Origin of the sequence: Eudoraea adriatica DSM 19308, from assembly GCF_000382125.1 — a bacterium.
GTDB lineage: Bacteria > Bacteroidota > Bacteroidia > Flavobacteriales > Flavobacteriaceae > Eudoraea > Eudoraea adriatica.
Window position 1 is genome coordinate 171,616 of record NZ_KB907548.1, and the last position, 57,671, is coordinate 229,286.

Genomic DNA, 57,671 nt, shown 5'->3' on the forward strand with positions numbered 1-57,671 from the left:
GCTTCCGTCATGTTTAGATGATAGTGCATTCATTAAGCCCTGCGCACCCTCCGGAGTGGCTGCATTTTTTTTCATTGCACCCAAAAGCAAAGGCATGGCCATGCTCAATACATCTGCCGTTTTGTTTTCAGCTTGTCCGGTTTGGCCGGCAACACCGCTTATTACCTGTTTCCCAATCGGACTGTTTAATAGATCTAATAATCCTTCCATTTGATTAGTGTTTTTTATTTTAGGGGAATGTACAAATTCTAATTCTTACAAAGGGAATATGTTTAAAACTTAAGTACACAACTCTATTTTTTTAATTATAAAGCAATTGAACCACTCTAAAGTATAAACTGATTATTAGATTAGGGGGCATAACATAAAATTATTTGTACCATTTTTATTTATATTTGGGCATGAATTATGCAGAACTTCCACCTCAACCTCACCCCTTGGTTTCGTATTTACGGGTGGGTAAACTTTTATATTGGTCTTTGGTATTGTTTATTTTGGAATCTTGGTTTTACTGGGTTCAATTTGAAGCTTCCTTAGAAAAGTCTTCACTCTTGTTGTTGGCATTTTGGTTTAGTTGTTTTCTTTTTTCTTTTGTGCATATATTTCTGGTGATAATGGACGGCTGGTCCAGGTTTCAAAATTATAAGAGGGCAAAAGATCTTTTTTTTGTTCATGGTTTCAATACCAGGATACCCGAGATGTATGTAGGTTCCAAATGCCAAAGAAATGCAGCTATAGTCGCTGCAGAAGAATTGGGTTACAAAGATCAAATAATGGACTATTTTGATGGTAAAGGAATAAAATGGTATCATTATATACCCTATTTTATGATTCATGATCCAATGTTTCTATTTCGAAATTATTTTTGGGAAAGAACTTTTCTTGAAAAGGTTTATGAATCTAAATTTGACTACAGGAGCCTATATCTGGAACGAGCCTTATGATACTTGAAGCCAGGAACATCTGCAAATCCTATGGTTCCCTTGAAGTTCTAAAAAATGTTACTATAGAATGTCATAAAGGCAGAATTTATGGATTAATCGGGGCTAATGGTGCCGGTAAGACTACATTATTTCGCATCTTATTGGGGCTTATTAAACAAAACAGTGGAAGTATAGCTATAGATTCTGAAGGAATAAAGCCTATCGGAGGTATTGTTGAGAAACCGGCATTATACGGATATCTATCCGCTTATGGAAATTTAAAGGTTTTTGCCCAGATTCAAAGATTGAAGCTAACAAAAGAACTTTTCAACGAATCTATGCACCAGGTAGGCCTTTCGCCAGAGAGAAAGGATGCTGTAAAAAATTATTCCTTAGGGATGAAACAGCGACTTGGCTTGGCCATTGCATTATTAAATAACCCGGACTGTATTGTATTGGATGAACCTTTCTCAGGATTAGACCCCATGGGGATTTCCGCACTACATGCACTTATTAAAAAGCTTAGTCGTGAAAATCAAATAACAATTATTATTTCATCGCACATTGTTAGTGAATTGGCAGACCTGTGTGATATGCTTTATGTTCTTTATGACGGAGAAATTATTAAATCAGGATCTGCTGCCCGGTTGCTCAAGGAAAATGTTACCACATTTAAAATTTCGGGGAAGAATTTGGAAATGTCTGAAGTGTTAAAAAATGCTGATGCCGTTTTTATGAACAAATCGGTTCTTGTATCTCCAAAGGATTCAACTATTTCTGAGGTTCTGCAAAGACTTATTGAAGAGGGGGTGGAAGTTACCTCATGTATTCCACAAACAGATTTAAAAGCCTTATTTGGCAGAGAAGGAGTATGATATCATTAATCCGTTCGGAAATTTATAAAATTGGTAAGCAAAGCAAAACGCTTTATGCCCTTGCCGCCATACTTATAATAGAAGGGTTCGTTTTTTTGAGTGCTTATTATCAGGGCGCAGGTATAATAGACCTCTTGCTTGATAATCTTAAGGAATCTTTTGAATTCCAGGGTAACCTTTTGAATGGAAACCTAATTATTTACCTGATTTTGAATTCGTTGTGGTTTCATGTCCCATTAATACTTATGATTATTATTTCGGGATTTTTAACTTCAGAGTATAAAGACAAGACCATAGAAACAGTTATGCTTCAGCCGGTAAGCAAGTTGAATTTTATTTTGAGCAAATATATTGTTTCAATAATATTTACGCTTTTAATTGTTCTGATTCTGGCAGTGACTACCTTTTTAATTTCGTATTGGATTTTTGGATATGGAGATTTGGTTGTGTATTTAGATGGCTTGAATTTTTTTGAATCAGAAGATGCGTCTTACCGATTGATAAACGCATTTTTATCCGGTACCATAACTATGGTGTTCTTTTCAGTGGTAAGTTTAACACTTGCCGTTATTTTAAAGGACGCTACAAAAACCTGGATTGTAGCTGCTATTTTCTTGATATGCAGCAATTTGTTGCTAAAAATTGACTTTAATAATGAGATTATCAATGAATTATTTTTTTCCAAGTTAACCGATAGCTGGCAGTATTTTTTCTATTACGAAGTGCCGTATTCAAGCATTTACTTCAAAAATATTTTATTGCTGGCTTATTCCATCCTGGTAATGGCTATCGGGGTTCTAATTTTTAAACGAAGAGATATTCAAGGGTGAAAAGACTATATTTTTTATTGCTATTTTTTGTAAGTCTGAACGCCGTTAATGGGCAGGAGATCGATAATGATCTGCTTCTAATTAAAAGGCGTATGGATTCCATTAAGTCTTATGAAGCACAGATTAAACTGGATGTAGACATCAGTTTTATTAATATGCCATCCAAATATGGGAAAGTAAGATATAGGCAGGGCGAACCTACAAAAGTTACTTCCCGGGATTTTATAATGCTTCCAAAACGGGGATTGGATCTCACCTTAAATGAACTCTTTGAACATCCATTTATAACTGTAAACAGGGGTCAAGAAAATTATAAAGGAGTATCCTGCAAGGTTATTAATCTAATTCCAACCTCATCCAAATCTCAATTCTCTATTGCGACAATTTTTATGGATACAAGTGCAAAACGAATTGTGAAATCTGAAATAAGTACGAAAATGGAAGGAGTCTTTACTACCTCTTTGAACTATAAAAATGATATCGATGCTCTTCCAACGGCTATAGAGGTTGAATTTGCCGTTAATAATGTCAAAATACCTTTGCGATTTCTGGGGAAAGAGACCCAGGTTGATCGGAAAGCCATTAAACAGGAGGGGTCCAAATCAGGTAAAATCTTTCTGACGCTGTCAGACGTTCAAATAGGTAGATAATGTTATGCAAGATGTCTCAAAAAAAGCAGCCTGAAAAGATATAGAATCAAGCTTCTGTTATATTATTTCAACTAAAAAAAATTGCATATAGCTCCGGCTTATTTTAAAAGCGCAATAATTTGATTCGCCAATTCAAGGCCAATTCGATCTTGTGCTTCCGCTGTGGCCGCACCAATATGCGGTGTGAGTGAAATTTTTGAATGCATCAGAATTTTAATTTCCGGAGTAGGTTCAGATTCGAAAGTGTCAAGGCCTGCAAAAGCAACTTTTCCACTCTCCAAAGCTTCAATAAGGGCAACTTCGTCAACAACCCCACCTCTGGCGGCATTTACAATACCCACACCGCTTTGCATGATGTCAAATTCCTTTTTACCTATTACATATTCCTTTTGAGCCGGAACATGGACCGTAATAAAATTTGAATTTCTCAATACTTCTTCCTTGGTTTTATTTTCAAAATTAAAACTAACCGATTGTCCGTCAAAGAAAGGCAATTTAATAGTTGCGGAATCGATAAACGGATCGTGAAATATAACATTCATACCAATGCCAATTGCAATTTTAGCAGTAGCCTGTCCTATTCGTCCAAATCCAATTACCCCCAGAGTTTTACCGCGTAACTCCATGCCTTTGGCATAGGATTTTTTTAATTTTTTAAAATTACTGTCTCCTTCAAGAGGCATATGCCTGTTTGAATCATAAAGAAACCTGACCCCCCCAAATAAATGCGCAAAAACCAATTCAGCAACAGATTCTGATGAAGCTGCCGGCGTATTGATAACGTGTAAACCTTTTTCTTTGGCATAGGCTACATCTATGTTATCCATCCCAACACCACCTCTGCCAATAAGCTTTAGGGAAGGGCAATTGTCTATGATATCCTTCCGAACCTGAGTAGCACTTCTAACCAGGATACCAACAATATTATTTGAATTGATATAATTAACCAGCTGTTCCTGGGCAACCGTAGTTGTAATTACTTCAAATCCAGCTGCTTCTAATGCTGAAATTCCATTTTGTGATATCCCGTCGTTGGCAAGTATTTTCATCTTCTGATATTCTTAGTGAATTTTTACAATTGTTTGGTGGTATAATCCGCCAATTAACCTCTCCTTTCAAGATCACTCATTACATCAACCAAGACGCCCACACTGTCCAGGGGAAGTGCGTTGTACATGGATGCTCTGTAGCCGCCTACTGATCTATGACCATTTAAACCATTTATCCCTGCTTCTTTCCACATTTCATCAAATGTATCTTTAAGGGACTCGTCAGTTAAGGTAAAGGTTGCATTCATACTGGAGCGATCTTCCTTTTTGGCAAACCCATTAAACAATGGATTAAGATCAATCTCAGAGTAGATAAGGCTTGCCTTTTTTTCGTTGATTTCTTCAATTGCTGCTATTCCACCCAGATCTTTCAACCATTGCAGTGTTAGCATAGACACATAGACTGCAAAAACTGCAGGTGTGTTGAACATACTATCTTTGCTCAGATGAACCTGATAATCCAACATAGAAGGGATCTTCCTCGATACATCTCCAAGAATCTCATCTTTCACGACAACCAATGTAGTACCGGCCGGACCCATATTCTTTTGCGCTCCGGCGTAGATAAGATCAAACCTGGAAAAATCCATTTGTCTGGAAAAAATATCGGAACTCATATCGCAAATTAGTGGAACTTTGGTATCAGGAAACTCCTTTATCTGCGTTCCGAAAATAGTATTATTAGATGTTAGATGCAGGTAATCCAGATCATTAGGTACCACATAGCCCCTTGGTATATAGTTGAAATTCTTGTCTTTTGAAGAAGCAACTTCCAATACATCACCTAACAACTTTGCTTCCTTTATTGCTTTGCTACTCCAGGTTCCGGTATTTATATACCCGGCTTTGTTTTCCAAAAAGTTATACGCCACCATTAAAAACTGCAAACTGGCACCCCCCTGCAGGTATAAAGCACTATATCCTTTTCCTTCCAACCCCAATAGTTCAAGGGCTAAAGACCTTGCCTTTTCCATTATAGCAACAAATTCTTTGCTGCGATGTGATATTTCAATTAGTGAAAGACCAATACCGTCTAATTCAATTACTGCTTCAGAAGCCTTTTGCATTACATCTTTGGGCAATATACAAGGACCTGCACTAAAATTATGTTTTTTCATCTTTAACCTATTTTTTAAGGCTCTAAAGGTCCTAAATAATACCGAAAAACTTATCAGGATTACAGATTATTTCCATTATGTTTTTAACAGGAATTCAACAGTGTCAACCCCATCTGCATAATCCCACAGTTCTGGCTTTTGTGTTTTACCAAATGGGATTGCATTTTTAAATATTTCACCTCCAACAATACACTGAATCTGTTCTCTGTCCCCGGCTAGCTTTATTTTCAAACCCTCAATTTCTGCATATCTCTCGTAAAAGGCTGTGCCAATTGGCGAGGCATATCCCGTATCCTCTTTTAGCAAGAAAAAACCATTATCCAGAAAATCGAATGCACTCATCAGATAAACAGCTTTGTTATAATCATAATTGTTAGCGTATTTATTCTGGTCAATTAGATATTTATAGGTGTCTATACCCTTAAAAAAATCATCGAAGCTGTAGTCTTGTGGCACAAATAATTTAGAAACATTGCGACACCCTAATCCGTAATAACGAAATATATCCTCTCCAAGGGCATAAAGCTGCTCTTCCGTTTCCTTTCCTGTAAGAACGGCAACGGAATTTCTGTTTTTTCTAATGATATTGGGTTTATGACCAAAGTAATGGGCAAAATAACGAGCTGTATTATTACTGCCGGTTGCAATAACAACATCATATTTGGTTAACCTGTCTTCACTAAACGCTATTTCAGAAGTAAGCCCGGGTTCAATATGTATTAAAAAATTGGCAATAAAGGGTAATAGAATGTTGTCGTTTGAGGAACATTTTACAAGCACCCGGTTTCCACTAATTAGAGCCGCTAAGAAATCATGGAAACCAACAAGGGGTATGTTTCCTGCCATTATTATTGCCACAGTTTTATGAGTATTATTCTCAAGAGGATAAGGCAATAGCCATTCACGGAGTTTTTCATCATTAAGCTGTTCCGCCCATGCATTTATTGCATACATAACCTGCGGCTTCGTAAACCAACCATTTTTATGCCCGGCTAATAAGATTGCTTTCTCTAATTTTTGGTGCCATTGAATCCAGTCATCTGAGGTACCTAAATTATCCTTTGAATCTTTTGCAAATCTCCTGAGAAATTCTCCAAGTTTAACAAAAGCTTTAAATCGTTGATCCAGTGTGGCCATTATATTTGTGCAATAGTGTTATAGGATATACCTTTGCGCAAAAATATGCATGCCTGGAGATTGTACCAACAATCAGGGCAAGTATATTGCATATTAAGAGAAAAAGAAAATTATGGCTATTATTATTACTGATGAGTGCATTAACTGTGGCGCTTGTGAACCCGAATGTCCAAATACTGCGATATATGAAGGCGCTGATGAATGGCGTTATAAAGATGGAACTTCTCTAAAAGGTGAGGTTTTATTGCCTGATGGAAAGTTAGTAAATGCAGAAGAAGTGCAGGAACCCATAAGCGATGAAATATACTATATTGTGCCAGATAAGTGTACAGAATGCATGGGGTTTCATGAAGAACCTCAATGTGCCGCTGTCTGTCCGGTAGATTGTTGTGTTCCGGATGAGGATAGGGTAGAAACGGAGGATGAACTTTTGGCTAAACAAAGATTCATGCATCCGGAGTAGCTAGTTGCTATTAGTTATTTTCGATCATTTTCGCCGCTAACTCTTTCAGGAACTTTGCACATACCATTCCTGTTATGTCATTGATATCTCTTGTTGGATTGTATTCAACAATATCCGCTCCCAGCACGGGAACATTTATAGACTGAAATATTTTTAATACCTCACGGGTACTCAAACCACCAGGTTCGTGATGAGAAACTCCCGGAGCATATGCCGGATCTAAGGCATCAATATCCAAAGAAATATAGACCGGATTTTTCAGTTCTAATGAGGTTGCTTTGTGAATGTGTCTCATTTCTATGGTTTCAACGCCATATTTTTCTGACTGTTCTCGTTGATGCTTTGAAAGTGTCCTAATGCCAATTTGTACTAGTTTGTTTATTAATTTTTCTTCCATGATTCTGGCAAACGGACAGGCATGGGAAAATTTGTCACCTTCAAATATGTCATATAGGTCCGCATGAGCATCAATATGAATAAGGTCTACCGGGCCATGAAATTTGTAAAAAGCCTTTATAAGGGGGTAAGTAATCGAATGATCTCCTCCTAAAGTCAGCAAGTGTTCACTATTCTTCAGATTTTTAGAAGTTAAATATTCAATATCAAAATAGGTGTTTATTTCAAAGTCTCCTTTGTCATCAAAGATTTCAGGAACTATTTCCATGCCATTTTCGGCAAAGTAATTAGCAGATGGACTGTTAAACAAACTTCTAATCCTGGGGGGTGCCAGTGCAGGACCTCTTAAATAAGACGACTTATCATCATATAGAATTCCCTGCAGGGTAATTTTCTTCATAATGGCAGATTAATGATTCTAAATATACAGGTAAAAACTATATTTGCACCCAAATTACGCAAAGCTCATTTTGGCTGGACAGTATGTTATTAAGATAGAATAAATGAAAGCAGGTATTGTAGGTCTCCCTAATGTTGGAAAATCAACTCTTTTTAATTGTTTATCCAATGCAAAGGCACAAAGTGCCAATTTTCCATTTTGTACGATTGAACCCAATATTGGTGTCGTTAACGTACCGGATCCAAGGTTAGAAAAATTGGAAGAACTGGTTAAACCTGAAAGGGTTGTACCTGCAACCGTTGAAATTGTAGATATAGCCGGACTCGTAAAAGGCGCAAGCAAGGGAGAAGGTTTGGGGAATCAATTTTTAGGGAACATCAGGGAAACCGATGCTATTTTGCATGTTTTACGATGTTTTGATAATGATAATGTGGTGCATGTAGATGGCTCTGTAGACCCCATTAGGGATAAGGAGACTATAGATATGGAATTGCAGCTAAAAGACCTTGAGACGGTTGAAAAGAAGTTAGACAAAGTAAATAGAGCAGCCAGAACAGGAAATAAAGAGGCTCAAAAGGAGGCTGCAATATTGCAAATTGTAAAAGAGGGTTTAGAGAGCGGAACATCTGTGCGAGCAATAGTTATGGAAGAAGATGACAGAAACGATTATGTAAAACCCTTGCAGTTTATAACGGATAAACCAGTTCTTTATATCTGCAATGTGGACGAAGCATCAGCCGTTTCCGGAAATTCCTATGTAGAACAGGTGAAAACAGCAGTTGCCAATGAAAAGGCCGGGGTAATCGTCCTGGCCGTAGGTACTGAAGCAGATATTACAGAATTAGATACGTACGAAGAACGACAAATGTTTTTAGAAGATTTAGGTTTGACAGAGGCCGGCTCTGCCAAAATGATTAGAGCTGCGTATTCACTGTTGCACCTTCAAACCTATTTTACAGCAGGAGAGAAGGAAGTCAGGGCATGGACCATCAAGGTAGGCTCTACGGCACCGCAGGCGGCCGGAGTTATTCATACAGATTTTGAAAAAGGATTTATTCGTGCTGAGGTTATTTCCTATGACGACTATATCGCCTACGGGAGTGAGGCAAAAGTGAAAGAAGCAGGAAAAATGCGAGTGGAAGGAAAAGAATATATAGTTAAAGACGGGGATATCATGCATTTTAGGTTTAATGTTTAAATGCAGAATTCACAGATTTTGTTATTTGAACCGGCCTGATAAAGGCGCTATCAACAATACGGCGTATTTTATTGTTAATTACTTTCTACAGCGTACATTTTGATTTCTGCTCTGAAATTTTATATTAGCAAGGTATTCCCCAAATAGTATGGCAGAGTTACAATATACCGAAGAAAACATAAGATCTCTGGACTGGAAGGAACATATCCGTCTTCGTCCCGGTATGTATATTGGTAAACTCGGGGATGGTTCTTCTGCAGATGACGGCATCTATATCTTGTTAAAAGAAACGATTGACAACTGTATTGATGAGTTTGTCATGGGTGCAGGAAAAATAATTGAAATTTCCATACAACGGGAGAAAGTAACCGTCAGGGATTATGGTCGTGGTATACCTTTAGGCAAGGTTGTTGACGTTGTCTCTAAAATGAATACCGGTGGTAAGTATGACACCCGCGCTTTCAAAAAATCTGTCGGACTTAATGGAGTAGGCACCAAAGCTGTTAATGCATTATCTGCTTATTTTAAGGTAGAGTCTAACAGGGATGGGAAATCTAAATCTGCTGAATTTGAAACCGGCGAATTAATAAATGAAGAACTTTTGGAGGAAACTTCCAGAAGAAGAGGGACTAAAATTTCTTTTGTTCCGGATGAAACCATATTTAAAAAATATAAATATAGGAATGAGTATGTAGAACGCATGCTCCGCAATTACGTTTATCTGAACCCGGGATTAACCATTGTTTTTAATGGGGAAAAATTCTTTTCCGAAAACGGCCTCAAGGATTTACTTGAAGATAATAATTCTAAAGAGGATTTATTATATCCTATAATTCATTTAAAAGGGCATGATATTGAAGTTGCTATTACACATAGTAAAACCCAATATAGCGAAGAATACCATTCTTTTGTTAATGGACAGCATACTACCCAGGGAGGTACGCATCAGGCAGCTTTCAGAGAAGCCATCGTCAAAACCATAAGAGAATATTACGGCAAGAATTACGACGCGTCGGATATTAGAAAATCAATTATTTCTGCTATTTCAATAAAGGTTATGGAGCCTGTTTTTGAAAGTCAGACAAAAACAAAGTTAGGCTCAACCGATATGGGTGGAGGACTCCCAACGGTAAGAACATACATCAATGATTTTATCGGGAAACAACTTGATAATTATCTTCACAAGAATTCGGAAACCGCAGAGCAAATCCATAAGAAAATCGTTCAGGCGGAAAAAGAACGTAAGGAACTTTCCGGGATAAGAAAGCTAGCTCGGGAAAGAGCAAAAAAAGCGAGTTTACACAATAAGAAGTTGCGCGATTGCAGGTTGCATCTGGGAGATATGAAAAGCGAAAGACGCTTAGAATCGACCTTGTTTATAACGGAGGGAGATTCGGCTTCCGGCTCCATAACCAAATCGAGAGACGTAAATACCCAGGCTGTTTTCAGTCTTCGCGGCAAGCCCTTGAATTCCTATGGGATGTCCAAAAAAATAGTATATGAAAATGAAGAATTCAATCTTCTGCAGGCTGCACTTAATATTGAGGAATCCATGGAGGATTTGCGATATAATAATATTGTAATCGCCACTGATGCAGATGTAGATGGCATGCATATACGATTATTGCTTATTACATTTTTTCTTCAGTTTTTCCCTGAGTTAATAAAGGAGAATCATTTGTATATTTTACAAACACCCCTGTTTAGAGTAAGAAACAAGAAGGAAACATTTTATTGCTATAGTCAGGAAGAGAAGATTGAGGCGATTGTAAAGTTGAAGGGAAAACCGGAAATCACACGCTTTAAAGGACTGGGTGAAATTTCCCCTGATGAATTCAAACACTTTATAGGAGATGATATACGCTTAGAACCCGTTATGCTGGATAAAGCCTTGTCTATTGAAGAACTTTTAAAGTTTTATATGGGAAAGAACACTCCGGATCGTCAGGAATTTATTATTGAAAATCTTAAAGTAGAAGTGGATTTAATTGAAGATAACTAGTTATAAATTAGAATAATACTATTCTTTCTTTATGGAGGAGAATGAGGAAGTAAATGAAGTGAATGAAGAAGACCAAGGTAATGACCAGGGAGCACTTACCCGTGTTACGGGCATGTATAAGGATTGGTTTTTAGATTACGCTTCTTATGTAATATTAGAAAGGGCAGTACCGGCTATAGAAGACGGTTTTAAACCTGTGCAGCGCAGAATTATGCATGCGCTGAAAGAATTGGATGATGGCAGGTATAATAAGGTGGCCAATGTAGTTGGGCATACAATGCAATACCATCCTCATGGAGATGCGAGCATAGCTGATGCCATGGTACAGATAGGCCAGAAAGATCTTCTTATTGATACTCAGGGCAACTGGGGAAACATTTTAACTGGTGATGGTGCCGCAGCGTCCCGATATATTGAAGCCAGACTATCCAAATTCGCATTAGATGTTGTTTTTAGCCCAAAAATTACGGATTGGCAGTCGTCCTACGATGGCAGGAAGAAAGAACCTATAAACCTTCCCGTTAAATTTCCCCTATTGCTGGCTCAGGGCGCGGAGGGCATTGCAGTAGGCTTATCGACAAAGATTCTCCCTCATAATTTCAATGAGATTATTGATGGATCCATTAAGCATTTGAGAGGTCAGGGTTTTAAACTGTTTCCCGATTTCCCCACTTCGGGAATTATTGATGTAACCAACTACAACGATGGATTAAGAGGAGGTAAAATAAGGGTAAGGGCGAAAATTTCTCAGCTTGACAAGAATACACTGGTTATTAATGAAATTCCTTATGGCACAAACACCTCTTCATTAATAGATTCTATCCTGAAAGCAAATGATAAAGGCAAGATTAAAATAAAGAAGATTGAAGATAATACCGCGGCCCAGGTTGAGATACTTATTCATCTGCCCGGCGGTATTTCACCAGATAAGACCATAGATGCACTTTACGCATTTACTTCATGTGAGTCTTCAATTTCCCCTTTAGGATGCATAATAGAGGATAACAAACCGTTATTTATAGGAGTTACAGAAATGCTCCGGCGCTCTACGGATAATACTGTGGCCATGCTTAAATCTGAATTAGAGATACAGTTAGCCGAACTTCAGGAGCAATGGCATTTTGCCTCGCTTGAACGTATATTTATAGAAAACAGGATCTATAGAGATATAGAGGAAGAGGAAACCTGGGAAGGAGTTATAAGCGCAATAGATAAGGGACTTAAGCCACATATTAAACATCTCAGAAGAGGTGTCACCGAAGAAGATATAGCAAGGCTTACGGAAATCAGGATAAAAAGAATATCCAAGTTTGATTTAGACAAAGCACAGCAATTTATTGATAGTCTTGAGGATAAAATTGCTCAAACTAAGGACAACCTGACTAATTTGATCGATTTTGCCATTTCATATTTTAAGGAATTGAAGAGTAAATACGGAAAAGACAGAGGGCGTAAATCTGAAATTAGAATTTTTGATGATATAGAAGCAACAAAAGTGGTTATCAGGAATACCAAGCTATATGTTAATCGGGAAGAAGGATTTATCGGAACTTCATTAAGACGAGACGAGTATGTAACGGACTGCAGTGATATAGATGATATTATAGTATTCACGAAAAGTGGTCATATGATGGTTACTAAAGTTGATTCCAAGACCTTTATTGGCAAAAATATAATTCATGTAGCGGTCTTTAAGAAAAAGGACAAGCGAACTACCTATAATATGATCTATAAGGATGGAAGAGGTGGTTCCAGCTATGTAAAACGCTTTAATGTCACTTCAATGACGCGCGATAAACTCTATGATTTAACGGCAGGCAAAAATAATTCTGAGATTACTTACTTTTCTGCTAACCCCAATGGCGAGGCAGAAATAGTCACAGTTTTTCTAAGACAGGCCGGAAACATAAAGAAATTAAAGTGGGATTTGGATTTTGCCGATGTTATGATAAAGGGACGGGCTTCAAAAGGAAATATTGTCACCAAATATTCTGTAAAAAAAATAGAACTCAAGGAAAAAGGACTATCAACGCTTAAACCGCGTAAATTGTGGTTTGATGAGACAGTGCAGCGGCTTAATGTCGATAACAGGGGCGAACTCCTTGGCGAATTTACCAACGAAGACCGTCTTCTGATAGTTAATCAAAAAGGGCTGCTAAAAGTAGTGATTCCGGAGCTGACCATGCGTTTTGATGATGACATAATAGTTTTGGAAAAGTGGATTCCAAATAAACCAATATCGGTAATTTACTGGGAAGGAGACAAGGAGTTATTTTATCTAAAGCGATTTCTTGTTGAAAATCCTGATAAAGAAGAAAATATAATAACGGACCATCCAAAATCCTATCTCGAAAAAGTATTTACGGATTATAGGCCTATGGCGGAAATAGTATTTTCCAAGAAACGTGGCATGGACCGTAAAGATAACCAGGAGATTAATATTGAAGAGTTTATTAGTATAAAGGGCAGTTCTGCCATGGGAAATCAGCTTACCAGGGAAAAAGTGCTCGAGATAAACGCATTAGCCCCTCTGCCATATGAAGTACCTGAAGTGCCCGAAACTTTAGATATTGAGGTTGTTGATGAAGAAAATATAGTGCCGGAGACAAAAGATTTAAATAAGAACTCCAAAAAAGAAAACAATCAAATAAAACCCAAAGGCAAATCCAGTGAGGGAGATGAGGAAGGGCAAATAACCCTTTTTTAGATGAATTAGAATTGATAGGTTTATTTAACAAGAACCACACCAGTTTTAACTTGTAAATTGGGCCATTTTTGTCTATACTTACCAAGTTTCTATTTAAGAAAGAGAAAACTTCAATAAAATTATGACTTTTACAAACCCCCTGATTTATGGCGTACCCTGCTTCATTGCGCTGATTATCCTAGAACTTATTTACAGCAAAACGCACGGAGACGAACAACTTTACAATTGGAAAGATTTATTTGCAAGTGGTGCCATGGGTATAGGTGCTGCACTTATAGGACCTATATTTAAAGTAATTTTTGCGATAGCACTATTTGAGGTTACCTATGAATTTCTAAATCCGGTAGCGGATGGGGTTCGGACAAATATTCTGGGGTATGAATCTTTTGGATATGCGTGGTATGTCTGGTTGCTGTGTTTGCTTGCAGACGATTTTACTTACTATTGCTTTCATAGGGCAAATCATGAAATAAGGCTGTTTTGGGCTGCTCATATTGTACATCATTCTTCCGATAATTTTAATTTAGGCACTGCTGTGCGTAACGGGTGGTTCACAATTTTTTACAAACCCTTTTTCTATATGTGGATGCCCGCGATTGGATTCCCACCAGAAATGGTGCTGATTTGCATTGGGATAGAAATTATGTGGCAGTTTCAATTGCATTCGGTCTATATCCCGAAAATGGGTTTTCTGGAAAAGATCTTTAATACACATACCATGCACCAGGTACATCATTCTCAGGATATAGAATACCTGGATAAAAACCATGGAGGAATCCTTAATATTTTTGACAAGCTCTTCGGTACATGGAAAGAATTAAATGAAGAAAAGACTATTAAATATGGTGTAATCCATCCTCCTAACTCTTATAATCCAATGGTGATTCTGACTCATGAGTACAAGGATATATGGAAAGACGTGAAGAAGTCTAAAAAATTATCCCATGCCTTTATGTATATATTCGGACCTCCGGGTTGGAGCCATGACGGTAGCACGTTAACTGTTAAGCAGCAGCAAAAGTTAATGGAACAAGAAGGATTATCAGCCCTATCAAACGAGGCAATTATCTCAAAAAAGGCATTTTAGTATTTAGAGATTTCCGGGATTAGGTATGTTTATCCGGGACGCTCGTAATTTCACTTTTTTTGCGCATCTTCATATTTAAAAACTCAACTAAGAGGGAGAAAGCTATTGCGAAATATAAATATCCTTTAGGAATAGCCCCAATCTCCTGGTTAAAGATTCTGGCATGGCTCAAATGCGCCGCTTCAATTATTAGCATAAACCCTATTAGAATTAAAAAAGAAAGAGCCAGTATTTGCATGGAAGGATGATTATTAATAAAAATCCGGATAGAATTAGCAAAGACCATCATTATTATAATTGAAATAACAACAGCAATAACCATTAAAACAAGAGCATCCATAGGCTTTTCACCAATGCCGTTAGTCATACCTACAGCAGTTAATATTGAATCTATGGAAAAAATAAAATCGATTATAATTATTTGCACAATTGCTTTGGAGAGACTGGTGAGATTCTTAGATCTTAGCTCCTCTTCGTCATGTTCAGGCATTTCTACTTTTTCGTGAATTTCTGAAGTGCTTTTATACAACAGAAAAATGCCACCAAGAAACAGAATCAGGGCCTGACCGCTAATCCCTATGGAGATCCAGGAAGAATTGATATAATAAAAAGGGATCTTCAAACCAATAAGGAAAGAAACTGCAAATAGTAATATAATACGCTGCAGCATGGCTAATAGTAAGCCTAAATTAGTTGCTTTGCGCTGATCCTTCGCAGGCAGCTTGTTTGCGGCTATAGATATAAAAACAATATTATCTATACCTAAAACGATCTCTAAAAAGGTTAGGGTAAGCAGAGCCACCCAGGCATCCGGACTTGTTAAAATTTCAAACATAATTAGTTGATTTTTATAGCTGTTCCAACAGATTTATTTGTTTCACCTACAATCCCGTATTCAAAAGTATAAGAGCTATCCGTTGTAGATCTTATTTTCATATGAATTGATTTCTCTTCTGCCTTATTCGCAGGATTTAATTTCTTCACTACATATTCGCAGTCATTTATCCACCTTACGCTTGCGGTATCACTTTTTCCTTCATAATAATCGATTTCAATATTTTCATATCGAACAAATGTTGTAGTCTTTTCCTCATCATTTATTATAGAAGTAAAGGTAAAAGTTCCATGTTTAAAAGTCTTGCAGTCTCTTTTGGGCTTGTAACACGAGCTTGTAATAATAAAAATGCAAACAATAAGGCAGGCCCTTTTCATAGTTGCAAAATAACAAAATAGAACGGATATCTAAGGTTCGTTTTGCGCGAATTTATAAAGTAAACCTGCTATTTCCCCACATTTTTATCAAATGATTCAAAACTACCGTCTTCATAGAAAATAATTATTTTTTTAATTGATTTGGAGTTGGAAGCAGAATCTTCAGATACTTTGGTTTCGAAAGGGTAGGAAGGAGCAACTTCCTTCTGATTAGAAGGAAAGGTACCTTTGCCGTTGAGCAGCCAATAAAGGTTAACTTCGGGAAATGACTTGACGACCTTAAGAACGAATTCGAGGCTGGGTTTGTTCCTGCCGGTAAGTAAGTGGGAAATGGTAGATCTTTGCACCGCGATCTTATCCGCAAAAGCAGATGCCGAAAGTCCGTAATAATTTATTACTTTTTCTAAGCGCTTTACAAATTCTTCTGTGTTTACCATTGTACACTAATTTAATAAAATAATCCTGTTATACCTGTTATAAAAGCAAAAAAAACACCTGTAAAACTTATATTAATAGTATACTTTAATATATATAAATAGCTGAAAAACAATTAAATGTATGTTATTTAGAAAAATTACCATTAAATTGTTTACAGCAGTACGCAATCCACAAGATTTGTTTTTAAGTTTTGTTTACAAATGTAATTAATTTAGTCACAATTGTAATTGATTTAGCCTTTACATTTGTAATTAAAATAAAATCTATTTTGAATTTTTCTTCTTTAAATTATCCGGATATAAAAGAGCTTTCTGTACATGGAAGATATATTAGCAGTTCCCAATTGTATTCTTTTTTAAATAGTAATTCGGTTCGGAAGAAAATTACATTATTGGGGAATTCCGTAGCTAGCAGACCTATTCATAAGATTACTTTGGGTAGTGGTAAAATTAACATCCTAATGTGGTCTCAAATGCACGGAAATGAAACGACCACTACAAAAGCTATCCTGGACCTGGTTAATTATTTAAATGAGGAAAGTGATCTTGCCAATCAATTATTGTCATCAGTTACATTAACTATAGTACCGATATTAAACCCTGACGGTGCAGCCATTTATACCAGGGAAAATGCGAATAAAATAGATCTGAACAGAGACGCTCTGGAGTTAAGTCAACCAGAAAGCAAAATTCTGCGTGTTCTTTATAACGAAATAAAGCCAGACTATTGTTTTAATCTGCATGATCAGCGAACGATTTTTAATGTTGGCGGTCTGGAAAAACCCGCCACTCTATCGTTTTTGGCTCCGGCACATGATATGGATCGAACGGTTTCATCCGGGAGGGGAAAAAGCATGAAAATTATTGTTGCCATGCACAAAGCTTTATCCGCGATACTACCAGATCAGATTGGAAGATATGACGATGCTTTTAATCCTAATTGTGTTGGTGATACTTTTCAAATGCTGGGAACACCAACCATATTATTTGAAGCAGGCCATTATGCTGAGGATTACGAAAGGGAGAAAACAAGAGAATTTATATTTTATGCTCTGGTCAAGGCAATTTTGGTAATAGCCCGGAATGAAATTCGGGCTTACAATGTGGATGATTATTTTAATATACCTGAAAATAGTAAGCGTTATTTTGATTTATTGATTTCTAACGCACAACTTATTGATTCTAAATATGACCAAAATATAGGGATACTTTATAAAGAGGTTTTGGATGAAGGAGCTATAATTTTTAACCCATATATTGAAAAAACCGGGAATTTGGAGGATTGTTTTGGTCACAAATGTCTTGATTGTGAAGATCAAAATGACTTCGATTTTATAAAATCTAATAGAAAGCTCGATGAACTTCTCTTTTAAATAATATCACGAAAAAGCCGTAATATTTTGCATATAACTCAAAAAAACCTATTATTTATTACATTTAAATTCTTAAATTTAGCGCAAAGAAAAAATTATTCTAACAATGGGCAAAATAAAATTAGACGAAATAGACCATCAAATTCTGGATATGTTAATCGATAACACCAGAACGCCTTTTACAGATATAGCGAAAAAATTATTGATATCTGCCGGAACGGTTCATGTTAGAGTTAAAAAAATGGAAGAGTCCGGGATTATTCGGGGATCCTCACTGACTCTGGATTATGTAAAGCTAGGTTATGCTTTCATAGCCTATGTTGGTATTTTTTTAGAAAAAACACATCAAACCAAATTTGTATTGGAAAGATTGAATCAAATACCAAATGTAACAGTTGCGCATATTACAACCGGCAAATTCAATATCTTTTGTAAAATAAGAGCTAAAGACACTACGCATGCTAAAAATATTATCTTTAAGATAGATGATATTGATGGTATAAGTCGCACGGAGACCATGATTTCGCTCGAAGAGAGTATTAATGATAAAAAACGCTTGATGCACACGATTTTTAATGAGCTGTAAAATGGCCGTAAAATTTTAATTTGATTTGCTATTCTTATTTTAGATCTGTTATCTCAATTTACATCAATGCCATTCTGATCGACTAATGTCTAAAAACAAAATATGTATTGAAAACCACAAGTTTTCGATATAGCGTTTATGAAAAGTTCTGAACTCAAAAAAGAAGATTTTAATCCCTATTACGCAGGTTATATTGCTACCTTGGGGGATGTGGAATTAGTAGAGACCCTGAAAAAACAATTAAAGAATTTTCCATCATTTATTTCAAGTATTCCGGAAGAAAAATTCCATTTTGCCTATGGTGAAGGGAAATGGTCAGTAGCCCAGGTGCTGGTGCATATATTGGATACGGAACGGGTTTTTCAATATAGGGCTCTTCGTTTCGCCAGAAACGACAAAACACCTTTGCCGGGTTTTGATCAGGATATGTTTGCTGCGGAATCTAAAGCAGAAGATTGGAGTAGGGAAGAAGTATTGGAAAACTATAAAATAATACGCAAATCTACTATTGCTCTTTTTGAAAAGTTTTCTGACCAGGATTTGAAAAAAGTTGGAATTGCCAGTGATTCACCTATGAGTGTTGCGGCCTTAGGTTTCATTTGTTGCGGGCATCAAAAGCACCATAGAAACATACTAAGGGAGCGCTACCTTAAGATTTAATAGAAATCTTTTTAGTCTTCATTTTCTTCTTCAAGATTAAGCTCTAAAGAAGGCCCTTCAATGGATTCGCCTTGTAGCCCTTCAATGTCTTCCGAAATATTTTCATCGAAATTGGCTATAAAATGTGATAGGCTTTTACTTATTTTTATCAGGTACAATGTGTCTTCGGTTTGCAATTCTACAGCTTCAATGAATTCACCGTTAAGATTTCTAAAAGAAATTATATCTTCATCCCCATATCCGTCGGGATAGGTTTCAATAAGGAGATTAGTCACTTGGGGGTCTAATTTTTTGTAATCAATAAGTATGCGTTTCATATGCTGGTATTTTATTACAACTTTTGCGGTTGATTTAATTCTATACCTAAACTATACTTTTTTTTTCTTCAGAATTTCAAAGAGTTGTAAAACGACAAATTTAGTATGTGTAACTGCTATTCCTTGTAGTATGAAAATGCCTGACTTAAAATATCGTCGGGAACTCTATTGTCAATCTGAGCTTCACCGATCCTTTTTAACAGAACAAAGTAGATACTGCCATGCGAATTCTTCTTGTCATATTTCAAGAGATCTATGATAGCATGGATGTCCTTATCCTCGAAATCAACTTGTTTAAAATGCTTGCATATTGTCTTTTTAATATCTTCCAATTGATTAATTCCCAATCCGGTTTGTTGATGGGACAAGTATCCTTCCAATATCATACCAATGGCAATAGCTTCTCCGTGAAGTAAGGATTCACGTTCCGTATTCTCTAAAAAATAGGTTTCAATTGCATGCCCTAAGGTATGACCGAAATTTAATATTTTTCTCAGACTTTTCTCCCTTGGATCTTGTCGCACTATTTCATTTTTAATAAGGATTGACTCGTAAATATGCTCTTCTAGCTGGTCAACAGAATCAACTTGTTTAAGAACCCTCCAAAACGGTTCACTTGTAATAAGTCCATGTTTAAGCATTTCTGCAAAGCCGCTGTTCAATTGTCTATTATCCAGGGTATTTAAAAATTTTGGAATAATAAGCACCATATTTGGCTGGTTTATTACGCCTATCTGATTTTTTAACATGCCCATATCAACTCCGGTTTTTCCTCCAACTGAGGCGTCTACCATAGCCAACAGGCTTGTTGGAATGTTGATAAAATCTATACCTCTTCTATAAGTTGAAGCAACAAAACCGCCCAAATCTGTAATAACACCACCTCCAAGATTTATCAATAAACTTTGTCTGTCTGCACCTTTCTTTGAAAGCTCTTCCCAAACCTTAAGACATGTCGCTATACTTTTATTAATTTCTCCTGATGAAATCTCAATAATTTCAATATTGTAGTTCCTGCCAAGACTTGCCAGAAAAATGGGAAGACAATGCTCTTTTGTATTCTCATCCACGAGTATAAAAATGCTGGAATAGTTGGATGTTTTTAAATGAGACTCCAAAGCCTCATACCCCAAATAATTAAAATGGATTTGTGTAGAAAAAGAAATAATTGATTCCATTGGTTCTAATTTGTACTGCTTTATATTATAATCTTTACCGTATTGGTAGTTAAAATCAAAACACAAAATAAAGGCTATTTTTTAGTAAATGGATACAAATTCTGTTATTATCTTTGAATTGATAACTAATTGATAATAATGAAGAGAATTTTTGAAGACACAGCAACAGCTTTTTCTCTTAAATCGGATTCTGAATTAGAACGTGCATATTTTCTTTTTAAGATGATAGCCAATGAACCTCTGGTTAAAATTGGTACTGCCATGACCAATTTTGCCTTAAAAGCCAGATTGCCCGTTGATGGCCTTATCAGGGCCACCGTTTTTGATCATTTTTGCGGGGGTGTTAGTGAGGAAGATTGTATGAATGTAGTTGAAAAAATGTGGAACAAAGGTGTTAGCTCTGTCCTGGATTATTCCGTTGAGGGCAAAGACACCGAAGACCCTTTAGATGATGCCCTTCAGAAAACATTGAAGATACTGGATTTTGTAAAGGAATTAGATGCCATTCCTTTTGCAGTTTTTAAACCCAGCGGGTATGGCAGAGTGGCACTATTCCAAAAAGTCAGCGACGGAAAACCCCTGACAAAAAAAGAAAAACAAGAATGGGATAGAGTAGAGAAGCGGTTTGAGACTACTTGTAAAAAGGCATATGACCTTGATGTTTCACTCTTAATAGATGCAGAAGAAAGTTGGATGCAGGACGCAGCTGATGCATTAGTTGAGCAAATGATGGTTAAATACAATAAAGAAAAAGCAGTTGTTTTTAACACGCTGCAACTTTATCGATGGGATCGACTGGATTACCTCAAAAAACTTCATTCAAAAGCCCTGGCTGAGGGATTTAAAATAGGTATTAAGACAGTGCGGGGGGCTTATATGGAAAAGGAAAATGAACGAGCTTTGGAATATAACTATCCGACCCCTATATGTGGTTCAAAATCTGAAAGTGATTCAAATTATGATAAAACAGTAGCCTATATAGTTGAACATCTCGATTTGATTTCCCTTTTTTCTGGCACCCACAATGAGTTGAGTTCGTACAAACTAATTGAATTGATGGAACAAAATGGGATCTCGCATGATGATAACCGAATTTGGTTTGGACAGCTATATGGTATGAGCGACCATATTTCGTACAATCTCGCAAATAAGGGTTATAATGTCGCGAAGTATTTGCCCTTTGGACCTGTGCGTGATGTAATGCCCTATTTAATAAGGAGAGCAGAGGAAAACACTTCTGTCGCGGGTCAGACAAACAGGGAACTGGAACTTATTAAAAAAGAGCGGAACAGAAGAAAAATTTAGGAAGGGTATTTGCTCATTGTATCTAAAGAAAATATAGAAACGAAATACAAAAAAGCTTTTATGCAAATCTGCACTTCAGGGCCTTTAGCATTGTATTTCCTGAAAAGTTATTGTTTTACATTAATTAAAACTGCTTCACAGCTAGACAGGTCTGAATTAAGTATAATATTTTCTGAATTAGAACCATCTTTTATTTCGATAGAAACTGTGTTCGGAGGGAAATTACCTAAATTATGGGCGTAGAGAAACAAATCGTTAGATTTATTTAGATTCAATTTTACATCGAAACTTTTTTTCTTGTAGGTTAATACATGTTTGGCAACAATTTGCTCGCCGTTCAGATATATAGATACAATATCACCATCTTCTCTGCCATGGTCAAAGAGACTTATGGTAATTATCTCGTTTTCCACTAACAGTTCCTTTTGATATGAAATTTTTCTTCCTTCAAAAACAGTTCTATTTGGGGTTTTAACTTTTTCAGGAACTACAATTACTTTCGTCTCTTCCTTCACCAGATTTATTGTTTCCATAGCCTTTGGCTCCTGTACTGCAGGCTTTACCTTTATTTTGGCCGGCTCGGGAACTGTCACAATGGGTGCTGCTGCAACTTCTGGAAGCGATTCTAAAACAACATCAGGTGGTTTTATAACTTCCGGAGAGACCTCGGCTATTTGCTCTTCAGGGATTTTATCCTCTTTCTTTATTGTAAAATATGGAGTGGCATACTTTGCGATATGATATTTATTGAGGGGGAACAGTTCAATGCCCATAATTTTATATTTATTTCCCGGTGGTAGCCCTTTTCTGAGCTTTACATCATTTACAAAGTGATTGTTTTTAAAAACACCAAGCACTTGCACTACGACATCGTCCCTGGTTAAAAAGAACTTTATATTTTTACTATCATCCAAATTAGATGTGTTCCATTTTATTTCTGCAGTGCCAGGCGTAACCCAAACTGTTCCATTAGTTGGATAGGTAATTTCTATGGATGAGCGCCATTGTATCCTTTCGTTAATTCTTTGTTTATTTAAATTATAGACCGAATTCTTAAAATTATTATAAGGTTTATAGGCAGTTAGGCCAATATTTGACTCTTGCAACAGGTGATAAAATTCTTCCAGTTCTGCAAGTACATTTATTAAAGGAATTTTACTGGGATAGGTCTTTTTTATAAAATCTATTTTGGAATTAATTTTTTTCGAATTCTTTTTATCTGACACTACATTAAAATTCTCAGAACTGGCAGTGGTTAAATTTTTAGCGAAACTAAGCTTGCTATATCCAAACCTGTTTTCTAAAAACCTAATAGCCTCTTCATTACTTATAGAATTAGTTTCTTTAAATTTCTTTGCTATTTCATATGCCAAAAGATATTCTTTCAGACTTTGCTGTAAGCTTGCTTTTGCTACCTCAGTGCTAACCAGGGCAGGAGAGTTCACGGCCTGATTCAATATTTTAAGAAACAGGTCTTTATCTAATAATTCCTGTGAATTGGCGAAACCACCTTGATAATAATCAAATACCAGGCTTGGTGATTCCAGTAAAAGATAATTCTCATTGGCTGTATTGGTTAAATTACCGTTGCCATAAGTCTCGAGAATATGATTCTTTGCCTTCTCACTCCAGGAATCTGCCCCCTCATTTATAATTTTCTTACTCAATTCAACAGGGTCGTCTATCCGTAAACCATGTAATGGGGACCGATTATGTGCATGGTTTGGCACACTAATTAAAAACCACAAAAAAAGAATTAATATATTTTTCATTAAAAATATTTATCTCTGGAGTGTAATATCAATTTTGAACTCTCTAAACAATATCTAATTTTACAATAATGGGATTAAAAAAAGATACTATTCAGGGGTATTACCCGGATAGGCTTACAAACAGGCACTAATCCTATCATAATAACTCTAAAATGCCTTAATTTATTATACTTCAAAACTTATAAGCACAATATTTTTTTATATAGTTTATGCGAAGACAGTTTAAAATAAATCCAATAGGGATGCACGGAAGAATAAGACTACAATAAATAATTTTATAAATAGAGCCCAAAGACCTATTGGCCTGAAGAAACTAAGTGCTTTAATATTTTAGTTTGGCATCAAAGTTCTCTGCTTATATAAAACAGGTTAATTTCAATAATCTGAATAATCCGTGGGATACAAGAAGTAGATATCCGCATGAGAAACGGTATTTTCATATTTTGGAATTTTAAGTAACTCTTTCCATTCAGGTGAATCAAAAAAAGACTTCCAAAGAGAATCTCTGGTTTCCTGATTTTTAAAGGTGGTCATGTACATAAGATTAGGCATTTTAGGCCCTGATAGTACTTCTGCGTAAAATACAGCGTTAAAACCTAATCGTTCAAATAAGGTAATTTCACCACCTTCATTAAACATAGCTACTTTCCTTTTGTAATATTCCTCTGTAGGGGACTCATAACTGCGCAATTCATAGATGCGATCAGACTTTGGAACTTCAAATTCTGGCGCAAACAATTTTGGCATATTTTCGAATGCCCTCATCAGAATGGATTCAATGCGGCTGTATGGTGGATTTTCATAGGACGCATTAATATAATTGCTTCCTGAAATTATATAGGTGCTGTCTTTTTCAAGCACCTTGGTAAGCCCATGAAATTGTTCTAAGGATTCAAATGGAATTAAAACCAAAAGACGCCTGGTTGTATCTGTTTCCGAATACCTTGGTTTAAATACACCTATATCTTTTATTTTTTGTCTGTGAAGTGCGGGAATGAATGAGTTTCTAAGATACTCATCAGTTTTGGATTCTTGTTCATTAGTTTCAAAATAATAGGTTTTAAGTTGATAGAATTCTCTGCTCTGATTTATCTCAGCCGGTTCATTTTTTGTTTGATTTTTTGTTTGGCAATTCCAACAAACCAGCAGTCCGGCTAACATAAAATATTTGAATAATTTCATTTTTAAGAATTGAATGGGTTATACTGTCAAGTTAAGAAAAACATGTGCGGATAAAAGAAATTAGTTAATTTATCGCCTTTACTTAAATATAAGACTTTTGATATAATAATAATTTAAAACTTTAATTAAAGTGTATTATATCTTTATTATTTAAGTGGTTGCAAATTTTCTATTATCGCCAGGCTGTCGCAGTTCTTTACAGTTAAAACCATCAATTTTTCCTCAATCGTTCCTTCTATCACATATGTCTTACAAACCGGATTTTTAGTATCACTCTTTTTAAAATTGACATCCCCTTCATGCATAAAGTAATTAATTGTAATGGAGTCCAGTGTTTTATCATATATCATCTGCTCTATCTGTTTGGAATAGGTAAGGGGTTTGGATCGCAATTCCTTTAAAACCCTGCAATTAGGGAAGTAACAAAAGCTGGCACCTGTTTCATCGGACTTTTTTTTCAGAAAAAAGAAAAGGAATACAAGTCCAATGGAAAATCCTATCAGGTAAAATCCCAGTCTTTTCAGAAATGCCATTGGCTAAAAAATAAGAAAGTTGATATCACTGTGTTTCAGATCAAACCATTCACCAACGGATTTATTAGTAAGTATGCCATGATACATATATAAACCGTTTCTAAGGCCCCTGTCAAATCTCAAAGAATTTTCCAAACCTCCATCTTCGCCTATTTTCAGCAAATAAGGTGTAAAAATATTACTAATAGATACAGAAGAAGTCCGGGGGTATCTTGCAGGAATGTTGGGCACACCGTAATGAAAGACTCCATATTTTTCACGAGTGGGCTTATCATGGGTTGTAAGTTCACTGGTTTCAAAACAACCTCCCATATCTATACTCACATCTATGATCACAGATCCTTTTTTCATTTGTTCTACCATTGTACTTGAAACCACAATAGGAGATCTGTCGCTTCCACGGACGGCACCTATGGCAACATCACAACGTTTTAGACTTTTTAAGAGGTTCTTGGGTTGCAGGGTCGAAGTATAAATAGTCTGTTTAAGATTAGTTTGAATGTTCCTTAATTTAGTAAGTGAGTTGTCAAAGACTTTAACATTGGCTCCAAGGCCTAAAGCCGATCGTGCGGCGAACTCCCCAACGGTACCTGCGCCTACAATAACTACTTCTATTGGGGGTACTCCGCTTATATTGCCGAACATAAGCCCGTTTCCCTGATTGGTTGCAGCCATTATTTCTGAGGCAATAAGTACAGAGGCAATACCTGCTATTTCACTTAAGGAACGTACGGCGGGATACTTTCCATCCTCATCTCTGATATATTCAAATGCTATAGCGGTGATTCGTTTTTTAGCCAGTTCCTCAAAGTATTCCTTAGACCTAGTTTTAATTTGTAAAGCGGAAATAATAGTTGCCTGTGGATTCATCAATTGAATTTCCGACAGAGTAGGGGGTTCCACTTTCAAAAGTAGCGGACATGAAAACACTTTCTTTGTATCACGAGTTATGCTTGCACCTGCTTCGGTGTATTCTACATCAGTATAACTGGCACTTTCACCGGCCCCGGCCTCCATTAAAACCCTGTGACCATTTGAGGTTAAAGCATTTACAGCATCTGGTGTAAGGCAAATTCGTTTTTCCTGATATTGGTTCTCATTTGGAATTCCAATAAAAAGTTCTCCTTTTTGTTTTAAAATTTCAAGTGTTTCTTCCTGCGGAAGGAGCTGTTGTTTACTAAATGGAGAGGAAGGCTGGTTCATAAAAAGTAATTAGAAACCATTAATTAACGGTCGAACTCAAAATTACAATTTTTTTTCATGAAGTGGGTTGGTAATGTAACCGGCAAAAAAAAATCTGAAGGAATGGCAGGATTTATACAATATAATATTCAGCCTAGAGAAAAATATTGAAGAAACTTTTTAAGGAATGTTGAATCTGTTCGTAAAATCTCTGCAGAGACTGATTTGGTGTTTTTTGAGAGAGGTCCTCTTCTATTTTGTCCTTATTTTCAGGTAACACGCCTAGTTTTGCATTTGCCTGCCGTTCTTTGTCTTTATAGTATTGTAATTCTGCATCCATGGCATCCAGGTCTATTCCGTGCACGTATTTGTCATAAAGTTTTACTCTGATAAAGTATACAAAGGGGATTACAACCATACAAACAGGTAATAACCAAAGAATATTCTCTGTATCAACATAAATGTCATCATCATATAAAACTTCAAAAATTTGAAAAGCATACATACAAATAGGGATCAATAGAATATGATACCACCAGTGCTTGTTCGTAAAGAACCAAATCAATAATAAATAAAAAGGCACTATTTTACTTAATAAGAACCACCCATATGTGTATAGGTCGGCAAATCCATTTCGGTCAATGGTCATCCCAAGGAAATCTATAGTGGCCTCCGGGTCCCGAGATAAATAATCATGTGCCTTAAAAATAAAAGGAGAAGCTATTATTAAAAAAATAGCAATTGACTCAATAAATAGTCTCTTTTTGGCTTTTTTACTCTTGTCTGGAATAGGATTCATTAAAGCAATATTTGTGGAAATATATTGCTCTAACGCAAAAAAGGGCAATTTATTGATTGCCCTTTTTTGAAATAATATTATTTTTAAGAAATAACTGTATTACTTTATTTTGATTTTAGTTTTATCAACGCCATCTTTATGAAGCAACTGATCTTCTACAGTATTGTCGGGGGTCAAGGCTGCCGCCATCAGAATAAGGCAGGTACAAATGCCAAAAAAAAGTTTCTTTGTGCTCATCGTAAATAGTTTTTCGTTAAAGATTTGATTCATTCTCACTAACAAATGTAGGAAAAAATACACTAACAATAGGTTATTTATCGGAAAAATATAACCTTTTAACGTAAAAACAATACATTTCACCGACTTTTATGCCGTTCATCGAATATCAAACAATAAAAAAACACCTTTTGCGATAGGGAATTCATGTTTCATTGTGAGAAATTAGATCAAATTGCGGAGAGTCCCTTTTTTGACCTTGTATTATTAAGCATATTATGTTCGCCCTACGCTGCATTTAACTTAGTCCAATATTCAGAAGGGTCACATAAAGACTTTAAAACTTTAAAGGAAAAATTTTAATTTATAAATAGTAATGCAGCATTATTTTAGAATTGTAATTGTCATTGATCGTTAATATTGTACACTTTATCGAGTATCATATTATTGGAAATCAGGGTGAATCATTACAATCAGAGTGTTTATCACAAAAAAAATTGAGGAGCATTAAGTAGTTATTCAGGTGGAATTATTTCAATTTTTCGGGTTTCAGGATCAATAACTTCAAGGATGAGTTTTGTGTATTTGGCAGGGAGATGTTTTTCAATTTTATCAGGCCATTCTACAAAAATCCAGGTATCCTGATTAAAATAATCTTCCAAACCAAGGTCCAGAGCTTCTTCTTCGTGCTCTAATCGGTAAAAGTCGAAATGGTATCCTATTAGCCCACCGTTTGTATCTTGATATTCATTGACAATTCCAAAGGTGGGGCTATTAGCCTGATGCCCCCCATCTAATCTGCGAACGATAGCTTTGATTAATGTGGTTTTTCCGGAACCCATCGCCCCATAAAAACAAAGTGTTTTAGAGGTGGCAAGATCCAGAATTTCCTTAGAAACCTTATCTAATTCCTGTATTGTATAGATTATTTTCTGCATTTATAGGATAAAATCAGTATATTTAATAGTCGATTATTATGAAGAAAGAGCATAATAGAATTTGTTCCAGATATAAAAATAAGACTTGTGTCTAAAATAAGTAAGATTCAGTAACAATGAAATCTAATTGGCAAAAGAAATATAAGTCAGACGCGCTAATAGCCATTGTAATAGCAGTATTACCATTTTTAGGGTATTTCCATCTGCTTTTTAGTGATGAACTTAATACTATTTCTTTGTTTGGATGGGAGTATACACATGTTTTACCAAGTAATACACTGTTTGTTTGGTATCTTTTAAAAAATGTCATCTCTTTTGCATTGCTGTTAATTTGGTTTGTTACTCTTTCAATGAGGTGGAAGTATTTCCTTGTGCCTTTATTTATATTGTATATCAATGACATAATGGAAATTTTATTTGAGCCATATGGAAAATATTACTTTTACCCCTTTTATTTTGAGCATAATCCTATAACCATTAAAATTTTAATAATGTCATTCATAATTGGTAGTATATATCTTTTTGATTTTTATTATTTTAAACACTATCGGAGACGCTTGTTAGAGATTTCCATTAAATCTTTACTAAATGCAAGTGTCAGGGATTCATACAATATTTACAGCCAAAAACTACAGTCTCTAATTGAGAAAAAAGATGGCATTAGCAGGACAAACTATCTCAAAAAAATATATAACGCAAAATTAATTCTGGAAGATCGCCTCCAATTGCAAAACAAGACATCCGGGGTTGAACTCAATAGTAATAAAGGAAAACTAAATTTGCTTGTAATTGTTTTATTAGTCTTCACGACGCTTCTTTGGTTTAGTCATTATCTTATTCCTGAATATGAACAAGTTTTGGATTTAGGCATAGTACAAGTAAATAATAATGGATTCGACAGTGTTAGAATATATCTCTGGTTTTTGCTGCAAAAGTTAATCATACTAATTCCAATGACTTTATGGTTTCTTACCTGCCATCAGTGGTGGAAGTACGCTATCCTCTCACCAATAATTTTATATTCTTACCAGTTTTGGGAGGCAACCCAGGATGTCTCGTTTTTGGATGAGGCAGGCAATATAAGTGCGTTCCCCGCTATATTTTGCGTAGTCCTTTTGCTTTTGGTAATCTCAAAAGCCATCAAATACAGAGTACAGATTCTAATAATGTATGAGCAACTTACTGATGAGATTGAAAATCTATTTAAAAATACCGACTTCAGGGCCAATACGGATCTTTATAAAAACGTAAAACAAATTAAAATTCATAAAGCAGAAATAGACCGGGAAACCAACGCGGAGGAGCAATTAATAAAGCTTATCACCCTTAGGGATGAGCTTGTAAAACAACTTAAAGTCAATTATTAGGGCTCTTTTTCTAAACGCTTTTGTGTTTTTTCTATTTCTTCAGTAACCTCTTTTAGCAAGCGTTTCAATTCCTCTTCCTGGCGTTCTTTTATTTTTTGTTCAATTAAATCTTCAATCTCTTGTTGCCTTGATTTTGGCAAATGGTCAAAATCCAGAATTTCTTCTTCCTCTGACTTCTTCAACATATCACCTTCCCCGGTAATAAGCCAAACCACATTTAACTGGGGATATACGCGGAGAATGTTTTCAATAACGTCGCTGCCAATAGAAGCATTGTTCTTTTTCATTCTTAAGGTATAACCGTTACTGGCACCTATAGATAAATCGAACTGTCGTGCGCTAAGCCCGACATATTTAATGAACTGCATTAAACGATCTATTGTTTTAAACATTTCCTAGAAAATAATCGATATAAAACTTCATATTTCAAAGATAAGGTTTTATAAATAGATAAAAAAGAGCTGATTGTAGACAAGAAATGGACGAATGTTTTTTAAAATAGAAAAAAAACTATAAATATTTGTTTATATAGAAAATAATCTATATTATTATAAAAGGATTCGGAATACGGCTTATTGCTCCTTTTTAATAAGATTTAAAGAAACAAAAAATATCATCCTAAAATAAAAATATAAATAAAAACAGGTAGTGGATGAACAAAATTAAAACCTTAGAAAACCTCCAAAAACTTCATTTGCTAATTGAAGCAGAATGTACCGGACCGCCAAAGGCGCTGGCAAGAAGAATGGAGTTAAGCGAGCGATCTGTGTATAATCTACTGGAAGTTCTAAAGGATTTCAATGCTCCTGTTGTCTATAACAGAAAAAGGAAAACCTATTACTATGGAGGCCATTTTAAGCTCGATTTTCGTATTTCGCTTTCTGTTACAAATAATAATGAAGTAACTGAATTATACAGAGGTAGTTATTTAAATTAACCACTAGATAAAACTCAAAAGGGAATTGTTGCTATAAAATGATTTGTAATTAGTTTTTCGTTTGTTCTCTCTTTAAAAGCCGGCTTTTGATAGTCGGCTTTTAATTTTAAACAAATAGCTCCTCATACTTATTATTAAAAAGTAAGTAATCTCTTTCTAAATCTAAAATAGATAAAAACAAGCACAAGGTTTTCAAATAAAGGAATTTCTGGTTATCCGGCTGTAAAACTTGGACGTCATGCCATTTAAGCACCAAATAATCAATAGGTTATGAATAGTAAAAACAAAGAAATATTTTAAAGCGTTACCCAGAAAAAGAACTACGAGTCCTTTGGTTTCTTTAAGCAATATTTAAAACTTAATCTCTTCTCAGGAAAACTTAAAAAGGAAGTTATAAACCGACCAAAGAAAACAAAAAATAAAAAAGCCATAAAGTATAATGGAAAGTGTAGCTCTTTTTTTCATTGGTTTGTGGTTATTTGTGGAAGAATTAGGATACTATAGTAATACTTTTCCTTCTTGCAGGGGTATTAAATCCGATTTTAGGCATATAAATTCGTTGAAAAGGGCTGTTCGGGGACAATAAAGAATCCTATTTTCCTTCAATTCGCAATTATGCCCTCCAGGAAATCCCCTATAAAATAAGCAACTATCGCCGCTATACCACCCAATAACAAAGTTTCAAAAATACCCTTCCAATACATGGTCTGATTTACAAAAGCTTTTAACCAGCCAATTATTATAAAACCAATTGCCGTAAGAATTGAAGAAAGAAGAAAAAGATTGTAATTAAAAGGATATATATAATCCAGTACATAGACCAACAGAGGAATAACACCAATGAGGATAAAGGAAAAATAGGTAACACCACCAATTATTAAAGGAGATTTATCCTCATCAAACATTACTAATTCTTCTTTCATCATTACATTTACCCAGCGCTCTTTATCGCTTGTTATAACCTTTACTACTTCTTCCAATAGTTCGCCTTCAAAACCCTGTTCCTTGTAAATTACCCTTATTTCTTCTTTTTCAAGCTCCGGAAGGTTATCAACTTCCCAATATTCTATTTGTTTGTGCTTGTTGTAGTTATCTTTTTTTGTTTTATTGGATAAGTAGGCACCAACGGACATGGCAAAGCCATCCGCAAGTAAATTGGCAAACCCCAGGATTATGATTATGGCACTATCTAGTCCTGCACCTACAGAACCTGCGACCACTGCGAAAGTAGTAACACAGCCATCGATACCTCCATAAACAAACTCACCTAAATATTTTTCATATTTCTTTAAAAACCCGGTGTGTTTATGAAAAGCATTTTCATTATGTATTTCAGTGCCTTCCATAAAATAGATTTTGTTTGAATGCCGGAATACTATGAAGAAGAATGGAATAATATATTCTAGCTCATCACTTGTTTTAAAGCTTTGCCAAATGTTTCCATATCCTCTAATCTTCCTGTACTAATACGTGCCCAATTCAATAAAGGAGGAAAAGGACGCCCAATAAGTACATTGTGCTTCTCCATATCACTTATCATTGTCTGTATTGGCCTGCCGGTTTTAAAAAAGACAAAATTGGTATGAGATTTTATATATTCCAGACCCAGATCATCCAGATGCTGGTAGATAAGGGATTTTGCCTTAAAATTGCGAAGTATACTATACTTATAAAATTCATCATCTTTTAAAGCTTCCTTGGCTGCTTCAATTGCCAGAATATTGGTGTTTGCCATTACAGCTGATTTCAAATTTCGGGCAATCTCCGGTTTAGCAATTAAATAACCAACACGTAATCCGGCAAGACCATATACTTTGGAAAAAGTTTTGGAGACTATAATATTCCTGCCTTCTTTGACTAACTCCACCATTGAAGGATATTCGGGCTCAGTAATAAAATCATAGTAAGCTTCGTCGCTGAAAATTACTGCATTTTTATCGTGGGACTTGCAGAAATCGAGTAAACTGGTTTTATTCAAAAGGGTACCCGTTGGATTATTCGGATTACAAATAAAGATTAGCCTTGTATTCTTGTTTATCCTGTCTGACATAGCCGGCAAGTCGTGCCCCATTTTTTCATCTAAAGGAACTCTGTGCACTTTAGCCTTAAATGTTTCGGCATAACTTAACATAGCCTGAAAAGTAGGGTCAGCAGAAATAATTTCACCACCATCCAAGCCGTATATAAGTCCGGTTGCCTTCAGACCTTCTGTTGAGCCTCCGGTAACAACCACATGATCTTTTGTGACACCTTCTTTTAAGGCAATCATATTTACCAATCCCGATAAGCTTCTAAATGGGTACCGACATGCTTCATCGAATGAATTCAGCAGTATTTTTCGCACTCTTTCAGATGGGCCGTAAGGATTTTCATTGGCATTTAGCAACACCATCGAATCGAGAGAGTTAATTCGCCGGGGCAAATCAAGCGCCATACTTTCTAATCCCCCTAATAAAGCAAAACTACTGCTTAAACTTACTGTTTTTAACCAATTTCGTCTGTCTATTGTTTTCATGTCCTGAATTTATGAAAAAATTAGTTACCATACAGACATCAATAGTAAGATTGCTATTAGCTATCCCGCAGGAATAAATAGTAAAGAATAGAAATAGTAGTTAAATCTAATATGAATGTAGTGCTTCTGTAAAATCACTCTGAAAATCATTCGAATTCAGGTAATGGAGAACTTGCAGGAAGTTGAATTGCTGAAATACGATTAATTAAGAGCTTTTTTATTGACAGGTAGTCTTAATAGAGGGTGTTCGAGATAAGAATAGTAACAATAAGAATTACCATTGCCGAATTAACTGTAATTGCAATTACCTTCTTTTCATTGAAAGGTTCATTGCGCCCTTTATAGAGAATAATCGTGCCAACTACACCTAAAACACCAGATAGAATAATAGGTAAACCGAAAAGATATCTTGAAAAAACAGGATTAATGTTAACTACAATCGCAAATGCTGCAAAAGTTAAAAGAAAAAGTATCAGTTTACTCAATTTATATGATCTTTCCGTATATGAATTATTAGCCTCCATAATTTCCAGGGGTTTGGTTATAACAAAATTAGATTGCTTTGATATTTGCTCTTAATCCTTCTTTTATTCCCAATATATTATTTACGGTCTCATTTAAATAGTACTTGATAAGTGATTTAGGAATTCTTATAGTAGTAAAACCATTTTGAAATGAGTGCATGGTTTCTTCCAGATCATTCATTGCCTGTTCATGGGTAAGCATTTGATATTCCATGTCGATTTCTATATTCAATTTTACCCTTGAAAATGCAAGATCCACTGATTTTTTGCCATCCCACCATTCTAACATTGGATGTTCACCTGCTTGTTTAAGCCCGTAATAGAGTTTTATTGCTTCTATAGGCGTATTATTCTGCCTTATTAGTTTGTCCATAAGCCCTTTGTGCTTGGAGCATAATTCCACACCATAAGATTCCATGGCCTTTTTATGATCCAAATAACTAATCTCTTTTTTACAGTCTATACAATTCATGCTTAAATGGGTAATATTTAATTTGGGATAGTTATAACCGTGGGATTTTTGGAATATTATATTTTTTCGATGTATGGCAACTGACTTTTAGACGAACTGCAATATTTTAGACGAACTGCACTTTTTTTGTTAAACTTTCTTTTGATTAAAATAAATTTCAGGAGCTCTATTAAGGATAAAAGAGTCTATATTTACTTATTCATCTTTAACTTATTATTACTTGAATGTTTAATAAACTAGGCCCGGGAGTTTTAGTAGCTGCTGCTTTTATAGGACCTGGAACAATAACAGCCTGCACAATTGCCGGTATTGGCTTTGGATACGAATTGCTTTGGGCCATGTTGCTTTCCATCCTGGCCACCATTATTCTGCAGGAAATGTCTGCCAGAGTGGGCGTGATTACACAGAAAGGGCTTGCAGAGGTTATAAGAGAACAGTTAGAAGTATCCTGGCTGCGATACTTTGTTATGGGAACCATTCTCAGTGCTATAGTAATTGGGAATACTGCTTACGAGGCAGGAAATATAAGTGGAGCTACTTTGGGTTTACAAGTCTTGATGGGTGAGAATTACACTTCCATATATCCCTGGATAATTGGGTTTATAGCCTTTTTATTACTGTATTTGGGATCTTATAAAACACTTGAAAAGGTATTTATTTCACTCGTATTATTGATGAGTGTTTCTTTTTTAGTAACCGCAATTTTGACTAAACCAGACATTAAGGAAGTTTTAGCAGGCCTGCTTATTCCAATTATACCCAAAAATAGCTTAATCAATATAATTGCTTTGGTAGGTACCACAGTTGTGCCATATAATCTGTTTCTCCACGCATCATTGGTAAGAGAAAAATGGAATTCTAAGGACGACCTTCCTAGTGTCAGAAGGGATACATTTTTATCTATAGGGCTTGGAGGACTTATTTCAATCGCTATTATTATTTCCGCTGCTGCAATTTCTTCAACGGAAGTTAAGGATGCATTAGACTTAGCCAAAGGTTTGGAACCGCTCTATGGTCAAAGCGCAAAATATTTAATGGGGATTGGACTTTTCGCAGCAGGGATTACATCGGCCATTACAGCACCCTTAGCTGCTGCCTACGTGGCCAGCAGTTGTTTTGGATGGAATGCAAAAACAACCGATCTGCGATTTCGTATTGTTTGGATGGTAGTACTGTTTATTGGTGTGATAACGCTCTCTTTTGGAATGAGACCAATAGCCATCATTCAATTTGCTCAGGTTGCCAATGGGCTTCTGTTGCCCATTATTGGAATAATATTGATTTGGATAGTAAATAAGGCATCCGTTCTTGGAAATTTTAAGAATTCCATTTGGCTGAACATATCTGCATTTATAATCATTATTTTGGTAATGGCTCTTGGGGCTAAAAGTATATTAAATGTTTTTGGAATAGTATGATTGTTGAGGTGTTTATAGATATTAACTGTGATGTAGGAGAGGGGATAGGCAACGAAAGAGCCCTTTTTCCTCATATCAGTTCCTGTAATATAGCTTGTGGGGGTCATGCAGGTGACATAAACACTATGTCTGAAATTGTTGGGCTGGCAAAAAAGTTTGGGATTAAACCTGGGGCGCATCCATCCTATCCGGATAAGGAAAATTTTGGTCGCAAATCAATTAAAATAGAAAAGAGACATTTAATAGAAAGTATTCAAGATCAAATCAAAGAATTAGAATCTGTTTTACGCAGAACAAACATGCAGCTGCATCATATTAAAGCCCATGGCGCTCTCTACAATGATACTGCAAGAGATTTGGAATTAGCAATGATTTATTTGGAAGGCATCCAGGCATATAAAGATATGGTTTTATTATATCTGCCTTTTGGCTCCATCATTGAAGAAGTAGCACGTAAACAAGGTTATAAAATATCTCTCGAGGCCTTTGGTGATCGGAATTATAATGAGGATCTAAGCCTGGTCTCCCGTAATTCAACACAGGCTGTTATAGAAGAGCCAAAAAAGGTTTTAAAACACCTTATATCAATGGTTATTAACAGGGAGATAATTACTTTGAACGGAGTTAAAGTTCCTGTTTACGCAGACACCTATTGTATTCATGGCGATACACCTACCGCTTTACAAATATTAATGTATCTTTCGAAAGAATTGCCAAAGCAACAAATTTTTTTAAAAAAGTGAGTTCTCATTCCATATCAGTCAGGCCTTTTGGAGAGCATGCAATTTTGATAGAATGGCCCAATGAGGTTTCAGAAGCGATCCTTTATGATATAATTGATTTCGTTGAAAGTTTTAAATTGGATTTTCAAGATTCTCAGGATTGGGAATTAGTTCCTGCTTATAATTCCGTTACATTAATTAATCGGAGTACCAAAATAGATTTTTCTAAAACCAGATATCAACTTCTGGAATGTTATAAAAACAGGAAGGACAGTGGCCCTCCACAACGTTATTTATGGAGATTGCCTGTTTGTTATGACCTTGAATTTGGAATTGATCTGGAAGAAGTAGCCGCAACTTTAGACCGCAGTATTAAAGATATTATTGAGGCACATACAAAGAACATTTATACTGTTTATGGTATTGGATTTTTACCTGGATTCATGTATTTAGGTGGGTTGCCAAAAGATTTGGAAACACCAAGAAAATCAGTGCCCAGATTAATGGTAATCAAAGGTTCTGTTGGTCTTGCAGGAAAACAAACGGGTATATATCCACAAGACTCTCCCGGTGGTTGGAATATTATCGGTAATTGTCCCATAACCCTTTTTAATGCAAACCTGGAAAACCCCTGTTTCGTTAGTGTGGGAGATCAGATTCAGTTTTATGCCGTTAATCGGGCAGAATATGACTTACACAAAATAGAAACAGAGATTGGTATATATAACCCGGATAAAATCAAAATAGATGATTAAAGTTATTCATCCCGGCTTTTTTACCACAATTCAGGATATGGGTAGATTCGGATATCGCGAAAAAGGAGTTCCGGTATGTGGATGTATGGATAACTATTCCGCTTCCATAGCGAACTCTTTATTGGATAATAGGGAAATGGACGCTGTAATGGAAATCACGATGACAGGTCCGAAGCTGGAATTTCATACTTCTAGTTTTTTCTCGGTCACAGGAGCTGAGATGTCCCCTTCGTTAAATGGAATTCCAATAAATTCCTATGAAGCGCACAAAGCCAATGAAGGAGATATTCTATCTTTTGGAAAATTAATAAATGGTTTTAGGAGTTATCTGGCTGTTAAAGGGGGCTTCCTCACAGAAATGAAATTGAAGAGCAGGTCATTTTACAAACCAATTACAGATCAGAATCGTATTAAAGAATACATGGAAATACCCATTGAAGGGTGTTCGGAGTATTCTCCAATAATAAGTCATATAAAACCGGAATCCTGGCACAAGGAATATGAATTAGATGTTTATAAAGGTCCCGAATATGAAATATTAACTGGGGATCAATTAAAGTTACTATCTGCTAATAAATTTACTATAGCCAAGGAGAATAATCGTATGGCATATCAACTTGAAGAATTAATAGGAGCGCAATCTCACAGCATGCTGACTTCTGCAACTTTGCCGGGAACAGTTCAGTTAACACCTAATGGTAAATTGATTATTCTGATGCGCGATGGACAAACTACCGGAGGATATCCAAGAGTACTTCAGCTGGCATCCAGATCAATTGCTTTGTTAGCTCAAAAAAAGTTTGGGGATAAAATTTCCTTTCAACTTTTACCGCATTAGATTTCTTTGTACACCTCTGCAAAAGGAACCCTGAAGCGAGGACCATATATGCCTTTTGGATCTCTTACACCACAAGCTATAACCATATTGATTTCAGAACCTCGGGGTAAATCTAAAATTCTTTTAATTCGTAACGTATCTGAGCCTTCCATTGGGCAAGTGTCATAACCAATGGCTGCCATGGAAATCATGAAATTCTGTGCTGCCAAAGCTGCACTTTTGTGGGCCACTATACGCATGTCAGATTTTCTTAGCTGCCTGTAAACCGGTTTGAAGAAACCTATAAGGTTAAAAACTACATAGCGCATTAGGCCTATGATGCCCAAAAAATCAGTATATAAGGACGGTATAAGCTTTTTGTAATAAGAGATTGCAAATTTTTCCTTAGAGTCGTATTTATCAATCGGCTTATCACCAAAGCTTTTCTTTATAAAATTAAGATTCGCTTTTGCCCTTTCTCGCCAAAGATTCTTTCTAGCCACAATTACAACTAATTGCTTGGCAGATTTTGCAGCAGGTTGGTTAAAACACGCAGAACTTATCTTATTTTTAAACTCCTTACTCGTTATATGATAAAATTCCCATAATTGTAGATTGCTGCTTGTTGGCGCCAAAACTGCATTTTCAATACATTTCTTTACTATTTTAGTGTCAATTTCCTTCTCTTGATTATAAATACGTACCGACCTTCTGTAAGTAATAGCTTCTGTGACTGTTTTTTCCATTTTCATAGGTAAGGATTAAAACTCTTTTGTAAAGAAAAGATTATGCATAAACAAAAACAAATATTGATTATAAACCGGGATATAGCCCAAAAAGAAATTTTAAAACGTGCTACAGCATTTATTGGATATGGGATATTATTGATGCTTATATATTTGAATATCAGTAAACTAAGTAAATAATTGTTTTATTGAATTTGAACCAGTACTAAATGTTAAAAACATCAACTTTTTTAAACAATTATCTTTGAATTCTATAGCCATTAAGAGCTATTGGAATTTAAGAGAACCTTTTTAATGGAATTGAACAAATACAGTAAAAATGTAACACAGGATCCAACGCAACCTGCCGCCCAGGCAATGTTATATGCACTTGGATTAAAAGAGGAGGATTTACAAAAACCCTTTATTGGAATTGGAAGTACGGGTTATGAGGGGAATCCCTGTAATATGCATCTAAACGATCTTGCGCAGGAAGTAAAGCAAGGAGTGCAGGAAAATAATTTAGTTGGACTTGTATTTAATACTATAGGCGTAAGTGACGGGATTTCCATGGGGACATATGGAATGAGGTACTCATTGCCTTCACGAGATATTATAGCCGATTCCATGGAAACAGTAGTTCAGGCTATGAATTATGATGGCCTGGTAACCGTTGTGGGGTGTGATAAAAATATGCCAGGGGCTTTGATGGCTATGATTCGCTTAAACAGGCCTTCAATACTGGTCTATGGTGGGACCATTGCTTCCGGATGTTTTAAAGATAAAAAACTCGATATTGTTTCTGCATTTGAGGCCTGGGGTGAAAAAGTTGCCGGGACTATGAATGACTCAGAATTTAAAAATATTATTCAAAATGCATGCCCCGGGGCAGGAGCATGTGGTGGAATGTATACTGCTAACACCATGGCCTCTGCAATAGAAGCTTTAGGGATGGCATTACCTTATAATTCTTCAAACCCTGCCATTGGTAAGGAAAAGCATGAAGATTGTATGAATTCAGGAAAGGCAATGTGGCATTTGATAGAAAAGGATATTAAACCAAGCGACATTATTACCCGAAAGTCATTCGAAAATGCAATTCGGTTAATAACCGTTATGGGAGGGTCTACAAATGCGGTATTGCACTTTTTGGCAATTGCAAAAGCTGCTGGAATTGATTTCACTTTGGATGATTTTCAAAAAATAAGCGATACTACTCCTTTTCTGGCAGACTTAAAGCCAAGCGGAAAATATTTAATGGAAGATATACACCGGGTAGGTGGCACTCCTGCGGTATTGAAATTCATGCTTGAAAATGGAATGCTCCATGGCGAATGCTTAACAGTCACAGGTAAGACAATTGCTGAAAACTTGGCAGATTTACCGAGTTTGAAACCCGGGCAGAAAGTTGTTAAATCACTTCAGGATCCAATTAAGGAAACCGGGCATTTACGAATTCTCTATGGGAACCTGGCAAAGGATGGAGCAGTTGCAAAAATTACAGGAAAGGAAGGGCTTCATTTTACAGGTCCCGCAAAAGTTTTTGACGATGAGTTTAAAGCCAATGCGGGCATTGGTAAAGGATTGGTAAATAAGGGAGATGTAGTTGTGATAAGATACGAAGGACCCAAAGGTGGTCCGGGAATGCCTGAAATGTTGAAGCCAACCGCCGCAATTATGGGAGCGGGACTCGGAAAAGAGGTTGCATTAATCACCGATGGACGCTTTTCAGGTGGCACTCATGGTTTTGTTGTTGGGCATATATCACCGGAGGCTCAGGAGGGTGGTACCATAGCTTTGCTGGAAGACGGTGATATTATAACAATTGATGCGGAAAAAAATAGCATTTCAGTAGATTTAACGGAAAATGAAATTAACAAAAGGCGTGCAAAATGGAAACAGCCCGCACTTAAAGTTAATCGGGGAAGCTTGTATAAATATGCCAAAACAGTTTCTTCTGCCTCTCAAGGTTGTGTTACAGATGAATTTTAAGTTGTCATTCAAGTTGTTTTGCTTTATATCTATTAGGGTTAGAGCATTTAATAAAATATAATGTGTATGCAAACATTAAAGGAAAAAAAACCGAAGGCGCACAATGAGGCTTCTATGAGAATAAGTGGCGCCGAAGCAATTATCCATTGTCTTCTTGCAGAGGATGTGAATCTGATATATGGCTATCCCGGCGGTGCTATAATGCCGGTGTATGATGAGTTATATAAATTTCAGGATAAACTTCAGCATGTACTCACCAGGCATGAGCAGGGAGCTACTCATGCAGCGCAGGGTTTTGCCCGTGTTACGGGAAAAGTGGGAGTTGCAATAGCAACTTCAGGGCCCGGTGCAACAAACTTGGTGACGGGTCTTGCTGACGCCCAGATAGACTCCACACCAATGGTTTGCATTACCGGGCAAGTGCCGCGGCATTTACTGGGATCAGATGCATTTCAGGAAACGGATATCATTGGAATATCTACGCCGGTAACGAAATGGAACTATCAGATTACCAAAGCTTCTGAAATTCCGGAAATTATGGCAAAAGCCTTTTATATTGCCAAATCGGGTCGTCCCGGCCCTGTATTAATTGATATTACCAAGAATGCTCAATTTGAAGAGTTTGATTTTAGCTATAGCCGATGCATTGGGGTTAGAAGTTATAAACCAAGCCCAAAACCTGATATGGCAAAAATTGAATCTGCAGCAGAACTTATAAACAATGCCAGGAAACCATATATTGTTTTTGGTCATGGTGTAATTTTGGGAAAAGCAGAAAATCAACTTCGAACTTTAGTAGAAAAAGCAGGAATCCCTGCGGCATGGACTATTTTAGGTTTATCCGCTTTGGATACGGATCATCCTTTGAATGTAGGAATGGTGGGAATGCATGGAAACTATGGTCCTAACGTGCTTACTAATGAGTGTGATGTGCTTATTGCTATTGGTATGCGATTTGATGACAGGGTTACCGGAAATCTGGATACTTATGCAAAACAGGCCAAGGTCATACATTTTGAGATAGATCCTGCCGAAATAGATAAAAATGTAATGGCCGATATTGCTATTTTGGGGAATGCCCAGGAATCACTCGACCTATTATTGCCACTAATTAAAGAAAATAAGCATGATAAATGGCACAATGAGTTTAAAAAATGTTACGAAGAAGAATATGAGGCAGTGATTAAAAATGATCTTTATCCTACGAAAGAAGGACTTACAATGGGTGAGGTTATTGAGGAAATAAATCTGGCTTCAGAAAATATGGCTGTCATTGTTACAGATGTGGGACAACATCAAATGATAGCATGCAGGTACGCCAAATTCAAACAAACAAAAAGTAACATTACATCAGGAGGCCTGGGTACAATGGGATTTGCACTACCTGCAGCCATTGGGGCAAAAATGGGCGCAATGAACCGAGAAGTAGTAGCAATTATAGGCGATGGAGGCTACCAAATGACCATACAGGAATTGGCTACTATTTTCCAGAATAAAACTCCGGTAAAAATTGTTGTATTAAACAATGGTCATCTTGGTATGGTAAGGCAGTGGCAGGAATTATTTTTCGAACGCAGGTATGCATCAACCGTAATGACTAACCCTGACTTTGTTAAAATAGCAGAAGGATATCGAATCGAAGCAAAAAGGGTTAAAGAACGCAAGGATCTTAAACCAACTATTCAGGAGATGATGGCATCTAAGGAGCCGTTCTTTCTGGAAGTATGTGTTGAAAATGAAGATAACGTCTTTCCTATGATACCTTCTGGAGCATCTGTTTCAGATATTCGTTTAAAATAAATAAGCATGGAGAAAAAGTGGTTTACCATATCAGTATATTCTGAAAATAATGTTGGATTGCTCAACAGGATCTCAGGAATATTTTTAAAGAGACACATTAATATAGAGAGTTTAAATGTCTCAAAATCAGAAATTGAACACATATCCAAATTTACTATTGTAATTAATACAACAGAAGATTGGACGCGTAAAATAGTTGCACAAATAGAAAAGCAAATTGAAGTAATAAAAGCATTTTACCATACGGATGAGGAGACTATCTATCAGGAATCTGCTCTTTTTAAAATAGCTTCACATCTTTTATTTGATGAACCTCAGATACAAAATATTATTTCCGAAAGTAAATCCAAAATTGTAACTGTGTCTCGCGAATATTTTGTTTTGGCCAAAACAGGCAGAAGGCATGAAATTGATGAGATGCACGATAGTCTGGAACCATTTGGGATAATGCAATTTGTTCGCTCAGGCAGAATAACTGTTACAAAAGCGGAAATGCCAATTACTTCTATGATAAATGAATTTTATCAATCTTAATTTTTTAGAGCTTTAAAAACTAACTAATATTAAAAATAAATATGACAAATTATTTTAATACCCTATCCCTAAGAGACAAATTATTACAACTGGGTAAATGCCGGTTTATGGAATCAAATGAATTTTCGGAAGGAGTTAAAGCTCTAAAATCCAAAAAGATTGTCATTATAGGTTGTGGAGCGCAGGGTTTAAACCAGGGTTTAAATATGAGGGATTCCGGATTAGATATTTCATATACACTAAGAGAAGCTGCTATCACCGAAAAAAGGCAGTCTTATAAAAATGCCAGTGAGAATGGTTTTGATGTAGGAACCTATGAAAAAATGGTACCTGATGCAGATCTTGTCATAAATTTAACTCCGGACAAGCAACATACTTCCGTTATTAATGCCGTAATGCCCTTAATGAAAAAAGGAGCGACATTGTCTTATTCGCATGGGTTTAATATTGTAGAAGAAGGTATGCAAATACGCAAGGATCTCACAGTAATCATGGTTGCTCCTAAATGTCCCGGTTCAGAAGTCAGGGAAGAATACAAAAGGGGCTTTGGGGTTCCTACCCTGATAGCCGTACATCCGGACAATGACCCTAAAGGAAAGGGATACGAACAGGCTAAGGCTTATGCAGTTGCTACCGGAGGCCATAGGGCTGGTGTCCTGGAGTCTTCTTTCGTTGCCGAAGTTAAATCTGATTTAATGGGGGAGCAAACCATTCTTTGTGGCTTATTGCAGACAGGATCAATTCTTTGTTTTGATAAAATGATAGAGAAAGGTGTAAATCCGGGCTATGCTTCTAAACTTATTCAGTACGGATGGGAAACAGTAACAGAAGGGTTAAAATACGGCGGGATCACTAATATGATGGATCGACTTTCTAATCCGGCAAAATTAAAGGCTTTTGAGTTGTCCGAAGAGTTAAAAGAAATTATGAGGCCTTTGTTTCAAAAACATATGGATGATATTATGAGCGGCCATTTCTCAAAGACCATGATGGAAGATTGGGCAAATGACGACAAAAATCTTTTGACCTGGCGTGCGGAAACCGGAGAAACTGCATTTGAAAAAACTGCTGCCGGAGCCGATGCTATTTCTGAACAGGAATACTATGATAATGGGGTTCTAATGGTTGCCTTTGTAAGGGCAGGAGTAGAGCTGGCGTATGAATCCATGACAGAATCGGGTATAATCGGCGAATCTGCATATTACGAATCATTACACGAAACACCACTAATTGCCAATACTATTGCCCGAAAGAAACTATTTGAAATGAATAGGGTAATATCCGATACTGCAGAATATGGTTGTTATTTATTTGATCATGCCTGCAAACCTTTATTGGGTGATTTTATGAAAAAAGTGGATATTGACGTAATAGGCACCACTTTTGGCAAAGGCAATGATAATGGAGTAGATAACGCCAGGCTAATTGCTGTAAATAAAGCACTTCGAGAACATCCTGTAGAAATTATTGGCACCAGATTAAGGGAATCAATGACGGCGATGAAACCGATCGTTTAAAAAAATTATTTCCACAATTTGTGAAAAATATTAGTCATTAAAAAAAGAATTAGATGGAAACTACACTTTCTATAATTCCTGAATCATTTCGTATTAACGAGCCAGTTAACCAAAAGACATATTTGTTAAATGGTGAATTAAAGGAATGGAAAGGCGCTACGGCGGAAGTCTATTCAACCATTTCGAGTACATCAGAATATTCTCCGACCTTATTAGGCTCGGTTCCGGACATGGGAGAAAAAGAAGCTTTAGATGCGCTGGATGCGGCCGTAAAAGCCTATGACCAGGGCCAGGGTGCATGGCCCACCATGAAGGTCAGAGACAGGATAGAATGTATGGAAAAGTTTGTCCGCATTATGGAGACCAAAAGAGCTGTAGTGGTCAAATATTTAATGTGGGAAATAGGAAAGACCTTACCGGATTCTGAAAAAGAATTTGACCGAACCGTTGAATACATCCACAATACCATTGAGGAGTACAAGCAATTGGATCGTGATTCGGCGAAATTTGACAAGAATGGAGGGGTTTATGCCCATATAAGACGCGGGCCGCTAGGGGTCGTTCTTTGTCTGGGACCATATAATTATCCTTTGAATGAAACTTTTTGTTTGCTTATCCCCGCAATTATCATGGGAAATACAGCAGTTTTTAAACCTGCCAAGCAGGGGGTATTGCTAATCGCCCCATTAATAGAAGCATTTAAAGAAAGTTTTCCTAAGGGAGTAGTAAATGTCCTATTTGGTCGAGGTCGTGCTATTGCCGGGCCTATAATGAAGACCGGAAAGGTAGATGTATTGGCTCTGATTGGTCACAGTTCATCTGCCAATGCATTGCAAAACCAGCATCCGAAAAGCAACCGTCTGCGACTTGTTTTGGGTCTGGAAGCAAAAAACCCGGCAATTGTATTACCAGACGCCAATATGGAATTGGCTATAAACGAATGTCTGGCCGGCGCATTGTCTTTCAATGGTCAGCGCTGTACCGCTCTTAAAGTGATTTACGTTCACAAGGATATTGTTGAAGAGTTCTGTGAAAAATTCTCAAAAAAAGTAGATGAACTTAAATTCGGTAATCCATGGGATAAAGATGTGACTCTTACACCCTTACCAGAAAAAGACAAACCAGCCTATATACAGGATTTAATTGATGATGCCTTAGCTAAGGGCGCTGAAATTCTAAATCCAAAAGGGGGAGAACATTCTGAAAATTATATCTGGCCGGCTGTTCTTTATCCCGTCACCAAAGATATGAAGGTCTATGAGGAAGAACAGTTTGGACCGGTAATACCCATCCTTTCTTTTGAGGATATTCAGGAACCATTAGATGATATGGCTGAATCTAACTATGGCCAACAGGTTAGTCTATTTGGTAGTGATGTCTATGCCTTAGCACCATTAATAGATACCCTTGCCAACCTTGTCTGCCGCGTGAATCTCAATAGTTCATGTCAGCGCGGGCCAGATGTTTATCCCTTTACTGGGAGAAAGGATTCTGCAGTTGCCACATTAAGTGTTCATGATGCATTGCGATCCTTCTCTATAAGGACATTTGTAGCCTCAAAGGATACGGAATTAAATAATGAAATTCTGGAAAAGTTATTAGAAACCAAACTTTCTAATTTTATTAGTACAGACTATCTTTTATAATTCCGTTAAGCAGGAATTTCGAGTGAAAAGCATATCTAAATTGCTAATTGTAGGCTAAATATGTTGCTTCCTAGATATGTGAGGCCAGCCAATCTCCAACTTCACTTGTTTTATAAGCTCTGCCACCTTCGGCTAAATCTTCAGTAACAATGCCTTCGGAAAGGGATTTATTAACCACCTTACGTATTGCCTCAGCCTCCTCAGACAAATTGAATCCATCAAATAACATGGCTGCGGATAATACTGTTGCAAGTGGATTAGCTATGTCTTTACCTGCTGCCTGGGGATAGGATCCATGAATGGGTTCATATAAAGCAATCTTTTCACCAATAGAAGCGGAAGGCATTAGTCCCATAGAGCCAGAAATAACAGAAGCTTCATCTGTCAGAATATCGCCAAACAGGTTTTCAGTTATTAATACGTCGTATTCACTGGGCCATTGAACAAGTCTCATAGCCACGGCATCAACAAATTCATAAGATACTTTGACATCAGGGTAGTCTTTTTCCATAGCCTGTACGGTTTCGCGCCATAAACGCGAAGATTCCAGTACATTGGCTTTATCCACACAACATAGACGTTTGGAGCGTTTCTCTGCCATCTCAAATCCTTTTTTTGCCAGACGCTGTATTTCTTTTCGTGTATAAGTGCATGTGTCATAAGCTGTGTCGCCATTATCTTCCCTTCCGCGTTTCCCAAAATAGATACCACCGGTAAGTTCTCTTAAAAATACGAGATCCGTACCTTCAATTCGCTCTCTTTTTAAAGGTGATTTGTCAATTAGAGATGGGAATGTAAATGTAGGCCTGACATTTGCAAATAATCCCAGCTTTTGTCGCATTCTTAGTAAACCTTGTTCAGGGCGGACTTTTGCCGATGGATCGTTGTCGTATTTGGGATGGCCAATGGCGCCAAAGAGCACAGCATCTGAAGTAGCGCAAATATTATGGGTTTCATCAGGGTAGGGGTCCCCGACAGCATCAATAGCTGCAGCCCCTGTTAGAGCGGGTCTCCAATTTATTTCGTGATTATATTTTTTAGCCAGTGCATCACATACTTTTACTGCCTGATCTATCACTTCGGGTCCAATGCCGTCTCCGGCTAAGAGTGCTATATTTAATTTCATCTTATTTCTGAGGTCTGGTTAGTAGAAAATACTTATGTTTATTGAGATAATTTATATAATATTCAACATTTTTTCGGTTGCTTTTATGGCTGAAACTGTCTGATCCGAATCCAAACCACGGGTAATAAATTCCTTTCCATTATCCTGCCAGGTAATGATAGTCTCGCATAGGGCATCAGAGTTACTTCCGGGTGGTATGCGCACAGCATAATCTGTAAGAATCGGAAGCGCTGTTTTTTTTGATTTATAGACTTTTCTCAGCGCATTCATGAAGGCATCAAACTGTCCATCTCCCTGGGCATTTTCCTCATAGGATTCTCCGTCTATTTCAACAGCCACAGTTGTAGAAGGTTTAAGCCCTTTGGAATGGGTAAGCACATAGGATTTAACGAAAACTTTTTGCTGATAGGATTCACTATCCAAAACATCCGAAATGATATAAGGAAGGTCCTCCTTAGTTACTTTCTCTTTTTTATCTCCCAGCTCAATAATTCGTTGTGTTACTCTTTTTACCTCCTCATCATTTAAGGTGAGCCCTAATTCCTGTAGATTTTTCTGAATATTGGCTTTCCCCGAGGTTTTACCCAGAGCATATTTGCGCTTTCTTCCGAAACGTTCCGGCAATAAATCATTAAAGTATAAATTCTTTTTATTGTCTCCATCCGCATGTATGCCAGCTGTTTGTGTAAAAACATTGTCTCCTACGATAGGCTTGTTCGCCGGAATACCAAACCCGGTAAATGTTGATACTATTTTGCTGACTTTAAAAAGGGAAGACTCATCTACACTAATCTGGATTTCCGGCATGAAGTCATTTATTACTGCAACCACACTTGCAAGCGGAGCATTACCCGCTCGTTCTCCCATGCCATTTATTGTAAGATGCAGTCCATGGCAGCCGCCCTTCAGAGCCTCCATAACATTGGCGACGCTTAAGTCATAATCGTTATGGCCGTGAAAATCAAAATGTATATTGGGGTACCGTGAAACAATTTGTGAGATAAAATCTAATGTTTCTGCATGCGTCAAAATACCCAGAGTATCCGGTAATAATATTCTTTTAATTGGTTGGGTCGAAAGGAAGTCGAGATATTGAAATACGTATTCAGGTGAATTACGCATCCCATTACTCCAGTCCTCGAGATAGACGTTTGTTGTGATCCCTTGTTTTTCAGCCAGGTGGAGTACATGGCCAATATCGGAAAAATGTTCCTCTGGTGTTTTTTTTAGCTGATATTTTAAATGGTTTAATGACCCTTTGGTTAAAAGGTTTTGAACTTTGGCACCGGTCTTTTCCATCCATTTGAGAGAAAGACCATCATCTACAAATGTAAGCACTTCAATGCGATCCAAATACCCTACACTTTTTGCCCATGCGGTTATTTGCTCAACGGACTTAAATTCACCCTCAGAAACTCTGGCTGAAGCAATTTCAATGCGATCTACTTTTAATTCATCCAATAAAAGTTTGGCCAGGGTAAGTTTTTCAGCAGCAGTAAAGGATACACCCGAGGTTTGTTCGCCATCCCTCAATGTGGTATCCATTATTTCAATCTTCCTCTTATTCATGTACAGGGTTAATGACTTATGTGGTTTTATTTTATTTAATTTTTAAAGAGGTGTGTCCTTGGCAAATGATTCAATTTCATTCTTAATATTTAGCAAGTAATCAATATCATCAAATCCGTTGAGCAGATTTTCCTTTTTGTAGTCATTTATTTCAAAGCTTTCCTTTTCTCCTGTCGACTTAATAGTAAAGGTTTGTTCCGGAAGATTGACTTCAAATTCAGTGTTTGGATCCGATTCAATCGCTTCAAAAATCTTTATGAGAAAGTCTGGACTTACCTGAACAGGTAATACACCAATATTCATGCAATTTCCTCTGAAAATATCAGCAAAAAAACTACTTACAACACATCGAAAGCCATAATCATAAATAGCCCATGCAGCGTGCTCTCTTGAAGATCCGGATCCAAAATTTGCCCCACCAACCAATATTTTGCCACTATAGATAGGATTGTTCAGTACAAATTGTTCTTTTGGAGTATTGTCCGGATGATACCTCCAATCGCGAAACAGGTTATCACCAAAACCCTTTCTTTCGGTAGCCTTAAGAAACCTTGCGGGGATAATCTGATCCGTATCCACATTTTCAATCGGCAGAGGCACGGCTGTAGTGCTTAAAACTTTAAATTTATCGTATGCCATTATTATTTTTTTGTTTCCGTTTAATTATTGATATAAAATTAGGCCGTTTCAAAAACCATCAGTTCCCTTGGGTCCGTTACCTTGCCGGTAACCGCAGCAGCAGCAGCAACTAAAGGACTGGCAAGAAGTGTTCTTGCTCCCGGCCCTTGCCTGCCTTCAAAATTCCTGTTAGATGTGCTAACGGCATATTTACCAGCTGGAATTTTATCATCATTCATGGCCAGACAAGCAGAACAGCCCGGTTCTCTCAATTCAAATCCGGCTTCATTTAGAATATCCAACAATCCCTCTTTTTTAATGGCGTCCTCAACTTTATGGGAACCCGGAACCAACCATGCCGTAACATTATCAGCCTTTTTTCTTCCTTTAACCAAACTGGCAAAGGCCCTGAAATCTTCAATCCTGCCATTGGTGCAACTACCAAGGAAAACAAAATCTATTTCTTTCCCCAGCATATTGTCACCTTCTTCAAAATTCATGTATTGAAGTGATTTCCTATAAGTAGAGGCACCTCCTTTAATGGCGTCAGATTTAGGGATACCACCCGATATTCCAATTCCCATACCCGGATTCGTTCCATAGGTAATCATTGGCTCAATATCTTCACCATTGAAGGAAACTTCAAGATCAAAATTAGAATTGTCATCAGTATACAATGTATTCCAATACATCATGGCGTTGTCCCATTCCTGGCCTTTTGGCGCAAACTCTCTGCCTTTAATATAGTCAAATGTTTTCTCATCCGGGGCAATCATACCCCCACGGGCCCCCATTTCAATGCTCAGGTTGCATACAGTCATACGTCCTTCCATTGACATCTGCCTAAAAACATCTCCGGCGTATTCCACAAAATAGCCCGTAGCACCAGAAGTACTCAATTTAGATATAATATAGAGGGCAACATCTTTGGGTGTAACCGCATTATTTAGTGTTCCGTTAATGGTAATGCGCATGCTTTTTGGCTTCGGTTGCATAATGCACTGGCTGGCTAAAACCATTTCTACTTCAGAGGTTCCAATACCAAATGCTATAGCACCAAAAGCGCCATGTGTTGACGTGTGTGAGTCACCACAAACAATAGTTGCGCCGGGTAACGTAATTCCATTTTCTGGCCCTATTACATGTACAATACCGTTTTTTTCATGACCCAGGCCCCAGTAAGGTATTTGGTGTTCCTTTGCGTTTTGTTCCAAAGCCCTCAATTGGTTAGCAGATAACGGATCTTTAACTGGCAAATGTTGGTTCATTGTAGGCGTGTTATGATCTGCCGTTGCAAAAGTTCGTTCCGGATATAAAACTTTGATATTCCTATTTTTTAATCCCAAAAATGCCACCGGGCTCGTTACCTCATGAACAAGATGGCGGTCAATAAATAACACATCCGGTCCATTCAATACCTTTTTAACTACATGTGAGTCCCACACTTTATCAAATAATGTTTTTTTCATAAATATTTAAATAACTAATAAATAGCTTTTTAGCACAGCTAACAAATGTATGAAATACCAGCAAAATCAAGTAAAGCAATGTGCCTTTAAATTACGATGTTCAATGAGCTTAGCTATTATATAAAATATTGGTAATCAATAATATAATAACTATATAACCACTTAATAGGTTTATGTTAATTACGGGTACTGTAGGTATATTTTCGCGGCAGGTTAAAAATTCAATGGTATTTTAGAGTATTTCCGGTTTAACATGGCTCGACTTCGGTTTAACATTAATGTAACTAATCAATGCAAATGCTATGCCTATCTTTAAAAACATCTAACAGCTTATTAAACAATTAAAAAACAAACTAATGAAAAAAAATTACAAAAAAGCTACACTACTTTTATTTATTTCCCTAATGTTTTTTGGCTTTAATGGTATTGCACAATTGGATTTGCCGCAGGGGAGTCAGAAAGCAAAAGTTACACAGCGTATAGGGATAACTGATATCTCTATTTCTTATTCAAGACCTGCAGTGAATGACAGGGAGATATGGGGAAAGTTAGTCCCTTATGGCATGAACAATCTGGGGTTTGGAACCGCCAAGGAATCTCCGTGGCGAGCCGGAGCAAATGAAAACACAATAATTAAATTTTCGGATGACGTGAAGATTGAAGGGCAGCCATTGAGTGCTGGTAAATACGGACTTCATATGATTCTTCATGAGGACAACAAAGCAACTGTAATTTTTTCCAAAAACTATGAGGCCTGGGGCAGTTATTTTTACGAACCGGGTGAAGATGCATTAAGGGTTGATGTTAATACAAAGGAGATCCCCCATGTTGAACAACTTACGTACATTTTTACTGAGGTTAATGCTAATTCTGCAATGGCTTCCTTAAACTGGGAAAAGAAACAAATACCGTTTAAAATTGAAGTTGATGTTTCTGAGATCGTACTTGCAGATATTAGACACAAACTACAGAATTCTCCTGGTTTTAGTCGGCAAACCTGGGAACAGGCCGCGAATTATTCGCTTAACAATGGCGGAGATCTTGATGAAGCGCTAAGTTGGATAGATGCAACAATTGAAGGAATGTTTTTTAGTCAAAAAACATTCAACAACCTTAGTACAAAAGCAAGAATTCTAACAAAGCAGGGGAAAACAGCGGAAGCAGATGCCGTTATGGATGAAGCTTTGGACCTGGCAACCATATTTGAAGCCCATGGCTATGGAAGGCAATTAATTGGCCGGGGAGAAAAAGAAAAAGCAATGGAGGTTTTTAAAATGAATGCAAAAAATAATAAAGGGCAGTGGCCTGTTGATTATGGATTAGCAAGGGCTTATTCTGCAATGGGCAATTATAAAACCGCATTGAAGCATTTAAAAATTGCAGCTAAAAGAGCCCCAGACCAGCAAAATAAGGATGTAATTGCCACTAATTTAATTAAGCTTGAAAATGGGCAAGACATTAACTAAATAACTCTATGAGTGGATTTAAAATCAAGAGCCGGATATTGTCCGGCTCTTAACTTATATAATTCCAGATATTCTTGTGCTTCATTAATTGAGCATAAGTATATCTAATTTTCTTATTTTCTTCCTTCTGTAATCCTGGATCTTCATTAAGTATTTTAATGGCATAATGCCTGGCGGTTTTTAAAATATCGTTGTCTTTTACAATATCCGCTATTTTCAGATTTAGAATACCGCTTTGCTGGGTTCCCATTAGGTCTCCCGGTCCACGGAGTTTCAAGTCTACTTCGGCAATTTCAAAACCGTCATTTGTTCTGGTCATAGTTTCAAGTCTGGTTTTAGCATCTGAAGATAGCTTGTGACTGGTCATAAGGATACAATAGCTCTGTTCTGCCCCTCGACCAACACGTCCCCTTAATTGATGCAATTGCGAAAGACCGAAGCGTTCTGCGCTCTCAATAATCATAACTGAAGCATTAGGGATGTTTACTCCTACTTCAATTACCGTTGTCGCAACCATAATTTGTGTTTCTCCTTTAACAAAACGCTCCATCTCATAATCCTTGTCTTGTGGTTTCATTTTGCCATGGACTATTGATATCTGATAATTTGGTAATGGAAAATCGCGCGCTATACTCTCATAGCCGTCCATTAAATCCTTATAGTCCAATGCTTCTGATTCCTGAATCAGCGGATAAACAATATATACTTGTCTTCCCTTTTTTATTTCATCCCTTATAAATTGAAACACTTTTAATCGGTTTTTGTCAAATCTGTGTACAGTCTTCACAGCTTTTCTGCCGGGTGGGAGTTCATCAATCACAGATATATCAAGATCTCCATAAAGGCTCATAGCCAGGGTCCTTGGAATTGGGGTAGCAGTCATTACCAGGATATGCGGAGGAACCTCATTCTTGTGCCATAATTTCGACCTTTGGGCAACACCAAACCTGTGTTGCTCATCAATTATTGCTAACCCAAGATTTTTAAATTGCACTTTATCTTCCAATACAGCATGTGTGCCTATAAGAAGGTGAAGTGTGCCATCTTCGAGCTGCTCATGAATATGCTTTCTTTCAGCCTTTTTAACTGAACCGGTAAGTAAGGCCAGATTAATGCCAATATCTCCCAGCAATTCTTTTATACTTTTGAAATGCTGATTAGCCAGAATTTCGGTCGGAGCCATTAGGCAAGCCTGATAACCATTATCCAAAGCCAATAAAATAGTCATTAAAGCCACAACTGTTTTACCAGATCCTACATCCCCTTGTAAAAGGCGGTTCATTTGAGCTTTACTCCCCAGGTCTGCCCTTATTTCCTTAATGACTTTCTTTTGGGCAGAAGTAAGTTCAAAAGGCAAATGGTCTTTGTAAAATTTGTTAAACAGCTTACCTACATTTTTAAAAGGATAACCCTTTATTTTTTGTTTTCTAATTAATTTCTTTGAAATGAGCTGCAGCTGGATGTAAAATAATTCTTCATATTTAAGCCGGAATTGCGCTTTAGACAATAATTTAAGGTCCTTGGGAAAGTGTATATTAAACATGGCCTCCTTTTTAGAAATCAACCGGAGTTCATTTATAAGGGCAGGGGAGAGGGTCTCCCTAAACTCTCCCTTTGTTTCCAGAAATAATTGTTGCATTAATTTACTGACCACCCTGTTTGTAATACCCCTGGCACTTAGTTTTTCCGTTGAGGGATAAATAGGTTGCAATGATACTCTTATTCCTTTTTCATGCTCTGCGAGCAATTCCATATCTGGGTGTGGCATAGAAAATTTACCATTAAACCAATTGGTTCTTCCAAAAATGACATAGGGTGTATTCAACTTGATATTTTCCCGTATCCATTTCTGTCCGCGGAACCATACCAGTTCCATTTCCCCCGTATCGTCCAGAAACGTAGCGACTAAACGGTTTCCTTTTTTTTGCTCGACCGTTTTAATATGGATGACTTTACCAATAATTTGAACATCCGCATTTCCTCTTTGCAACTCATTGATTTTATAATACCTTGTTTTATCAATATATCGGTTGGGAAAAAGATTAATCAAATCCTGATAAGTCACTATCCCTAATTCAGACTTCAGTATTTCAGACCTGTTTGGCCCAACACCTTTTAAATAAGTGACCGGAGTTTGGAGATAGTTCTCATTCATAGAGCGAAAATAACTGTTACGGCATAATACTGCAATACCGCAAATTGCTAAATTTGGTCAGAGAATAGTTAATTATCTACTATGAACTTTATTAATTCACTTTTAGCATTTCTTTTTTCGGGCTTTATGTTTAGTCAGGCTCAACCCTCAGTAGATTTTTATAGAGCAGCTATTCATATAATTCCCGATTCTTCGGATAAAAGTTTAAATGGCGAGGTAACCTATTGGTTTAATGTTCTGGAGAAGACAGATTCAGTTTTTTTAGACGCAAAAAATATGAAATTTTCCTCTGTATTGGTTAATGGTAAAAAAGTTCATCATACAAATACAAAGGATAGAATAGTTCTTTATAAAAAACTCAAAGCAGGTAAATCGTATAACTTAACTCTGGACTATTACACAATTCCCAAGCAAACGGTTTACTTTCTGGGTTGGGAAGATTCCATTTCAAATAATAATCAAATATGGACGCAGGGCCAGGGAAAATATACAAGTCATTGGCTCCCTAGTTTTGATGATATGAACGAGAAGGTTGAGTTTGATCTCAAACTCACTTTTGACAAGGACTATGAAGTAATTGCTAATGGAAAATTAAAGGATACATATTTAAAGGATTCACTTAAAACCTGGTTTTTTGATATGAAAAGCCCAATGAGTAGTTATCTTCTGGCTTTTGCCATAGGGCAATACGACCGTAAGAAACTTATAGCTAAAAATGGAATACCTATGGAGCTTTATTATTATCCATGGGATAGCTTAAAAGTGGAGCCTACCTACAGGTATACCAGCGAAATATTTGATTTCCTATCGGAAGAGATCGGGATTGACTATCCGTGGCAAAATTACAAACAGATACCTGTTCGTGATTTTTTATATGCAGGGATGGAAAATACAGGTACTACTATTTTTTCTGATGCATACATAATAGACAGTATAGATTTTATAGATAAGAATTATGTAAATGTGAATGCTCATGAAATGGCGCACCAGTGGTTTGGAAATCTGGTTACAGAAACGGACAGTAATCATCACTGGCTCCATGAGGGCTTTGCATCGTACTACGCCCTGCTCGCAGAAAAAGAACTATTTGGCAACGATTATTTTTATTGGAAACTTTACGAATCTGCCAAACGGGTTCAACGCTTAAACAACCAGGGGAAAGGAGAAGCGTTGACAGATCCAAAAGCAAGTAGTTTGACATTTTATGAAAAAGGGGCCCTGGCCCTTCATGTATTGCGAATAAAAGTTGGCGATAAGTTTTTTAAACAAGGTATAATGGCCTATCTTAAAAAATATCAGTTTTCAAATGTCACAATATCGGATTTTATCTCAGAGATGGAATTGGCAAGCGAATCAGACCTGGATGAATTTGTGCAAACCTGGCTGAAAGACACACAATTTCCATTTGAGGAGTTAAAATTAATGCTTGCATCATCTTCTGCAGATTTGCAAACCTATTTTAATCTTCAAACTGAATTAATGTCGAGTAATGCGGGGAATGAAGAAATTATAAGTAAGGTATGGCGTAGTGATTTATCGTCCGGGTTAAGACAAAATATCATCTTAGACTATCATAAATCCTTATCTGAAAGCTTTATCACGGATGCTTTTGATACAAAAGATTTGAAGATAAGGCAGTCTTTATGTATTACAACGGATAGAATACCTTCAGGCTTAAAAAAACAATTTGAAACTTTATTGGAAGATAAAAGTTATATTACAATTGAAAATGCGCTATACCGTTTGTGGGTATCCTTTCCGGAAGACAGAATAGCCTATTTGGAAAAAACCAAAGGTATCATTGGTCTTCCTGATAAAAATGTCCGTATGTTATGGTTGTTATTGGCAGTATTAACACGAGATTATTTAAGAGAAGCACAGAAGACAAATTATACCGGGGAATTATTCGGGTATACTTCTATGATTAATCCTTTTGAGGTAAGGCAAAATGCATTTTCCCTGATTTCTGAGGTTTTTCCTTTGACAGATCAAAACCTGAAAGATTTGGTAAATGCATCGGTTCATCATTCATGGCAATTCAGAAATTTCGCCAGGAACCTTATAGAAAAGTTATTGAAAGATGACAAACAAAAACAACGATTACTCGAATTGTCAAAAGAACTAAAGGGAAAAGAATTGCGTTATATACAAAGTAAAATGGAAGTAGAATGAGAGCTTTAGTAATATCCGGTGGAGGTAGCAAGGGCGCTTTTGCCGGCGGCGTTGCCCAATACCTGATGCAGGAACTAAATCATAAATACGACCTCTTTCTCGGAACATCAACCGGAAGCTTGCTTATTTCACACCTGGCAATGCAAAAGATTGAAAAAATTAAAGAAGTTTATACCTCAGTAGATCAGGACAGCATCTTCAGTAATTGTCCATTTGTAATTCAAAAAAAATATGGCGTTGCCAATATTGGTATCAACCATTGGAATGTGCTGAAGAATTTCTACAAGGGAAGCCGAACCTTTGGGGAGAGCCATAATTTATTGAAGCTTATAAAAAATACATTAACACCTGAGGAATTTGAAATTCTTAAATCTGATCAGAAAGATATAGTAGTTACAGTATCCAATCTCTCTTTAAATACCGTAGAATATAAGTCTATTAAGGATTTTGAGTACGATGATTTTTGTGAATGGATTTGGATTTCATGCAATTACACACCTTTCATGAGCCTGGTCCGAAAAGCAGGATGCGAATATGCTGATGGAGGCCTTGGAAGTATGGTTCCTATTGAAGAAGCGATTATGAGAGGTGCTACAGAGGTAGATGCAATTATTTTGCATACTGAAGTGACTCATTTTAACAGGATGCCCTCTAAAAATGCGTTTTCACTACTTACCAGTATGTTTGCATTTATGTTAGATAGAATTGAACGTCAGAATATCCGGATTGGTAAGTTCGTTGCCAATAATAACAATGCAATAATCAATTTTTATTATACACCAACCGTATTAACAACAAATTCACTAATCTTCGACAAAGAGAAAATGACT

Annotated in this window: 55 protein-coding genes (2 of these 55 only partly in view); 27 read left to right on the forward strand and 28 right to left on the reverse strand. The window is 36.7% G+C overall.

Annotation, left to right across the window (positions count from 1 at the left end; translation table 11 throughout):
* Positions 1 to 210 carry the start of a DUF937 domain-containing protein gene (locus tag G504_RS0107750; RefSeq protein ID WP_019669590.1) on the reverse strand. It extends 423 nt beyond the left edge of the window, so only the first 210 of its 633 coding nucleotides appear in the window; the start codon lies at positions 208 to 210; its stop codon lies off the left edge, out of view.
* A gap of 191 nt (positions 211 to 401) precedes the next feature.
* Between G504_RS0107750 and G504_RS0107755 the strand changes: the two genes are divergently transcribed.
* The 4 genes from G504_RS0107755 to G504_RS0107770 are packed head-to-tail and all read left to right on the forward strand — an operon-like array spanning position 402 to position 3,278.
* Positions 402 to 944 (forward strand): hypothetical protein, encoded by a 543-nt coding sequence (locus tag G504_RS0107755; RefSeq protein WP_019669591.1) that lies wholly within the window; start codon positions 402 to 404, stop codon positions 942 to 944.
* On the forward strand, positions 941 to 1,798 hold the full coding sequence (locus tag G504_RS0107760; protein WP_019669592.1) for an ABC transporter ATP-binding protein: 858 nt from the start codon (positions 941 to 943) through the stop codon (positions 1,796 to 1,798). The genes G504_RS0107755 and G504_RS0107760 overlap by 4 nt, the downstream gene beginning before the upstream one ends.
* A complete protein-coding gene (locus G504_RS0107765; RefSeq protein WP_019669593.1) occupies positions 1,795 to 2,628 on the forward strand; it encodes an ABC transporter permease in 834 nt (277 codons plus the stop codon). Before G504_RS0107760 ends, G504_RS0107765 begins: the two co-directional genes overlap by 4 nt.
* Positions 2,625 to 3,278 (forward strand): hypothetical protein, encoded by a 654-nt coding sequence (locus G504_RS0107770; RefSeq protein WP_019669594.1) that lies wholly within the window; start codon positions 2,625 to 2,627, stop codon positions 3,276 to 3,278. Before G504_RS0107765 ends, G504_RS0107770 begins: the two co-directional genes overlap by 4 nt.
* 98 nt (positions 3,279 to 3,376) lie before the next feature.
* Here G504_RS0107770 and G504_RS0107775 read toward each other — a convergent pair whose 3' ends face one another.
* The 3 genes from G504_RS0107775 to G504_RS0107785 all read right to left on the reverse strand — a co-directional run bounded on the left by G504_RS0107775 (position 3,377) and on the right by G504_RS0107785 (position 6,582).
* Entirely contained in the window at positions 3,377 to 4,327 is a 951-nt protein-coding gene (locus G504_RS0107775; protein WP_019669595.1) for a D-2-hydroxyacid dehydrogenase, read from the reverse strand.
* Positions 4,328 to 4,380: 53 nt separating this feature from the next.
* Complete coding sequence (gene serC / locus G504_RS0107780) at positions 4,381 to 5,445, reverse strand: 3-phosphoserine/phosphohydroxythreonine transaminase (RefSeq protein WP_019669596.1); 1,065 nt, start codon at positions 5,443 to 5,445, stop codon at positions 4,381 to 4,383.
* A gap of 75 nt (positions 5,446 to 5,520) precedes the next feature.
* Entirely contained in the window at positions 5,521 to 6,582 is a 1,062-nt protein-coding gene (locus G504_RS0107785) for an acyl-CoA reductase (protein ID WP_019669597.1), read from the reverse strand.
* 112 nt (positions 6,583 to 6,694) lie between these two features.
* Between G504_RS0107785 and G504_RS0107790 the strand changes: the two genes are divergently transcribed.
* On the forward strand, positions 6,695 to 7,045 hold the full coding sequence (locus G504_RS0107790; protein WP_019669598.1) for a 4Fe-4S dicluster domain-containing protein: 351 nt from the start codon (positions 6,695 to 6,697) through the stop codon (positions 7,043 to 7,045).
* Between the two features lie 10 nt (positions 7,046 to 7,055).
* On the opposite strand, the gene speB is transcribed toward G504_RS0107790, so the two are convergent.
* Positions 7,056 to 7,841 (reverse strand): agmatinase, encoded by a 786-nt coding sequence (gene speB, locus G504_RS0107795; protein ID WP_019669599.1) that lies wholly within the window; start codon positions 7,839 to 7,841, stop codon positions 7,056 to 7,058.
* 103 nt (positions 7,842 to 7,944) lie between these two features.
* Between speB and ychF the strand changes: the two genes are divergently transcribed.
* The 4 genes from ychF (at position 7,945) to G504_RS0107815 (ending at position 14,835) form a co-directional block, all read left to right on the forward strand.
* Entirely contained in the window at positions 7,945 to 9,039 is a 1,095-nt protein-coding gene (gene ychF, locus G504_RS0107800; RefSeq protein ID WP_019669600.1) for a redox-regulated ATPase YchF, read from the forward strand.
* A 148-nt stretch (positions 9,040 to 9,187) separates the two neighbouring features.
* Positions 9,188 to 11,041 (forward strand): DNA topoisomerase IV subunit B, encoded by a 1,854-nt coding sequence (locus G504_RS0107805; RefSeq protein WP_019669601.1) that lies wholly within the window; start codon positions 9,188 to 9,190, stop codon positions 11,039 to 11,041.
* A 31-nt stretch (positions 11,042 to 11,072) separates the two neighbouring features.
* A complete protein-coding gene (locus G504_RS0107810; RefSeq protein WP_019669602.1) occupies positions 11,073 to 13,748 on the forward strand; it encodes a DNA gyrase/topoisomerase IV subunit A in 2,676 nt (891 codons plus the stop codon).
* Between the two features lie 121 nt (positions 13,749 to 13,869).
* Positions 13,870 to 14,835 carry a sterol desaturase family protein gene (locus G504_RS0107815; RefSeq protein WP_019669603.1) on the forward strand — a complete coding sequence of 322 codons (966 nt, stop codon included), beginning with the start codon at positions 13,870 to 13,872 and terminating at the stop codon, positions 14,833 to 14,835.
* Between the two features lie 19 nt (positions 14,836 to 14,854).
* On the opposite strand, the gene G504_RS0107820 is transcribed toward G504_RS0107815, so the two are convergent.
* The 3 genes from G504_RS0107820 to G504_RS0107830 all read right to left on the reverse strand — a co-directional run bounded on the left by G504_RS0107820 (position 14,855) and on the right by G504_RS0107830 (position 16,484).
* Positions 14,855 to 15,670: a TerC family protein gene (locus tag G504_RS0107820; protein WP_019669604.1), complete on the reverse strand. Its 816-nt coding sequence runs from the start codon at positions 15,668 to 15,670 to the stop codon at positions 14,855 to 14,857.
* 2 nt (positions 15,671 to 15,672) lie between these two features.
* On the reverse strand, positions 15,673 to 16,047 hold the full coding sequence (locus G504_RS0107825) for a hypothetical protein (protein ID WP_019669605.1): 375 nt from the start codon (positions 16,045 to 16,047) through the stop codon (positions 15,673 to 15,675).
* A 68-nt stretch (positions 16,048 to 16,115) separates the two neighbouring features.
* On the reverse strand, positions 16,116 to 16,484 hold the full coding sequence (locus tag G504_RS0107830; RefSeq protein WP_019669606.1) for a helix-turn-helix transcriptional regulator: 369 nt from the start codon (positions 16,482 to 16,484) through the stop codon (positions 16,116 to 16,118).
* A gap of 269 nt (positions 16,485 to 16,753) precedes the next feature.
* Between G504_RS0107830 and G504_RS18395 the strand changes: the two genes are divergently transcribed.
* The 3 genes from G504_RS18395 to G504_RS0107845 all read left to right on the forward strand — a co-directional run bounded on the left by G504_RS18395 (position 16,754) and on the right by G504_RS0107845 (position 19,103).
* Complete coding sequence (locus G504_RS18395; protein WP_040443993.1) at positions 16,754 to 17,857, forward strand: M14 family metallopeptidase; 1,104 nt, start codon at positions 16,754 to 16,756, stop codon at positions 17,855 to 17,857.
* Positions 17,858 to 17,963: 106 nt separating this feature from the next.
* Positions 17,964 to 18,443, forward strand: coding sequence for an Lrp/AsnC family transcriptional regulator (locus G504_RS0107840; RefSeq protein WP_019669608.1), 480 nt, complete (start codon positions 17,964 to 17,966; stop codon positions 18,441 to 18,443).
* Between the two features lie 138 nt (positions 18,444 to 18,581).
* Complete coding sequence (locus G504_RS0107845; RefSeq protein WP_019669609.1) at positions 18,582 to 19,103, forward strand: DinB family protein; 522 nt, start codon at positions 18,582 to 18,584, stop codon at positions 19,101 to 19,103.
* A gap of 11 nt (positions 19,104 to 19,114) precedes the next feature.
* On the opposite strand, the gene G504_RS0107850 is transcribed toward G504_RS0107845, so the two are convergent.
* Both G504_RS0107850 and aroB read right to left on the reverse strand, forming a co-directional pair.
* Positions 19,115 to 19,420 carry a hypothetical protein gene (locus G504_RS0107850; RefSeq protein ID WP_019669610.1) on the reverse strand — a complete coding sequence of 102 codons (306 nt, stop codon included), beginning with the start codon at positions 19,418 to 19,420 and terminating at the stop codon, positions 19,115 to 19,117.
* 116 nt (positions 19,421 to 19,536) lie between these two features.
* Positions 19,537 to 20,598, reverse strand: a complete 1,062-nt coding sequence (aroB, locus tag G504_RS0107855) for a 3-dehydroquinate synthase (protein ID WP_026348461.1) — start codon at positions 20,596 to 20,598, stop codon at positions 19,537 to 19,539.
* Positions 20,599 to 20,736: 138 nt separating this feature from the next.
* Between aroB and G504_RS0107860 the strand changes: the two genes are divergently transcribed.
* The gene (locus G504_RS0107860; protein ID WP_019669612.1) at positions 20,737 to 21,903 is read left to right on the forward strand and encodes a proline dehydrogenase family protein; all 1,167 of its coding nucleotides are present in this window, start codon (positions 20,737 to 20,739) and stop codon (positions 21,901 to 21,903) included.
* 107 nt (positions 21,904 to 22,010) lie between these two features.
* On the opposite strand, the gene G504_RS0107865 is transcribed toward G504_RS0107860, so the two are convergent.
* From G504_RS0107865 to tsaE, 7 genes are all read right to left on the reverse strand, one after another.
* Positions 22,011 to 23,675, reverse strand: coding sequence for a hypothetical protein (locus tag G504_RS0107865; protein ID WP_019669613.1), 1,665 nt, complete (start codon positions 23,673 to 23,675; stop codon positions 22,011 to 22,013).
* Positions 23,676 to 24,050: 375 nt separating this feature from the next.
* The gene (locus G504_RS0107870; protein WP_019669614.1) at positions 24,051 to 24,857 is read right to left on the reverse strand and encodes an NIPSNAP family protein; all 807 of its coding nucleotides are present in this window, start codon (positions 24,855 to 24,857) and stop codon (positions 24,051 to 24,053) included.
* Between the two features lie 146 nt (positions 24,858 to 25,003).
* On the reverse strand, positions 25,004 to 25,390 hold the full coding sequence (locus G504_RS0107875) for a hypothetical protein (protein WP_019669615.1): 387 nt from the start codon (positions 25,388 to 25,390) through the stop codon (positions 25,004 to 25,006).
* Positions 25,391 to 25,393: 3 nt separating this feature from the next.
* Entirely contained in the window at positions 25,394 to 26,593 is a 1,200-nt protein-coding gene (locus G504_RS0107880; RefSeq protein ID WP_019669616.1) for an alanine dehydrogenase, read from the reverse strand.
* 133 nt (positions 26,594 to 26,726) lie between these two features.
* Complete coding sequence (locus G504_RS0107890) at positions 26,727 to 27,371, reverse strand: hypothetical protein (RefSeq protein WP_019669618.1); 645 nt, start codon at positions 27,369 to 27,371, stop codon at positions 26,727 to 26,729.
* A gap of 99 nt (positions 27,372 to 27,470) precedes the next feature.
* Positions 27,471 to 27,608 carry a hypothetical protein gene (locus G504_RS19645; RefSeq protein ID WP_019669619.1) on the reverse strand — a complete coding sequence of 46 codons (138 nt, stop codon included), beginning with the start codon at positions 27,606 to 27,608 and terminating at the stop codon, positions 27,471 to 27,473.
* A 494-nt stretch (positions 27,609 to 28,102) separates the two neighbouring features.
* Complete coding sequence (gene tsaE, locus G504_RS0107900) at positions 28,103 to 28,525, reverse strand: tRNA (adenosine(37)-N6)-threonylcarbamoyltransferase complex ATPase subunit type 1 TsaE (protein WP_019669620.1); 423 nt, start codon at positions 28,523 to 28,525, stop codon at positions 28,103 to 28,105.
* 116 nt (positions 28,526 to 28,641) lie between these two features.
* Here tsaE and G504_RS0107905 point away from each other — a divergent pair, with 116 nt between their 5' ends.
* Entirely contained in the window at positions 28,642 to 29,892 is a 1,251-nt protein-coding gene (locus tag G504_RS0107905; protein WP_019669621.1) for a hypothetical protein, read from the forward strand.
* Here G504_RS0107905 and G504_RS0107910 read toward each other — a convergent pair.
* Positions 29,889 to 30,284, reverse strand: coding sequence for a hypothetical protein (locus G504_RS0107910; protein WP_019669622.1), 396 nt, complete (start codon positions 30,282 to 30,284; stop codon positions 29,889 to 29,891). The genes G504_RS0107905 and G504_RS0107910 overlap by 4 nt on opposite strands.
* Before the next feature lie 260 nt (positions 30,285 to 30,544).
* On the opposite strand from G504_RS0107910, the gene G504_RS0107915 reads away from it, so the two are divergent.
* Positions 30,545 to 30,829 (forward strand): helix-turn-helix domain-containing protein, encoded by a 285-nt coding sequence (locus G504_RS0107915; RefSeq protein WP_019669623.1) that lies wholly within the window; start codon positions 30,545 to 30,547, stop codon positions 30,827 to 30,829.
* A gap of 602 nt (positions 30,830 to 31,431) precedes the next feature.
* Here the strand turns inward: G504_RS0107915 and G504_RS0107920 are convergent.
* The 4 genes from G504_RS0107920 to G504_RS0107935 all read right to left on the reverse strand — a co-directional run bounded on the left by G504_RS0107920 (position 31,432) and on the right by G504_RS0107935 (position 34,340).
* Positions 31,432 to 32,175, reverse strand: a complete 744-nt coding sequence (locus G504_RS0107920) for a VIT1/CCC1 transporter family protein (protein WP_019669624.1) — start codon at positions 32,173 to 32,175, stop codon at positions 31,432 to 31,434.
* Between the two features lie 56 nt (positions 32,176 to 32,231).
* Positions 32,232 to 33,344, reverse strand: coding sequence for a pyridoxal phosphate-dependent aminotransferase (locus G504_RS0107925; protein WP_019669625.1), 1,113 nt, complete (start codon positions 33,342 to 33,344; stop codon positions 32,232 to 32,234).
* A gap of 233 nt (positions 33,345 to 33,577) precedes the next feature.
* Entirely contained in the window at positions 33,578 to 33,868 is a 291-nt protein-coding gene (locus G504_RS0107930) for a hypothetical protein (protein WP_019669626.1), read from the reverse strand.
* A gap of 28 nt (positions 33,869 to 33,896) precedes the next feature.
* Entirely contained in the window at positions 33,897 to 34,340 is a 444-nt protein-coding gene (locus tag G504_RS0107935) for a hypothetical protein (protein ID WP_019669627.1), read from the reverse strand.
* Between the two features lie 224 nt (positions 34,341 to 34,564).
* Here G504_RS0107935 and G504_RS0107940 point away from each other — a divergent pair, with 224 nt between their 5' ends.
* Genes G504_RS0107940 through G504_RS0107955 form a run of 4 tightly spaced genes read left to right on the forward strand, consistent with a single transcriptional unit; the run spans position 34,565 to position 38,073 of the window.
* Positions 34,565 to 35,758 carry an Nramp family divalent metal transporter gene (locus G504_RS0107940; RefSeq protein ID WP_019669628.1) on the forward strand — a complete coding sequence of 398 codons (1,194 nt, stop codon included), beginning with the start codon at positions 34,565 to 34,567 and terminating at the stop codon, positions 35,756 to 35,758.
* Positions 35,755 to 36,501 (forward strand): 5-oxoprolinase subunit PxpA, encoded by a 747-nt coding sequence (gene pxpA / locus G504_RS0107945; protein WP_019669629.1) that lies wholly within the window; start codon positions 35,755 to 35,757, stop codon positions 36,499 to 36,501. The genes G504_RS0107940 and pxpA overlap by 4 nt, the downstream gene beginning before the upstream one ends.
* Positions 36,498 to 37,235: a 5-oxoprolinase subunit PxpB gene (pxpB, locus tag G504_RS0107950; RefSeq protein ID WP_019669630.1), complete on the forward strand. Its 738-nt coding sequence runs from the start codon at positions 36,498 to 36,500 to the stop codon at positions 37,233 to 37,235. Before pxpA ends, pxpB begins: the two co-directional genes overlap by 4 nt.
* Positions 37,228 to 38,073 carry a 5-oxoprolinase subunit C family protein gene (locus G504_RS0107955; protein ID WP_019669631.1) on the forward strand — a complete coding sequence of 282 codons (846 nt, stop codon included), beginning with the start codon at positions 37,228 to 37,230 and terminating at the stop codon, positions 38,071 to 38,073. The genes pxpB and G504_RS0107955 overlap by 8 nt, the downstream gene beginning before the upstream one ends.
* Here G504_RS0107955 and G504_RS0107960 read toward each other — a convergent pair.
* The gene (locus G504_RS0107960) at positions 38,070 to 38,804 is read right to left on the reverse strand and encodes a nitroreductase family protein (protein WP_019669632.1); all 735 of its coding nucleotides are present in this window, start codon (positions 38,802 to 38,804) and stop codon (positions 38,070 to 38,072) included. The two genes, G504_RS0107955 and G504_RS0107960, sit on opposite strands and share 4 nt — an antisense overlap.
* Positions 38,805 to 39,092: 288 nt before the next feature.
* Here G504_RS0107960 and ilvD point away from each other — a divergent pair, with 288 nt between their 5' ends.
* From ilvD to G504_RS0107990, 5 genes are all read left to right on the forward strand, one after another.
* Positions 39,093 to 40,769, forward strand: a complete 1,677-nt coding sequence (gene ilvD / locus G504_RS0107970; RefSeq protein ID WP_019669634.1) for a dihydroxy-acid dehydratase — start codon at positions 39,093 to 39,095, stop codon at positions 40,767 to 40,769.
* Between the two features lie 66 nt (positions 40,770 to 40,835).
* Positions 40,836 to 42,569 carry a biosynthetic-type acetolactate synthase large subunit gene (gene ilvB / locus G504_RS0107975; protein WP_019669635.1) on the forward strand — a complete coding sequence of 578 codons (1,734 nt, stop codon included), beginning with the start codon at positions 40,836 to 40,838 and terminating at the stop codon, positions 42,567 to 42,569.
* Positions 42,570 to 42,575: 6 nt separating this feature from the next.
* Positions 42,576 to 43,103 carry an acetolactate synthase small subunit gene (gene ilvN, locus G504_RS0107980; protein ID WP_019669636.1) on the forward strand — a complete coding sequence of 176 codons (528 nt, stop codon included), beginning with the start codon at positions 42,576 to 42,578 and terminating at the stop codon, positions 43,101 to 43,103.
* 41 nt (positions 43,104 to 43,144) lie between these two features.
* Positions 43,145 to 44,620, forward strand: coding sequence for a ketol-acid reductoisomerase (gene ilvC, locus G504_RS0107985; protein WP_019669637.1), 1,476 nt, complete (start codon positions 43,145 to 43,147; stop codon positions 44,618 to 44,620).
* A 53-nt stretch (positions 44,621 to 44,673) separates the two neighbouring features.
* Entirely contained in the window at positions 44,674 to 46,266 is a 1,593-nt protein-coding gene (locus tag G504_RS0107990) for an NADP-dependent glyceraldehyde-3-phosphate dehydrogenase (protein WP_019669638.1), read from the forward strand.
* A gap of 70 nt (positions 46,267 to 46,336) precedes the next feature.
* Here the strand turns inward: G504_RS0107990 and leuB are convergent, their stop codons facing one another.
* The 4 genes from leuB to leuC are packed head-to-tail and all read right to left on the reverse strand — an operon-like array spanning position 46,337 to position 51,048.
* Complete coding sequence (leuB, locus tag G504_RS0107995) at positions 46,337 to 47,392, reverse strand: 3-isopropylmalate dehydrogenase (RefSeq protein WP_019669639.1); 1,056 nt, start codon at positions 47,390 to 47,392, stop codon at positions 46,337 to 46,339.
* 51 nt (positions 47,393 to 47,443) lie between these two features.
* Positions 47,444 to 48,961, reverse strand: coding sequence for an alpha-isopropylmalate synthase regulatory domain-containing protein (locus G504_RS0108000; RefSeq protein ID WP_019669640.1), 1,518 nt, complete (start codon positions 48,959 to 48,961; stop codon positions 47,444 to 47,446).
* Between the two features lie 42 nt (positions 48,962 to 49,003).
* Positions 49,004 to 49,600: a 3-isopropylmalate dehydratase small subunit gene (leuD, locus tag G504_RS0108005; RefSeq protein ID WP_019669641.1), complete on the reverse strand. Its 597-nt coding sequence runs from the start codon at positions 49,598 to 49,600 to the stop codon at positions 49,004 to 49,006.
* Between the two features lie 38 nt (positions 49,601 to 49,638).
* Complete coding sequence (gene leuC, locus G504_RS0108010) at positions 49,639 to 51,048, reverse strand: 3-isopropylmalate dehydratase large subunit (protein WP_019669642.1); 1,410 nt, start codon at positions 51,046 to 51,048, stop codon at positions 49,639 to 49,641.
* Between the two features lie 356 nt (positions 51,049 to 51,404).
* Here leuC and G504_RS0108015 point away from each other — a divergent pair, with 356 nt between their 5' ends.
* The gene (locus G504_RS0108015) at positions 51,405 to 52,514 is read left to right on the forward strand and encodes a DUF2911 domain-containing protein (protein ID WP_019669643.1); all 1,110 of its coding nucleotides are present in this window, start codon (positions 51,405 to 51,407) and stop codon (positions 52,512 to 52,514) included.
* Between the two features lie 49 nt (positions 52,515 to 52,563).
* Here G504_RS0108015 and recG read toward each other — a convergent pair whose 3' ends face one another.
* Entirely contained in the window at positions 52,564 to 54,669 is a 2,106-nt protein-coding gene (gene recG / locus G504_RS0108020; protein ID WP_019669644.1) for an ATP-dependent DNA helicase RecG, read from the reverse strand.
* An 81-nt stretch (positions 54,670 to 54,750) separates the two neighbouring features.
* Between recG and G504_RS0108025 the strand changes: the two genes are divergently transcribed.
* A complete protein-coding gene (locus G504_RS0108025; RefSeq protein ID WP_019669645.1) occupies positions 54,751 to 56,841 on the forward strand; it encodes a M1 family metallopeptidase in 2,091 nt (696 codons plus the stop codon).
* Positions 56,838 to 57,671, forward strand: partial view of a patatin-like phospholipase family protein gene (locus tag G504_RS0108030; RefSeq protein ID WP_019669646.1) — the 5' portion only. 75 nt of this gene lie beyond the right edge of the window; only the first 834 of its 909 coding nucleotides appear in the window; it begins with the start codon at positions 56,838 to 56,840; its stop codon lies beyond the right edge, outside the window. The genes G504_RS0108025 and G504_RS0108030 overlap by 4 nt, the downstream gene beginning before the upstream one ends.

Bases quoted from the DNA above. Each gene is read 5' to 3' on its own strand.
- G504_RS0107755 (WP_019669591.1), top strand. From the start codon at position 402: ATGAATTATGCAGAACTTCCACCTCAACCTCACCCCTTGGTTTCGTAT.
- G504_RS0107760 (WP_019669592.1), top strand. From the start codon at position 941: ATGATACTTGAAGCCAGGAACATCTGCAAATCCTATGGTTCCCTTGAA.
- G504_RS0107765 (WP_019669593.1), top strand. From the start codon at position 1,795: ATGATATCATTAATCCGTTCGGAAATTTATAAAATTGGTAAGCAAAGC.
- G504_RS0107775 (WP_019669595.1), bottom strand. From the start codon at position 4,327: ATGAAAATACTTGCCAACGACGGGATATCACAAAATGGAATTTCAGCA.
- serC (WP_019669596.1), bottom strand. From the start codon at position 5,445: ATGAAAAAACATAATTTTAGTGCAGGTCCTTGTATATTGCCCAAAGAT.
- G504_RS0107785 (WP_019669597.1), bottom strand. From the start codon at position 6,582: ATGGCCACACTGGATCAACGATTTAAAGCTTTTGTTAAACTTGGAGAA.
- G504_RS0107790 (WP_019669598.1), top strand. From the start codon at position 6,695: ATGGCTATTATTATTACTGATGAGTGCATTAACTGTGGCGCTTGTGAA.
- speB (WP_019669599.1), bottom strand. From the start codon at position 7,841: ATGAAGAAAATTACCCTGCAGGGAATTCTATATGATGATAAGTCGTCT.
- ychF (WP_019669600.1), top strand. From the start codon at position 7,945: ATGAAAGCAGGTATTGTAGGTCTCCCTAATGTTGGAAAATCAACTCTT.
- G504_RS0107805 (WP_019669601.1), top strand. From the start codon at position 9,188: ATGGCAGAGTTACAATATACCGAAGAAAACATAAGATCTCTGGACTGG.
- G504_RS0107810 (WP_019669602.1), top strand. From the start codon at position 11,073: ATGGAGGAGAATGAGGAAGTAAATGAAGTGAATGAAGAAGACCAAGGT.
- G504_RS0107815 (WP_019669603.1), top strand. From the start codon at position 13,870: ATGACTTTTACAAACCCCCTGATTTATGGCGTACCCTGCTTCATTGCG.
- G504_RS0107820 (WP_019669604.1), bottom strand. From the start codon at position 15,670: ATGTTTGAAATTTTAACAAGTCCGGATGCCTGGGTGGCTCTGCTTACC.
- G504_RS0107825 (WP_019669605.1), bottom strand. From the start codon at position 16,047: ATGAAAAGGGCCTGCCTTATTGTTTGCATTTTTATTATTACAAGCTCG.
- G504_RS0107830 (WP_019669606.1), bottom strand. From the start codon at position 16,484: ATGGTAAACACAGAAGAATTTGTAAAGCGCTTAGAAAAAGTAATAAAT.
- G504_RS0107840 (WP_019669608.1), top strand. From the start codon at position 17,964: ATGGGCAAAATAAAATTAGACGAAATAGACCATCAAATTCTGGATATG.
- G504_RS0107845 (WP_019669609.1), top strand. From the start codon at position 18,582: ATGAAAAGTTCTGAACTCAAAAAAGAAGATTTTAATCCCTATTACGCA.
- G504_RS0107850 (WP_019669610.1), bottom strand. From the start codon at position 19,420: ATGAAACGCATACTTATTGATTACAAAAAATTAGACCCCCAAGTGACT.
- aroB (WP_026348461.1), bottom strand. From the start codon at position 20,598: ATGGAATCAATTATTTCTTTTTCTACACAAATCCATTTTAATTATTTG.
- G504_RS0107860 (WP_019669612.1), top strand. From the start codon at position 20,737: ATGAAGAGAATTTTTGAAGACACAGCAACAGCTTTTTCTCTTAAATCG.
- G504_RS0107865 (WP_019669613.1), bottom strand. From the start codon at position 23,675: ATGAAAAATATATTAATTCTTTTTTTGTGGTTTTTAATTAGTGTGCCA.
- G504_RS0107870 (WP_019669614.1), bottom strand. From the start codon at position 24,857: ATGAAATTATTCAAATATTTTATGTTAGCCGGACTGCTGGTTTGTTGG.
- G504_RS0107875 (WP_019669615.1), bottom strand. From the start codon at position 25,390: ATGGCATTTCTGAAAAGACTGGGATTTTACCTGATAGGATTTTCCATT.
- G504_RS0107880 (WP_019669616.1), bottom strand. From the start codon at position 26,593: ATGAACCAGCCTTCCTCTCCATTTAGTAAACAACAGCTCCTTCCGCAG.
- G504_RS0107890 (WP_019669618.1), bottom strand. From the start codon at position 27,371: ATGAATCCTATTCCAGACAAGAGTAAAAAAGCCAAAAAGAGACTATTT.
- G504_RS19645 (WP_019669619.1), bottom strand. From the start codon at position 27,608: ATGAGCACAAAGAAACTTTTTTTTGGCATTTGTACCTGCCTTATTCTG.
- tsaE (WP_019669620.1), bottom strand. From the start codon at position 28,525: ATGCAGAAAATAATCTATACAATACAGGAATTAGATAAGGTTTCTAAG.
- G504_RS0107905 (WP_019669621.1), top strand. From the start codon at position 28,642: ATGAAATCTAATTGGCAAAAGAAATATAAGTCAGACGCGCTAATAGCC.
- G504_RS0107910 (WP_019669622.1), bottom strand. From the start codon at position 30,284: ATGTTTAAAACAATAGATCGTTTAATGCAGTTCATTAAATATGTCGGG.
- G504_RS0107915 (WP_019669623.1), top strand. From the start codon at position 30,545: ATGAACAAAATTAAAACCTTAGAAAACCTCCAAAAACTTCATTTGCTA.
- G504_RS0107920 (WP_019669624.1), bottom strand. From the start codon at position 32,175: ATGGAAGGCACTGAAATACATAATGAAAATGCTTTTCATAAACACACC.
- G504_RS0107925 (WP_019669625.1), bottom strand. From the start codon at position 33,344: ATGAAAACAATAGACAGACGAAATTGGTTAAAAACAGTAAGTTTAAGC.
- G504_RS0107930 (WP_019669626.1), bottom strand. From the start codon at position 33,868: ATGGAGGCTAATAATTCATATACGGAAAGATCATATAAATTGAGTAAA.
- G504_RS0107935 (WP_019669627.1), bottom strand. From the start codon at position 34,340: ATGAATTGTATAGACTGTAAAAAAGAGATTAGTTATTTGGATCATAAA.
- G504_RS0107940 (WP_019669628.1), top strand. From the start codon at position 34,565: ATGTTTAATAAACTAGGCCCGGGAGTTTTAGTAGCTGCTGCTTTTATA.
- pxpA (WP_019669629.1), top strand. From the start codon at position 35,755: ATGATTGTTGAGGTGTTTATAGATATTAACTGTGATGTAGGAGAGGGG.
- G504_RS0107955 (WP_019669631.1), top strand. From the start codon at position 37,228: ATGATTAAAGTTATTCATCCCGGCTTTTTTACCACAATTCAGGATATG.
- G504_RS0107960 (WP_019669632.1), bottom strand. From the start codon at position 38,804: ATGAAAATGGAAAAAACAGTCACAGAAGCTATTACTTACAGAAGGTCG.
- ilvD (WP_019669634.1), top strand. From the start codon at position 39,093: ATGGAATTGAACAAATACAGTAAAAATGTAACACAGGATCCAACGCAA.
- ilvB (WP_019669635.1), top strand. From the start codon at position 40,836: ATGCAAACATTAAAGGAAAAAAAACCGAAGGCGCACAATGAGGCTTCT.
- ilvN (WP_019669636.1), top strand. From the start codon at position 42,576: ATGGAGAAAAAGTGGTTTACCATATCAGTATATTCTGAAAATAATGTT.
- ilvC (WP_019669637.1), top strand. From the start codon at position 43,145: ATGACAAATTATTTTAATACCCTATCCCTAAGAGACAAATTATTACAA.
- G504_RS0107990 (WP_019669638.1), top strand. From the start codon at position 44,674: ATGGAAACTACACTTTCTATAATTCCTGAATCATTTCGTATTAACGAG.
- leuB (WP_019669639.1), bottom strand. From the start codon at position 47,392: ATGAAATTAAATATAGCACTCTTAGCCGGAGACGGCATTGGACCCGAA.
- G504_RS0108000 (WP_019669640.1), bottom strand. From the start codon at position 48,961: ATGAATAAGAGGAAGATTGAAATAATGGATACCACATTGAGGGATGGC.
- leuD (WP_019669641.1), bottom strand. From the start codon at position 49,600: ATGGCATACGATAAATTTAAAGTTTTAAGCACTACAGCCGTGCCTCTG.
- leuC (WP_019669642.1), bottom strand. From the start codon at position 51,048: ATGAAAAAAACATTATTTGATAAAGTGTGGGACTCACATGTAGTTAAA.
- G504_RS0108015 (WP_019669643.1), top strand. From the start codon at position 51,405: ATGAAAAAAAATTACAAAAAAGCTACACTACTTTTATTTATTTCCCTA.
- recG (WP_019669644.1), bottom strand. From the start codon at position 54,669: ATGAATGAGAACTATCTCCAAACTCCGGTCACTTATTTAAAAGGTGTT.
- G504_RS0108025 (WP_019669645.1), top strand. From the start codon at position 54,751: ATGAACTTTATTAATTCACTTTTAGCATTTCTTTTTTCGGGCTTTATG.